The sequence below is a fragment of the Microcoleus sp. S13_C3 genome (genome assembly GCF_036700905.1).
Lineage (GTDB): Bacteria > Cyanobacteriota > Cyanobacteriia > Cyanobacteriales > Microcoleaceae > Microcoleus.
In genome coordinates this window covers 1-48393 of sequence record NZ_JAUBPT010000052.1, presented here as the reverse complement: position 1 = coordinate 48393, position 48393 = coordinate 1, and the positions used below count along the sequence as shown (strand labels likewise).

The following is a 48393-nucleotide window of genomic DNA, read 5'->3' as shown; positions in this document are numbered from 1 at the left end:
TACAACAAACTACATTGAAATTTAGTCGGATTTAACTGTAGCATATTTTGGGTTCCAGTTAAGATGCGTTTACCCTGGATTTTTATGGTGTGAGCCGTCTGCAATTAGTCAACAAGCATTATCACTCATATTTTTAACTTTTCCCGCAGTTTTATTTGAAAAAGTATTTAAAGAATTACTGCCTCATTTTCGTCGGGAATGGTTGATGAGAAAATCGAGACCATTACCAAAGAGCGGACAATTTGCCTTAAAAAGCTTTGATAATATCTGGATAGCTGACGGATCAACATTAGAAGCATTATTTAAGAAGCTACAAAGTTTATTATAGCAATCCGATCTGAGTCTCACAACACAACGCCCTCTAGTCTTCCTAGACTTGTTGTATAGCAAGACTTTCAGATTTTACGGATCTAGAAAATCACTTAGGATTGCTATAGATGTTCCCATTGGTCAATTAGCCGGAAAAATGGGAGTAATCATAGACCTAGTAACTCATCTTCCCGAAGAAATTTGGTTTGGGGAAAATCCGAAACAAGCAGATACTAATTGGGAAGAAGATTTACTAAAAACAGTTAAGCCAAAAACTTTGCTGTTATTGGACAGAGGCTTCTATCACTTCGCTTTTTGGTCAAAACTAATTTCTCAAGAAATTGGATTTATCACTCGAATCAAGAAAGGTGCATCTTATCAAGTCGAGCGGGTATTAACCAATACTTATGATGTTAAAGACCAGATAATTAAAATAGGTGCAGGCACCAAACAGACACCAGATTTGACTATAAGATTAGTACAAATTCGCTCCAAGACTTCCTGGCACTCTTATCTAACAAGTGTCCGAGAAACTGAAGTATTTTTCCCCTATGTAGTAGCAGATTTATATCAAAGACGCTGGCGAATTGAAGAGGCATTTTGTACAGTAAAAACATTATTAAATCTCAGCTATTTATGGACAGGTTCATTAAACGGAATCAAGCTTCAAATCTGGGCTACTTGGCTATTTTATGCGGTTTTAGTAGATTTAGGAGATGCGGTTGCCGATGAATTAGGAGTACCACTTGAACGTATTTCTTTAGAAATGATTTATCGGGGGATGTATCATTTTTCGGTTGCCTATCAAAAAGGAATAGCTTCTGACTTAGTGAAGTATTTTGCCTCCGATAAAAATCAAGATTTAGGGATTGTTAAGCGACGACAAAAACCTCATGTCAGGCTAATTATTTCTCCTTTCCCTGGAACTCAAAGAAGTCCCGAACAATTTTTTTTCAATAATAAAGGAACAAATGGAGTCATATTTTAATTGGGTCAACAGGTAAAAAATGAGTAAAGTTACTCATTGATAATAGTGCTTTTAGCTTAAGTTGTGAGTAATGGCCTGCATCACAAATTTCGAGATAAACTGAGGGCTGCTTATTCCTATCAGCTTTTTTATGCTCATTCCAAATGCAGAGAATGCAGTTGTTGATATTGGTAAACTTCGTGACTACTGCCTCAATCCAGAACACGACGATGGCAAACACAAAGCGCGGCTTTTTTCATCCATTCTTGGGATGACACCTACAATGCTGAGGAATTGCGCCAAATTTTGCTTGAAGTCATTCAAAGTCATGAAGCTCAGTTAGGGAGGCGGGATGGGTTCGGGCAACGCTACACCCTAGATTTCACGATTGAATGGCAAAATAGAAGTGCAACCCTTCCGAGTGGCTGGATTATTGAGCATGATTCCGAGATTCCGAGATTAACAACCTGCTATCCTCTGTAGTGCCTGGAGGTAATAAAAGTGGCAAAGAATACAATTAAATTACTAGATGTCGTTGCATTGACCGTTGACCTTCCTGAATACAGCCTGTGGCGCGGACAAGTAGGGACTGTGGTTGAACTGTTGGCTGATGGTGCAGCGTTTGATGTTGAATTTAGCGATCGCAACGGACGCACTTATGAATCTGTCGGGCTGCATCCAGAGCAAATAATGGTGTTGTATTTTGAGCCAGCATCACCTGCCTGATATCCAACCCGAAATGGTTACAGCATAAGCCGCACAATAACTTGCAGACTTTATAAAAAATTGGATTTCAGGTTGATAAGTGAAATAGCTAATAAACCTGCGAGCTTTAATGATACCCTTTAATGGGTCAGCAAATTAAATAATCTGGTGGTTCATTAAAATGACGACTCTGACCGTAGAAATTCTTTGTGCTGAGGCGGCAATATTTTCAGCAGCCGAGTCTCAACACCCAGAACCACTGCTTTACGGCATCACAGACGGAAAGGCTGTTGGGACATATTTGGAGCAAAAGTTCAGACTCTATCTCAAGCAAAAGTAGGAATTTATAGATGGCAATTCAGCAAGTGGCATCGATTTCCCAGGAATATTGGTTGACGTGAAGGTAACAAGCATTAGGCAACCGCAGTCGTCATGTCCTTTCAAATCTGCAAGGCAAAAGATTTTTGGACTGGGATATTCACTGATTATCTTTGTTTATGAAAAGACAGACAACAGTACGATACGAACTGCAACCCTGAATATTTTGCATACAATTTACGTAAGTGCCGAAAGAACAGCAGATTTTCAAATGACCCGTGGAATTCGCAATATTTTAGATAATGAAGGCAATAAAGATGATTTGCTTGCTTTCATGTTTGACAAAAATTTACCTGTTGACGAAATTGAAGCAGGTAACATTGCAGACGAAATACTGAGAAACCCACCATTGCAAGGTTTTTTGACGATTTCTAATGCGTTGCAATGGCGACTTCAGTATGGAAGAGTCATTGAGGGTGCCGGACAACAGGAAGGGGTTATCGCAGTTTATCAATCTAACAGATGAGTTCCAACGATCGCAAAACCAAACTAGAATATGGGGATTTTCAGACACCGCTGGAATTAGCCGAGATGGTGTGTGGGAAATTGAGAGAACTTGATGTTAACCCCAAAGTCATCATTGAGCCAACTTGCGGGATAGGTAATTTCATTAAAGCTGCTGCAAATTCGTTTCCATCCGCCAGCAAGATTATCGGGGTTGAAATCAATCAAACTTATTTAAGAGAATTAATAGCTAAGCATGAATTGTTACAGGATGAAAGATGTGAGGTTAAGCACGGAGATTTTTTTGAATTTGACTGGACATCATTAATCAACCAATTTAATCATAGGGTGCTGGTACTTGGCAACTTTCCTTGGGTAACAAACTCACAACAAGGAACTATTGGCAGTGAAAACTTGCCTAAAAAAACTAATTTTCAAAAGCACACTGGCTTAGATGCACTAACAGGTAAAAGTAACTTCGATATCTCAGAATGGATTCCGATCCATGCGATACAATGGTTGCAAAATCGTGATGCCACTCTGGCAATGCTTTGCAAGACTTCCGTGACCCGAAAGTTATTGAGTTACATTCATTCAAAAAAACTTAATCTCGCTAGCTGTGCAACTTACAAAATAGATGCTAAAAAGTATTTTGATGCAAATGTTGATGCCTGTCTGTTATTCTGCAAGTTTGACTTGAGTTCACAAAACTACTTCTGCGATGTATTTAGCAGTTTAGAAAGTTCAGACTGTCACCGCATCGGATATCACAACAATCTCCTGGTTAAAGATATAGATGCTTTTAGTAAATTGAGTGATTTATATGCGGTGAATTCAGGTGCAAAATGGCGATCGGGCGTAAAGCATGACTGCTCGAATGTGATGGAGTTTCGGAAAATTGATAATTTGTTTGTCAATGGATTTGGGGAAGCTATCGAGATTGAGGAAACTTATCTATTTCCGCTATTTAAAGGATCGGATGTTGCTCAAAATCGCATTAATGCTACAGATCGATATATCCTAGTTACTCAAAAATTTATCGGTGAATCAACCGAAAATATCAAAACTATAGCCCCTAAAACCGGACGTTATTTAGAGAAGTGCGGGCAATATCTAGATAATCGCAAAAGCAAAATTTATCAAAATAACCCTCGCTTTTCGATTTTTGGAGTAGGCGATTATAGTTTCCAACCTTGGAAAATTGCGATTTGCGGGCTTTATAAAAAATTGGATTTTAGGTTAATCGGTGAAATCGCTAATAAACCTGCAATCTTCGATGATACTGTTTACTTTCTCAGCTTTGACAGCGAGAGAGTTGCACGTCAAACTTTTGAGCTTTTGAATTCACCGACAGCAATTAACTTTTATTCAGCACTTGTATTTTGGGATGAAAAGCGTCCGATTAAATCCAGCATTTTAAATTGTCTGAATCTAGCAAGGCTGGCAGAGTTGGAATTTGTAACCGCTGATGCACGCAGATAAACGCAGATAGATAGAGATATAATTGATATTATCGGTAATTCTGAAAACCTATGACTCAAGCTTTACCCAAACTCGTAAACTTCGAGGAATTTGTGGAGTGGCTACCTGAAAATTCGGGGGTACGCTACGAACTGCACAATCGAAATATTATTGAAATAATACAACCAGTAGGCGAACATCAAGAAGTTACAGGCTTTCTTACGATCACAATTGCTGTTCAAATTAATCATCTGGGATTGCCATACGGTATCCCCAACCAAGCGATAGTTAGACCTCCTGAAAAAGATTCGGGTTTTTTCCCTGATGTGTTGGTAGTGAATCGTGCCAATCTGATGAACGAAACTTTGTGGCAAAAACAATCTGTCCTCAGTTTGGGTGCATCGATACCGTTGGTAATTGAGGTTGTGTCAACCAATTGGCGCGATGATTACTATTTGAAATATGCTGATTATGAGGAGATGGGTATCCCTGAATATTGGATTGTGGATTATGCTGCGTTGGGTGGACGCAATTTTATTGGCAATCCCAAACAACCGACAATTTCTGTGTGTAACTTGGTTGATGGTGAATATCAAATCCTCAAGTTTCGAGAGAACGATCGCATTGTGTCGCAAACTTTTCCCGATTTTAACCTGACTGCAAATCAGATTTTTGGAGCTGGTTTAGTGTAAGCTGATATCTTGGATATTGGGATTTTTTAACCGCAGATGCACGCAGATAAACGCAGATGAGTACACAGGAATTACTTATCAAAAGCAAAGAAACCGGGTTTTTGACCTCGAAAAAAAAACCGGTTTCTGACTACTCGTGAGTCAGCCTTATAAACGTAAAATATCGTTTATAAGGCTGAATGATTAAACCGCAGAGAACACAGAGGACACAGAGTCAGAGAATGAGAGAGATGATTAATTTCAATGTCAATGGATTTGAGATCGGAACATTTGTCATAGCAATCCGCGATAGCGAATAAACACCAACAGCACCGCCCACGATCCTAATGCGACTTTGACTGCAACCAGGATATTGAGCAAGGGGAGAATGCCTCCGCTGAAAAGTGTGCCTAACTCTCCGTGCGGTAACTCATATCCTGACAGAGTGATAACGGACAATACAATGAAAACAAGTACCGAAACCTTCTCCAAAGTCGCGGCGTGCCAGCGCTGGTAGATTTCTTGCATCCACTGCGGTGATGAGGTAATCGCCACCAAGCCGATCGCAGTTCCCCCCGCTACACCCGCTGCAAAACCACCGCCTGGACTTAAATGCCCGCGAATTGCTAGTTCGATACCCACCAAGGCGGCAATCGTCGCTCCCAATCGCGCCAAAATAATCGATGGTTGATCGGTAAACTGATATATGGCGCAGGACGGCTGTTCATTTGCTAGCATAAAACTTGCACCCAAGATGGCGATCGTAAATACCACAACTTCAAAGATTGTGTCGTAGAGCCGATTTCGCAAAATGATACCGGAAACTGCATTGGTTACTCCACTATCTTGAACAACCAATTCGACGATCGAACTTTGCTGCGATAAGTCCATTGTTGGATTGGCGATTAGCAGCATTTTGATAAACAGCGCTATCCCTGATAAAAAGTAAACCCACTTCATCAATGCTTGTCCTCTGCGTCTGGTGTATTTACATAGGTTAGGGTTGTCCCCGGTGATGAAAGTTCGGTTTGCAGGATGTCGTAGACACGCCGAACTCTGGTGGCGGTGTTATAAAGTTGCGCTTCGCCGCTGTGTTCCAATTGGCTTTGTGGCGCACAAGCTGCATGAACTTCTTTTTCCCTCAGCGCCCGCTGCAATGCCTGTGCACTCGCATAGGGAACGAGTTCCAGGCGCATATGGCGTTTCTGAAAAACTGTGCGGATGTCATCTATCAGTTGCTTAAAATGACCTGCGGTTTTGTCGTTTGGTATAGCATCGCCCTCTGTCCCCTCTTCGATGACACCCAGACGCAGCACGAGGGATGAACGCACCGTCACTGCATAAAGTGTAATCGCGAGCAGGGTACCCATCAAGGCTTCGGTCAAGCCCACATCCCCCGCGCCTAAAATTGTATACACCAAGGCGGCGATCGCTCCCAATACCCCCCGCAGTAGCAAAGCGTGGTATGGATTGACCTGAAATACCACCATACCAGCAGCTAAGGGTAGCAGAGCGACGAGGACATAAATGTAGCTATTATCGTTCATAGTTAGTCCCTGTTTTGGAACAATAGGCCAACACATATCCCAGCATTGTGTTCCAGGTTGCTAAGCAAATGAGCGCCAGAATCAGCAGGGGCCATTTACTGGGTATTTTCAGCAGCAATCCGACGACGATCGCGATCGAACCCAGCGTATCTGCTACCGAAAGACTGTGCAGTTTATATAAAACCGATCGCTTCCCAAGTAGGAAAGAAGTACCCCAAAACCAGAAAAAAATCCCTATACCGATGCAGGTATAGCTCAATACATCTATTACGATCATGCTTCAGTGATACGTTTGATTATTTGTGCCAACAACATCAATCCAGCATTACCCACACTGAGGATAATCGCCGCCACCACACCGATCATCCAATCATCGCGCCAGACGGATATGACGAGAGCGATGATTGCGGCCTTGGTCGAAATACTGGCAAACGCCAACATTGTCTGCCAGATATCATGATCTTTCCATACCTCGTACATGGGTATGAGCAGAGCCAGAATCATGGCAATTAGAATCAAGTTGTTCAAGTTGTTCAATTGTGTGCACTCCTGCTTTTTTCTTACTTAATATCGGGGCGGGCTCGCGTGCCCAACCCCCTACACCCCACAAGAAACTCTTGAGAATAGTGCAACTTAATAGACCTCTGCCATCATTGTGGAACAGGCATCCTGCCTGTTCTTGACGGGCTGTTTCGCGGGTGGGGGCGGGTTTATTTAACCTGTCTGCAATCTTTAAAGCTATTGGTGAACCCGCCCCTAAAGATTCTTGAGAATGATCCAATATCGAGCGTGTAAATAAACTCGGGTATGTCACAAAATGTAAAGTATCGTAACCCCTGCGATAGAGCACTTTTACTAACTGCGGACCTACTTACGTATTTTATCGCCGATCTACTTATTTATTCTCCCTTCTCTGCGTTCTCTGCGTTCTCTGCGGTTAAAAAATTCCGAAAAAACTTCAGCTAATTACTCGAAATCCGCCGCACCCTGTGTACTTCGTAAAAACCCTCTTCGTGATATTTCACAACAATCGTCTTGGGAGTAAAAGTGATCAGGAAGACATCTAGGAATATCAGCAGGGGCGATCGATGGTTTGGCACTTTTTCCATGATCACATCTTCGTGTCTGTGGGGACGGAAGATGAGTTCAAAAGCTTCTATATAAGCTATCGGAATCGCCATGAAGATTTTACCCAACACCCCCAACCATTCCCTCAAAGGTTCCGGGGGTGCGTAGCTGCGCGGCAACAGGAAAGCAATGATGATGCCGATCGCAATATTTGCCAAACTAAAATCGGCCGTAAGTAGAAACCAGATCGTCAGTCTTAATATTAGATGTCCAATCATGTTGGCAATGCCATCCAGAATAGTAGAAGGGAAATCAAGCTCATAACACCGACCAAATGATCGAATTCTTCAAGCATACGTGGCAGTTTGATTGCTGTGCGTTGAAAAATTAGAAAATAGGCTAACCAACCAACACCGATGACGGCGATCGCCTTAAGCATATTTTCCAGCGTATAGGCCTCAACATAAAAGGCATTGGCTGCAATCAGGCCACCTAGTAACAGCAACACCGCAGGCCAAAAACCGGGTTTGGCTGCTGTTTGTCCGCCACGGGGTAGAAAGATGAATTTAGCAAAAGAGATTGCGGTTCCGACTGCTGCGACATTCATCGCGATCGCTTGCCAGGGCTCCAAATTCTTCAGCGTCAACACCTTTGCCCCAAAGCCAACCAACAAGGGAAAGCCAGAGATTGATAAGCTAGCTATGACTAAGGCAATCCAGATGTTGGTATCGATCGGCTTCTGTTTCAATTCTTTCAGATTACGACTCGGTAACGATCCTGCAATCAGAAACAGCGACGATTTGACCAAACCGTGTGCCAGCGCATAAAACCCACCGACTTCCGGTGCAGCGAGGATAAAGCCCAACTGCGAAACCGTGTGAAAAGCCAACATCCGTTTGCTATCTTTTTCTAAAACGGCACAGAACACGCCCAGCAGCGCCGTCCCGACGCCAAAGAGCCGGACGATGGGTGCCACCTCATCCACCATCAGCGCACAGCGCACGAGGGGATATACCCCTGCTTTGACCACAATCCCTGACAGCAAAGCCGACACAGGCGTTTCTGCTTCCGAGTGAGTTAACGGTAGCCATAACCCCGATACAAACACACCTCCCTTAACCAAGAGTCCCATAAAGATCAGAGCGATCGCCTCTGGGGGCGCTGCACCCAAGCCTGCAAAACTGAACGAATGACTTGCCTTATAAACCAGCACGGCACCGACTAGATAAAACAGCATTGCCGTGTTGCTAATAAATAGATAGCGCAAAGCTACCCAAATCGAGCGATCGGTGCGAGGATAGGCAATCAAGAGAAACGCCGCAATGCCACTGACCTCTAACCCCACATATAAACTGATAAAGTCACTAGAGGCAAAGGCCGCATTCAGGCTGCCGTGTACCATCAGAATCTGTGCATAAAAAAATGCCGTCTTATCTGTGGGCCAACAGTAGATAATCACCGCTGCTGTGACTAAGGCATTGGTTAAGATGAAATAGCCGCTCAAGCGATCGACTAACAACGTGACACTGAAATTATCCAGTAACTCCAGCGTCACCGCTGACGGCATAACAAAAAGCTGGAACGCATAGGCAGCGGACGCGAGCGCTCCGAATATTGCGAGATACTTGTCAAACTTCGGAATCAAATAAATACTAAACCCGACAAAAAACGGGAGTCCAATCCAGGCTAGCGTCAGGGTATTCATGGGGTATTATTCATCTCGATTTCGTTACTTTCTAATGTCGGATTATCTCGTGCCAGCTTCATCACACTAACCAGCATTAAAGCCTGAATCGAAAATCCGATCACGATCGCCGTTAAGATCACCGCCTGGGGAACCGGATCGGCGTAAGCGACAACATTTTTCCCCTTTGAAATAATGGGTGTCAGCAAGCCTTCTCGCGATGCCACCACCACGTAATAGGCTATAACCCCTGTACTCATGACATCCATACAGACGATTTTCATGATCAGGTTCTTTTTAAAGATGATACCAAAAAATCCGCAAAATACTGTTGCCAATACCAATGCTTCTAACATGGAAATTGCGTGTTGGATAAGGGGTTTTTGTTATTATATTTGAAGAGACGTATATTATTCCTAATGAGACTTAGACATTTTCTAGCCCCTCAAAGACCTCAAAAGCTGTCTAGGTAAGGGAAAGAGTTTGTTGGCTGTTGACTGTTGACTGTTGACTGTTGACTGTTGGCTGTTAACTGTCAGTCCAAAAACTGAATGATGGTTGAGTGTTAACTGTTGACTCGATTTTACGCCCGGCGATCGAGCGCGGATTTGATATCAGAGGTGAAACCCTTGTCAATCCAGGACTGCACCCAATTCAAGATCAAACCGTTTACCTGTCCCCGTTTGCCGCCATTTTCGACGTGATTTTTGGCTAAGTCCCGTTAGCGAATCTGTGGCCGACAAGGAAGTCCGATCGTCCATCTTTCCCCGGTTTCTGACCACTCGTTCGTCCAGGACTATAATTGTGACACTTGCGTCCAGGAGTGTTCAATTTAACGGGGTCGAACGTCACTAACTTCAATCATTCCGCAAAGCTGCGATCGGATCTAAGCGAGCCGCATTCCGAGCCGGCAATACTCCTGCCAATAAGCCTACAGTAAAAGACAGCCCAAAACCTGCCGCGATCGACCATACAGAAACCACAAACGGAAATTTGAACGCTGTCGAGGCCCCAAAGGCGATCGCAATTCCCAACCCTATACCCGCCGTTCCCCCCACCGTGGAAACTAAAATAGATTCCGCCATAAATTGAATTAGAATTGCTGCATTAGTAGCGCCCACCGCTTTGCGAATCCCGATTTCCTTAGTGCGTTCCACAACAGACACCAACATAATATTAGCAATACCGATGCCGCCAACCACCAAAGAAATTCCGGCGATCGCACCCACCATAACCGTAAATAAACCTATCACCTTGCTGAAAGTATTAACTATCTCAGCTTGATTTACAACTCGAAAATCATCCGGTTGTGGCGGATAAATATTGTGGCGCAAGCGCATGATATTTTCCACTTGAAATTGAGCATCCGCTACATCAGTTTCGTCGGCAGTTTGCAACCAAAAACCCGAGATCGCAATCCCCGCTAAAGAATTTCTACCCACAATCCGCGAAGACATATTTTTGAGGGGAATATACACTCGATCGTCCTGATCGGTTCCCCCTACAGACCCCTTGGTTTCCATCACTCCAATGACCTTGTAGCGGTTTCCCTGAATGCGAATATCGGAGGATAGCGCATTAGCTCCCGCTCCAAAAAGTTCGTCCCGCACCTTAGAACCGAGGACAACTACTGGCTCAGCAGCATTCAATTCATCCTCGTTAAAAAACCGTCCTTCTTGGGGTTGAATGTTCTTCACATCGGGATAATTTAAATCCGTTCCCAAAATCGAAGTAAATGAATTTTGTCCGCCGTAAACCACTTGCACTTGGCGCTGCAAATAAGCCGAAATCGCCTTAACTGCGGGAGCTTGTTTGCCGATCGCCCTAGCGTCATCCCAAGTAAGGGTAGTAGCAGAACCGCTTCCCTGACTGACACCGCCCGATCGCGAAGCGCCGGATAAAACCAACAGCACATTTGTACCCAAAGCCTTTAACTGTTCTTCAGTTGATTTTTGTACTCCCTGTCCCACCGAAGTAATGGCAATTACCGAAGATATCCCAATAATTACGCCCAGCATAGTTAAACTGGTACGCAACTTATTATTCCACAGCGCCTCTGTCGCCATGAAAGCGATTTGAACGTTAGAGATTTTGTTGGTACGGGGGCGAGTCTGTAATTTCATGTTATTATTAATTAGGCATTGGGTATTGGGCATTGGCCAAACAGGGCATCGGGCAATTAAAACTTTTTTTCTTCTTCCTTCAATATCTGATATCGTTTACGGTTGTTTCTGAATGATTAAACCGCAGAGGGCGCAGAGGGCGCAGAGTCCGAGAAGAGAGAGATCCATAATTCTGATACCAATGGATTTGATATGACTCACACTCAATAATTAATCCGTGTATCCGTGTCAAAATCCGTGTAGTGCTTTTCTTCTTCCTTCCCACTAACGCAAGCGCGTTCCCCCACCCGGTTGCAAACCCGGAATTCCCCCCGACGATGGATTTTGGGATCTATGCCGCAATCCGGGGGGGAAACTCATGAGCACTTTTTCATTTCCTTTCAAACCCGATCGCACTTCCGTCTTATCATCCACCGTGATACCAGTCTTAATCGGCATAAAAGCAGGTTTACCATCTTCTCCACCAGGAACATAAACCCCCGTTTCCCTTTGTTGGCGGACAATTGCCGCAGTCGGGACTACCAAAACATTTTTGAGTTCACCAGCCTTAAACTCAACATTCACATTCATGCCCGATCGCAGCATTTGTTTATCATCATTAATAATTGCCGCTTTTACCTCAAAACTTGTCACATTTTGCTGGACGATCGACTGAGGCGAAATTTGAGTGATTTTACCTGTAAAAGTCTTTCCCGCAAAAGCATCGGCTTGAATAGACGCAGCCTGGCCCATCTGAATCTGAGAAATATTAGTTTCTGCTACGTTTGCTACTAATTGATTTTTTGAAGCTAAGGACAAAATCGAAGAAGAAGTCGCCGAAGAAACCGCACTACCTGCCGTAGTGGGAGTCACAAAAGCGCCGGGATCTGCGTACTTGCGGGTAACAGTGCCGGTGAAAGGAGCCCGTAGCACAGTGTCGTCGATCAGCGCTTGAACGCTTTGCAGGCTGCCTCTAGCGGCGAGAACTTGGGCGCGGGCTTGGGCGATGTCTTCGGGCCGAGAACCAGCTTCTAGCAGCGCCAAAGCTTGCTGTTTTTGCTGCAGGGCGGCCTGCCCCGCAGCGATGTCTTCCGGCCGTGCGCCCGATCGCGCCAGGGCCAAAGCTTGCCGTTTTTGCTCGACAGCAGCCCGCGCCGCTGCGAGGTCTTCCGGGCGTGATCCCGATCGCGCCAGAGTCAAAGCTTGCCGTTTTTGCTCGACAGCAGCCCGCGCCGCAGCGATTTCTTCGGGGCGAGTACCCGCTTGCAGCAAAGCTACAGCTTGTTCGGCTTGCCTGACTTGCGTTTGAGCTCGATCGCGCGCGGTGCGGGAGTTGTTGACAACTTGCAAAGCAAGGGCTCCGGCATTATAGAGTTCCTGATTTCTCTGAAAGTCTTCCTCAGCTTGGTTTTTGGCGTATTCGGCATCTCTGAGTTTGGCGATCGCTTGGGCGATGTCTTCAGGCCGATTGCCTTTGAGCAATTTTTGTAAATTTGCCTGTTGTTCAGCTAGTTGTGCCTCAGCAACGGCAATATCCTGGCTTCGATTGCCGTTGAGCAATTTTTGTAAATTTGCCTGTTGTTCTGCTACTTGTGCCTCAGCTACCGCAATGTCTTGGGTTCGATTGCCGTTGAGCAATTTTTCCAGACTTGCCTGTTGTTCTGCTAACACTGCCTTAGCCACAGCAATGTCCTGCGATCGAGTGCCGTTGAGCAATTTTTGCAGGTTTGCTTCGGCGGCTGCGAGTTGTCCGCGAGTTTGGGTAAGTTGCCCCTGGAGGTTGGAGTCGTCCATGTAGGCGAGAATCTGCCCTTTTTCAACTTTATCTCCTTCCTTGACAAGCAAACTTTTGAGCATTCCTGAAGTTTTGGGGCTGACGTTAACGGAACGTTCGGGCACTATTGTGCCGTTTGCCGAAATTGTAATCGGCAGGTTCAGCCTTTGGACAGCAACGGTTTTTTCCTTGCGCCTGGTTTCGCGGCTGGATTTGACTGTGAGTTGGCTGTAAGCTGTGTAGCCTACTCCGGCCAGCAGGGAAGTGGCGAGGAGTCCGCTAAGCCAGGGAGTCAGCTCTTTTTTAATCTGAAAGTGCTTTACGAAGTACATATAAATTAGACCTGATGGGTCTGTCTTGAATTTAGACCGATCGGGAACCGAAAACGTTCAAATTAAGTGCGATCGAGTTCTATTTTACTTGCCAGCCATCAACACCTGTTCAGCAGTCAGTTTTAAGTTTGGGAAAGTTAGAGAGACGATGGTCTGATCGCCCCGAATCTGCTGAATTTGATATTCCCCATTCACTAAAGTGCAAATAGAGAGGGTTGGTTGTTTGGGCTTCCCAATGTGTTGAGTACCACCTAATCCTGCGTAGTCTGCAATCCAATATTCAGGAATACCTAAAACTGCGTAGTCTTCGACCTTACGGGAATAATCATTTTGCCAGTTGCTACTAACAACTTCCGCCACAAATTTAATCGAACTTCCCAGTGTCAGGATCGACTCGCCAGACCAAAACAGTTCTTTGGTAAGTTCATCTCGATCGACAACTGCAACATCAGGTCTAAATGCTGTCATACCAATATTTGAAGGGCGCAATAGTCCCCGCTGAAGAACAAACCAAGGTAAGCCTGTTCCGTCGATCTGGACACATATCTTTGTGGTAATGAAGGCTGCAACCTCCTCATGAGGGCCTGTTGGTTCCAAGTCGAATACCTCTCCATCGATCAGTTCATAGCGTTTATCGCCACCATAACGGGCGATAAACTCGTCAAAGCTGAGTGGTTTCTGTTGTATTGGTTGGTCGATCGCAATGGTCATAGCTCAACTTAGCCCAATCAATTCCTTTAGTCTATCAGATGGATCAACTGGTTAGATCGATCGAACTTGTGAAAAGTTCGATCGCCCATTTCCTCCTCAACAAACAGCCGCTACACCCAACTCTGTAATCGCCGCCTCCGGGCCCACCAAAGAAATATACGGTTCTACAAAATATTTCTTAGCAGCATCCCGCGCTTGTGAAGCTGTCACCTGTGCAATTTTTTCTTGAAATTGCTGGTCAAATTTAATTCCCAATCCCAAAATTTCGTACCAGCCTAAAACTTGGGCAATTTGCGAATTAGTTTGTTTTCCTAAAGCATATTGACCGAGCATTTTATTCTTGCAAGCTTGCAATTCTTCCTCGCTTAGTTGGATGCTGGTGAGTCGATCGACTTCTGCGCGCAATCCTTCAAAAGCAGTCGCCGTATTTTCCGGCGCCGTACCCATGTACACAACAAACTGAGCCGTGTCCAAGCGCGTCGCGTAGAGCGCGGAAACGTCGTAAGCCAAGCCCCGCTTTTCTCGCAATTCCACAAACAATCGGCTCGACAAACCGTTACCCAAATAAGTATTCAGCAACTTAATCGCTGCGTAGTCGGGATTTTTGACAGAGGGTGCGAGGTAGCCCAGCATAATCACTGATTGCTGCGTATCTTGCGCTGTAACGACCGATTGAGGGGATGGTGATAGGGGGGGTACGGTTAAAGTGGGCAGGGGTGTTAAAGGCGCTTTCCAGTCCCCAAAAGTTCGATCGATCAGGGCGATCGCATCTTCGGTGGATATTCTGCCGGCTACAGAAATAACTACATTATCGGGACGGAAATAGGTTTTGTGGAACTGTTCGAGCTCGTTTCTGGTGAGCTTTGACATAGTAGCTTCCGTGCCCAAGGGAGAGAAAGCATAGGGGTGTTCCTTGTACATCGCGTGCCGCAATTGCTCGAAGGCGATCGCAAATGGCTGTTCTTGTTGCGATCGAATTGCTGATATGGCAATGCGGCGTTCGAGTTCGACTTCAGCTTCCGGGAAATTCGGCTCTCGCGTCAATTGCGCCGCCAACTCCAAAATCTCCTCAAAATCTGCAGAAACCGTCTTCAAACTCACTAAAAAATAGTCTGTAGTAGAGTCGGCACTCAACCTCGCTCCCACCGATTCTACACGCTCGGCAATTTCCAGCGAAGACAGCAGATCGGTTCCCTTAGTCATTACCGCCGACAGCAAGTGACACAATCCTGCTTGTTCCGGCTGCACGTAGCGACTGCCGGCCCGCAGGAATATCCTAGCTGCAATAATATCTGCTGCTGGATTTTCTGCTGCTAAGACAACAATACCGTTGTCTAAAACCGTGCGCTGGATTTCATTTTTCATTGAATTCTTTGTTGACTGTTGAATGTTGACTGTTGACTGTTGACTGTTGACTGTTGGCTGTTAGTCATGATTATTCGTAGGATGGGTAGAGCGTGAGCGTTACCGATCGTCCGATTTGAGATTGGCGATTTGAGATTTTAGATTGAGGGACAAATCTCAAATTTCCAATTAATAGACTTGGGTTTCATGTCTCAACCCAACCTAGTTGCTGTTAACAGTGAACAGTCAACAGTGAACAGTGAACAGTCAACTATTATTAGATTGGTTTGAGTACCACGGCTGTATAGCGTCGGGGAGAGAGATATTGTTGAGCTAGGCGCTGGAGGTCTAATGGCCCAAATGCTTTAATCCTGGTGGGATAGCTGAGCGCTAATTCGGCAGTGGCGATCGTATTGTAATATCCATAAAGACCGGCTAGCTGTCCCGGCGTTTCGAGCGAGAAAGCAAAATCGTTGCACAGCAAACGCTTACAGCGCAGCAATTCTACCTCGGAAACAGGCTCAGACTGCAATTCCCAAAGTCGATCGCAAATCCGAGATTCCACCTCTTCGACATCAGAAGCGTCCAAGACTGCACTGATAGTAAATAAACTCGATTCCCGTTGCAACGAGAAAGTGCTGTCGATCGCCTCTACCAATTGTAATTCTTCCCGCAGTTCCCTGACTAAACGCGAAGTCCGCCCGTCTGCCAGCAACACTGACAGCAAATCCAAGCCGCAAGCACTTTGCAAATGTTCAACTCCCGGACCCGTCCAGGCCATCATCAGCCGCGCTTGTTCCAATCGGGGGAGACAGAGTTCCTGACGGCGAATTTCTATCAGTGGCGGTTCCGCCTCTGCGGTTAATTTTGGACAATCCCACCGATCGGAAAACTCCTCAAAAGCTTTTCCCGTAATATCTCTGGCCTGTTGTTCATCAATTCCGCCGACTACCACCACTGTCATATTTTCCGGCTGATAGTGCGATCGGTGGAAACAGCGCATTTCGTGGGGAGTTCGCGACATCAGCAGTTCTTCCGTGCCGAGTACCGATCGCCTGTAGGGATGTCGCTGGTAAACTGTTTCCATCATTGCTTGGAAACCCAGCCAATCGGGATTGTCTTGAGCTTGACGGATTTCTTCTAGCACCACATCTCGCTCCCGATCGAATTCCCGATCCGGAATCGAAGCCCGCAGCAGCAATTCTGCCAGTGGCTGCGCTGTTTCTGCTAAATAATCAGCCGCAGCGTTGACGAAAAAATGCGCGTAGTCGTGACTTGTAGCTGCGTTGGCGACACCGCCGCGATTTTCGATTACCTGGTCAAATTCTCCAGGGGCGATCGAATCCGTCCCTTTAAATATCATGTGTTCTAGAAAATGAGCCATTCCCGACCAAGAATCCGGCTCCAGCGTAGCGCCAGCCCTTACCCACACGTCTAGCGCGACCACCGGTGTGGCCGAAATCCGCTGGTGAATGACCGTTAACCCATTATTCAGCTTCCAGACATTGGCTGGGAACTCTAAAGCAGTGAGCAGTTGAGACAAGCTAGTTATTCTTAAACTTTAGTTAACTTCGGCTGCAACTATGGTAGCGCTTTCCAGCTCTGCGATCGGGATTAATTGATACAAAAGTCTGTTGACTGTTGACTGTTGTCAGTGGGCAGTGGGCAGTGGGCAGTGGGCAGTGGTCAGGAAGTAATTTTTGCTTTTTTTCAAACAACCTTGAGCCTTAATTTATTACCATTTTTTTGCTCAAAAGTCAATAGGTTGCACGGGATATTAATGAATCAGTCGGGAGAAAGAGGATGTTATCAGAATATATCAATAAATTAAGAGATGTAAGAACACTAAAGACCTTAAGAGGAGAAACGACAGATGGTAGCTACCTTAGAAGATACCAAGCGCCAAGCGATCGCGATGAAATTAGCAGACATGAAAGCGCTGCAAAACCTGTTGATCGCCAACGAGCAATTGTTCATCAATTCCTGCAACGACTCCGAACTAGCCCAGCGCTTCCGGGATATGCTCGAGGACGATCGCAAAAACTTGGGCGTATTAGAAACCGTAATCGTTCAATACGGAATTCAAACCGAGCCCAAAGAAACCAGTACCAAAATGATTGAAGAAGTTCAGAAACTCATGCAAGGTTCTGAGCTCACATTGTTTGAAAAAGTCACCCAGCACGAACTGCTCAAACACAAACAAACAATGGCCGGTTTGTTAATTCACAAAGCTGCTCAAGTAGTCGGCGCAGACATCGAAGCTGCCATTACCCCGCTCAACACAGTTAACTTTGAGAACCGCGCTCACCAAGAACAACTCAAAGGAGTTCTCGAAATTTTAGGCGTGCGCGAACTGACCGGCAAAGACCCCGACCAAGGCGTTTGGGCTCGCGTGCAAGATGCAATGGCAGCTATGACTGGCATCATCGGCGGTGCAGTTACCCGCAGCAAAGATGAGATGAACATCACTGAAATCATCTCAATGGATCACCGCAAAGCCGATACCCTCTTTATGGAAATCGCCAGCACCGACGATCCTCAAAAACTGCAAGAATTCTTCGGTCAACTTTACAAAGACCTCAGCGTTCACGCGGAAGCAGAAGAACAAGTTGTTTACCCAGCAATTCGCAGCTACTACAGCAACACTCAAGAACTGTACGACGAGCAAGCAGAAATGAAGCAAATGCTCGCCAAGATTAAGTCAATGAACCCCAGTTCTTCTGATTTCAAAGCCCAAATCAAACAGCTCCAAGCAGCGGTTAAAGATCACGTAAAAGAAGAAGAGAACGATATGTTCCCTCAAATTCGCCGCAACTTGAGCGAAGCACAAATGGAACAAATGGCTACTCAATTCAAAGCAGCCAAAAGCACTATCCAGCAAGAAATGGCTAACCTGAGCTAATTCAGCAGCAAGCTAATTGTAGCTCTAGCAAAACTAGAGAATAGTTAAACTGCAACCTATCAATCCCGCTACCAATGTGGCGGGATTACTGTTTTTTTGAAAGACAATTTTAATAAATAAATAAATAAATATATTATTTGTAGGGGCGGGTTTCACGAAAGATATTTCGGGTAATTCATAATATAAATAAACCCGCCCTCCACAAATCGGGGGCGAGTTTATTTATATTATGAATTTTATCAAAGATTTTCGGTAAAACCCGCCCCTACGAGCATTGGAAGCAAGAAGATTTTAGCCGTTAATCACAGATCCTCCGTTGGGATGCAAAATTTGACCCGTCATGTAAGACGAATCTTTTGAAGCTAAAAACACGTAACTGGGGGCAACTTCATCGGGTTGACCGGCGCGTCCCAAGGCCGTGTCTGCACCAAATTTTTCCACTTTTTCTTCAGGGAAAGTTGCAGGAATTAGAGGCGTCCAAATCGGGCCGGGGGCGACTCCATTGACGCGAATTCCTTTCTCAGCTAAACTTTGAGACAAAGAGCGAGTAAAGGCAACAATTGCTCCTTTTGTGGAGGAGTAATCTAGCAATTGTTGATTGCCTTTGTAAGCGGTGACAGAGGTAGTGTTGATAATTGCACTTCCCTCTTTGAGGTGTTTGAGAGCGGCTTTTGTGAGGTAAAACATTGAGAAAATGTTGGTGCGGAAGGTGCGCTCTAATTGTTCGGCGGTGATGTTTTCGATGCTTTCTTGGGGATGCTGTTCGGCGGCGTTGTTGACGAGGATGTCGAGGTGGCCGAATTCTTTAACTGTTTGTTCTACAAGGTTTTGACAGAGGCTTTCATCGCCGATGTCGCCGGCGATCGCAATACAGCGCCGGCCTTGTTGTTCGATCGCCTCTTTGGTTTTTTTGGCATCATCATCTTCGTTAAGATAGCTGATGACCACGTTAGCGCCTTCCTTGGCAAAGGCGATCGCCACTGCACGCCCGATTCCACTGTCTCCGCCGGTAATTAAGGCTACTTTGTCGCGCAATTTGTCGCTACCGCGATATCCCTCCGCGAAGGATTGGGGTTGCGGAGTCATTTGCGATTCAATACCGGGTTGCTGTTCTTGATGTTGAGCCGGATTGGTTTGTTGTTGAGTTGGCATAACATATTCCTCTAAGTTCTACCTCTATAAATAAAGGTTTTCTGGAACTAGGGAATCGCTCTTTTTGCCGATCGTTCCCTACCACTAAAGACAGTTCGGGCGATCGAAACCGCTTGTTATTTTTGTCAAAACAGCAAAAAGCACGCCAAAACATCATTTGACGTGCTGTTTAAACAAGCTAGCTGCTAATTGCTAAGTCTCAAACTAAAAACCCGACTTAACATTAAACAACTGAGGCTCAGTAGTAGTCGTAGTACCTAACAGTAATTTGGTCGGATCTTCAGGCACCAATACAGGTATTGCACTCGCCAATCGGCTTAAACTGGTCAGCTCCTCATTAGCAAAGCTAATACCTGCACTACCTCCGAGCAAGTGATCGACGCTGGCATTAACCGTAGCATCAAGTGAAATGCCGGGGTTATTCAGAGGATCGGTAGGAGTTGGCTCCTCCTCCGAAGATTTACCAATCAGCAGATCCTCCCCCTGGATGCTACTTAGTCTTACTATTCCCGATGGGTCTGGGGTCGTCACAGATGTCGTAGGCACTGTGTTAGGGCCAGGCACGTCAAAGCTAACCGGGTTGGGCCCAGTTGGGATCGGGAAATTGTTGGTAACGCCCGGAGTATTGAAGACTTCCAAAACCGAGTAGCTGGCTGGAGACAAGCTATTAAACCGAGCAATCCCAGCAGCATCAGTTCTCACCAGCGGTTCCGTTGCAGCATCGTAGCGACCGTTGCCGTTGAAATCCAAAGTGAAGGGCACATCGGCAAGGGGCGGTTCGTTTCCGTCTCGGATACCGTTGCGGTTGTCATCTCGGAATTTAGGAACCAAGAGGTCATAGCGGCGAGAGTTACCCACCAAAGCACAAGTAAAGGTTTGATTCGCACCGAGAACAATATCCAGCGGTTGAGTCGTTTTGAAGAAGCCCGAAGGTAATACTTCCCGAACGCTGTAATTGCCAGGGCGCAAATTGGTGAATGCAAAACGACCAAACTGATCGGTAATAGAAGTGGGCTCTGTTGCTTGCAACACACCGTCACCATTGGTATCGATAGCAATGGTGACACCCGCAATTGCTGGCTCATTTCCATCTCGATAACCGTTCAGGTTGAAGTCCTCAAACTTGCAACCGGTGATGTTGCTGTTAGGTGTGTTGGCAAAGGTAACGTTGGCGTCCTGAGTGTTCAGGGTAACATCAACGCGATCTGCAGTAGAAGGCGAGAAATTCGGCGGTACCACTTCTCGGACGACATAGTTGCCCGGTGCCAAGTTGGAAAAGGCAGCTCTTCCCTGGTCATTTGTGATCAGTTGCTGTTCGCCAGTGTCGGGAGTCCCGTTATTGTTGGTGTCCAGGAAGACAGTGATACCCCTAATTGGCGCTTCACCCTGATTTGGTTCGTAGCGACCGTTGGCATTCAAGTCGTTGTATTTGAAGACATTGATGAGTGGTAGAGTGTTGCCCACACCTGCATTATTGCCAATACCCTGAGTAGCTCCAACCGGAGAAAAGGTAAGTGATGGCGAGGGGTTGCGCGCTGGTAAAGTTGTAACTGGCGCTGCAAAAATCGGCCGCTCACCAGTGGTCGCGATCGATCTTTCACCTGGTTGTTGAACGCCGTCGCGGTTGGTGTCTACGAATTTAGGGTCGTTTGGTTTCAGCGTGTAGGTTGAGTCTGCTACTAGCAGCGGTTGCTCTCTGCTGATAGTACCCTGGAATCGCGCCTGTGGCCCTGGTGCCGAAACCAGAGCGGGGTTTGGAGTGGTTGATACTGGAGCATTGAGGTTTCCTGGGGCACCGCCACCTACTTCTGGAGGCAGTACACCTGGAAAAATTTCCAACACTCTGTAATTGCCAGCTCGCAAATCCTTGAAGGTAACTACTCCGTTCGCATCTGTGATGGCTATCGGTTCGGAGCCTGCTCCATCCCAGCGACCGTTCCCGTTCACATCTAAAATAAACGGTACTCGGGCAATGGGGGGTTCCAATACTCCACTAACCACATTTCGCAAGCCGTTGCGGTCTATGTCGCGAAATTTGTTAACGTCAATTTGATAGAGGGGAGTATCGCCAACTTGAGCGCAGGCAAAGGTTTGACCTGCGGCTACCGTCACGTCCAGTACCGGAACGTTGCCGGGGGGAGTGCTTTGGGGAAAATCTTGTGTTTCTAAGGGTTCTGCGTCCGTAGCATTAACTTCTAGTCCGGTAACAGAACTAATCTGTCGTCTGATCCGTTCTTCCCGAATCTTGTAGCTTCCAGGTAATACGTTGAACGACCATCCACCATTTTTGTCTGTTAAAGTGTTCTGTTCCCCTGCATCGCGTTGACCGTTGCCATTTGAATCAATATATATCCTGACATTTTTAATCCCCGGTTCATTCCCATCTCGGAAGCCGTCGGCATCTATGTCTAAGTATTTGCATCCTACGATACGACTGCCTGTAACTGGTGGAACTCCCGCGTTGCCAAAGAAAACGTTGACATTTCGGTTGCCGAGAGTGACAGCCAGGGGGTTGGGAGTAGTAGCGGTGAAACCAGCAGGTAGTACCGTTTCGGTGAGTACGTAATTGCCAGGGGCCAGATTTATGAATGAGAACGCGCCGTTAGCGTCCGTCGTGGTTAAGACTTCGCCAGTACCAGCATTAAATACACCGTTGCTGCTTGTTGCTGGTTCGAGGAGGATGGGGATATCCCGAAGACCTGGTTCGTTGGGCTGTCTGACCCCATCTCGGTTCAGGTCATTGAACTTGATGCCTAAAATTGCCGGGCCAGCATTCCCAACCACAACAGGCTGTAGTTGACTGGCTGTGAGCAATTGCTCTTCGTTAATAAAATCTAAATCTGCCATGATTTCTCTCCTTCACACCTAAATCCACGTAAATTACAGACTACTGTATGGGTTGTAACTTGCTGAGTAGTTTTTACTAATAGCTGACAACCGCTACTCGATTTTACATACGTCTGTACTTGAGGTAATGTTCCCATCTCACACAACAATGCCTCAAGCTTTGTCGCTGGCAAGTATATCAGGTTTTGAAGAACCCTGGCAATTTGAGGGCAACATCTTCAGGATTTGCACACCTTCTCTGTCCGTACATACTTGCTGTTTCGAGCTTTAAAAAGCCTAAGACTGACTTCTCCCCCCTGATATCAAGTCCGGCTGCATTGTTCTTGTTCGTCCTGGTTCGCTGTCCTTGACGCTCGCCTCCTCTGGGATTGCCAATGACAGATATCCCAGCATCGATCGATCTACCGGACTTGATATGACTTGCTTTGCCTGGAAATACGCCGATCGGGTTTGGGGGAATTACCTGATAGTTTCTCACTGACAGAGATGCTACTGCCTCTGAATATTGCACCCAATATACAAGCCAGCTTCGGATTTGCCGGAACTTAGGCTTGAGTGTTGGAGGTTGCCAACAATAGGGTATCACGCGATCGCCCTTTCACCTCTTCCTGATTTTTATCTGCGGTTTGGGATTCCGGGCGATCGAGCGAATGTGTCACCCTACATAACCCCGAAATCTCTCGCGCCCATCGGCACAAACGAGTTCTCGATCGCCCCTTTAAATTCATTTTTCTTGACAAATTCATCTATTTGTGCATTAGCATCCAGACTGACATTCTGTGGCCCAATGTTAGGAATATCGCCTAAATTGGCAACAGCTCGATCGACCAAAAAATCACTAATTCGATAACTATCATGACCGTCGCTCAAAAGCAAGCTATCGGCCCCCATATTACCTGCAGGTTCGGATCCCGCATAGTTGCTGGTATCCGTTAGCCGGTCGCCTTTCAAGGATTTAGCCGAGGTATCCTCAGCCTCTCCCGTCACCAAATCGATGCTGCTGGCCCTAACATCGGCAGAGACAGTCACAACCGCAGGCGGAGTCGTTTGAAGAAAACCGGGCTGCTGCACTTCCCTGAGAACGTAAGTACCTACGGGAACGTTGCGGAAACTGTAATTGCCCTGAACGTCGCTTAAGGTACTCGCTTCGCCCGGATCTAAACTGCTGTTGTTGTTGAGGTCGATGTAAATTGGAGTATTGGCGATCGGCGGTTCCCCCGGATCTAGGCGGCCGTTGGCGTTAAAATCGTTAAATTTTACACCGCTGATGGTGCCAGTTACCAATACATTGCCAAAGCTGAGATTAGTGGCATTTGTGCCGTTGCCCACGGTGATGGGAGTCGGATTTGGCGTGGTTTGTCGAAAACCGGGCTGCGGGACTTCCCTCACCACATAAGTCCCTGGAGGCAAATTGATAAAAGAGAAATTACCTTGGGGGTTTGTTAAAGTCGAAGGTTCGTTGGGGTCTCGGCCGCCGTTGTTGTTGAAATCAAGGTAAATCGGCCAGTTGGCAACTCTCGGTTCCGTCGGTTCGTTGATACCGTTACCGTTGAGGTCGTTGAACTTGAAGCCGCTGATGCTGCCGGTAGGAAAATTGTTGCCGAAATTGACGCCGACAACGTTGGTATTGCCAGTTATGTCGATCGGGCCTGGATTTGGCGTAGTCTGTACCCATCCCGGTTGCTGAACTTCCCTCACCAAATACCGGCCGGGAGAAACATTGGCAAAAGTGTAGTTGCCTTGGGGGTTTGTGATGGTGTTGGGTTCGCCGGGATCAAAGCTGCCGTTGCCGTTGAGGTCGATGTAAATTGGCCAGTTAGCCAGAGGCGGGTCTGTCGCATCTCGGACGCTGTTGGCATTGAGGTCGTTGTATTTGAGACCGCTGATGCTGCCGACAAAAAAGACATTGCCAAAATTGATGTTGTTGACAGTCGCGTTGGAAGTAACGTTAACCGGGCCGGGGTCAGGCGTGGTTTGGCGAAAACCCGGTTGCTGGACTTCTCTGACCAAATATGTACCTGCGGGAATATTGACAAAAGCGTAATTACCCTGAAAGTTTGTCAAAGTAACTGGTTCGCCGCCGTCGAGCCTGTTGTTGCGGTTGAGGTCGAGGTAAATTTGCCAGTTAGCTAGCCCTTGTTCCCCAGGATCTCGGCTGCTGTTGTTGTTGATGTCGTTGAATTTTGTCCCTGCGATCGTCCCTGCGTTAAAGTTGTTGCCAAAATTGATATTGCCAGGATTTGTGCCGCTGGTAATCGTGATGGGTGCGGGATTTGGGGTAGTTTGGCGAAAGTTCGGCTGCTGGACTTCCCTAACTTGGTAAGTTCCCGGCGGCAGGTTGGCGAAGATGTAGTTGCCTTGCGGGTTTGTGAGGGTGGAAGGTTCGTTAAACTCAGGCTGGCCGTTGTTGTTGAGGTCGAGGTAGATTTGCCAGTTGGGAATTGGGAATTCTCCAGGATCAGGGCGGCCGTTGGCGTTGAGGTCGTTGTATTTGGTGCCGCTGATGCTGCCGACTTGGAAGTTCCCGATGTTGACGTTGCCGATGTCTATTTGGCTGGCGGTTATGGATTCGGACATGGTGTTGCTGGGGCCCAATGAACGCGGTTCAATGTTTTCTGTAGGGCAATCTAGCAGTTTTTTTGCCAATTGCAGCTATTTCAGGGGATAAATTATTTTTAGGAAAGGGAAGGGAGGGGAATCAGAAATGCCCAATGCCCAATGCCCAAGGCCCCATGCCCAATGCCCCATGCCCCATGCCCAATGCCCCATGCCCAATGCCCAATGCCCAATGCCCAATGCCCAATGCCCAATGCCCAATGCCCCATGCCCAATGCCCAATGCCCCATGCCCAATTCCCAATGCCCAACTTCCCAATTTTTTCCAGATTTGATGTACGATCGCTACCAGTTTTGCAGAGGTCTAATTCCCAATGTCCCAAAACTTGACAGCAAGCTGGAATGAAGCCCGCGAGGTTCCCAGTTTGCTCTTCGGCTGGAGTTTGTGCGGTTTATTGGCAATGAGCTCGATCGCCCCTACTCCTGCTGTCGCACAGCTACCTACCTCCGAACAGAGTAACAGCAATAGCCCGATCGCTCAAACAGGTGCGATCGTCCGCCCCACTCTCAAATTGGGCAGCCGCGGCGAGGAAGTGATCGAACTCCAAGCTGCTCTTCAATTGTTGGGCTTTTATACTGGCACTGTAGACGGGATTTTCTCACAAAGCACCGCTATAGCTGTGTCTCAGTTCCAGGAAGCAGCAGGCCTGCCTCCCGACGCCATAGTCGGTCAAGATACTTGGAACCGGCTGTTTCCTGCGACTCCGAGCGCGATGGTCGAAAACCCCACAGCCAACATTCCCCCAACTGCCGACAACTCAGAGATTAACCCCGAAGCGCAGCCCACCAATTTTCCCGTTTTAAGAAGACGAATGCGGGGGGCGGCAGTCAGAGATTTGCAAGAACGGCTGCGGGCCAAGGGATTTTTGCGCGTGAGTGCTGACGGCGTGTTTGGCCCGGAAACTCAAGCTGCTGTCAAGGCGGCTCAGCGACAATATCAACTGCCAGCAGACGGCATTGTCGGCCGCGCAACTTGGGAAGCTCTGCTGCGTTGACTGTTGACTGTTGACTGTTGACTGTTGACTGTTGACTAATGACTGTTGATTGTTGACTGTTGACTGTTGACTGTTGACTGTTGACTGTTCGGTGTTAACAGCCAAAGACTGCTTGCTACTTCAAAATTTCAATATTTTAGGGCCTAGCATAGTCGATGTAACGCCGTACTTTGGTAAAACAACCCGGTTTCTACCTAAGTCCTAGATTTTATTGACCAACTGCACATTGTGCGACATTGTAATTTTACAAATTGTTAATAATCGCTTTTGAAAGTATTTCGTCACATCAAAAAGTGTCAAGTTTGGTAAACAAAGTGTTTTTAGGCGCGCAGTTGGTGTTAACTTAAAAACATGAGGGGCAAAACCAAGAAGCACCAAAAACTTGGATAAAAAATTTGAAATTAGAGTATTTGTCCCGATCGGCTCTAGTTCGCAGGCAACGCCTGAACCGTGTAGCTTATTAGCACAGAAAGGTTGATATTGCGATTCGTATTGGTTAGATAGCTTTAGGCTATTGGATTAATCAAAAGTTGCGATCGCACAACAGTCAAACACAGAAGTCTGAATAGACTCCGCTGATAGCTAGCTCGTATGCAGAGTAGTTGCAAAAAAGTCCACCTTAGTTGTAGTTTGCTGAAACTCAGCAGAGCTAAAATCCCACTTGAATCAACTTAATTTACAAACTTTTTAGGGTCTGGCATCCGATATGCTAGGCCCTAAAATTTTTGACTGTTGACTGTTGACTGTTGACTGTTGACTGTTGACTGTTGACTGTTGACTGTTGACTGTTGATAGTTGACTGTTGACTGTTGACTGTTGACTGTTGACTGTTGACAGTTGACAGTTGATAGACCTCTGGCAAAAGTCCTTTTAATAAAATTTTGGAACGGGCATCTTGCCCGTCCTAGTTATTTTTGAAAGAGGTCTAATGACTACTGACTACTGACTACTGACTACTGACTACTGACTAATGACTACTGACTAATGACTACTGACTACTGACTAATGACTACTGACTACTGACTACTGACCATTTCATTTAATTTCTTCAATTCGAGCATTCAAACCGTTAGCGCTGAGCATTTGTAGCAATTCCTCAGCTTTTTCGCGTTCCCGAAAAGCACCGGCTTGCATCACTGGTCGTCCGCTGGCAAAACTGCGAAAAGCACCGGGAACGAGGGATTGCATTTTTTGTCGATCGCCCCAACTGTTGGTATCCACCACAACTCGATAGCGCAAACCCAAAGCCGATGGTAGATCGAATGACGGCGAATTATCCGCAGCATCGGGCAAAGAATTCCCCCCTAAAGGTGCAGGTACATAGCCGCCCCTTCCGATCGGAATGTTGCGGCCCGGAACCGGCAATCTACCCTCGGAAGCAACCGCACTCGAACTATCAAAATTGGGAGGAATAATTGGTTGCTGTACCGAACTTTCCGAAACCGATCGATAATTCGGATCGGGCACAGGAATTGCGATCGTCCCTGGGACTACCGATGAAGCACCGACATTCCTCGCAGAAAGCTCTTGCTGCAACTCAGCGCTTGGCGGTGTCGATAGATTTTGCACTGGTCGCCTGGAAACGGGCGCAGGCGGGGGAAGTCGCGCTCTTTCAACTCTGGGGCTTAGCCGGCCGGGAGTGTAAACAGGGAGAGAAGTGTCTGGGCCACCGATGTTGGGAGGTCGATCGGCTATACGCTGCAAAGCACTTCCCCCCATTGGCCCAGGGGTAAAAGTTCCCGCCACATCAACCGATCCCGTCGTCCGGCTGCTCGACAATTGATTGCCGTAAGCTGGGATTACTTGACCTTTTGCCGCATTGTTGACATCATACTGACCGTTGTTGCGAATGACATTGCCCCCCGGTTCGGCAGCAGTTCCCAAATCCGGCAGAGCTCTCGATATCGCCACAATTCCGTCCCGCCGGTTACTCTCGATATAATTGTTACGCAGCACCGGCCTAGCATCAGCTTGCACCACCACGCCATCTTTATTGCGAGTAATTTTGTTACCAATCAGCAGAGGCGAAGCGTTCTGCGCTACATTCACCCCAAATCCCGTGTTGTCAAACACATTATCTCGAACTTCCGGCTGGGAACTGCCAAAAATAGTAATGCCGTTAGCTCCATTTTTCGAGAAAACATTCCCGCCAATCGTCGGCCTGGAAGTACCCACTACCGAAATGCCGTCGTGAGTGCTGCCAGAAAAAGTATTGTTGACAACCGTCGGAGAACTCGATTCGATCCACAAAGCGTAACCGCGATAGTTGGTATTCGTCACTGTCACCCCGCTGAGTCCCGCCCCATCTGCGCCTAAAATCGCAATATTTTGACCCGCCGAAGTCGGACTGATAAAGTATCCTCCGCCTTTGATGACAATATTCTGACCGCGAGTGTTGGGATTTCCCTGAACTGTCACGCTGGGCCTGAGCATTAATGGAAATTTTTCGCCGGTTTGCTCGCTGTAAGTACCGGGCGCTAGCAAAATCGCTGTTTTGGGCGGGGCGACGCTTAAGGCGTAGGTAAGGGTTTTAAACGGAGCTCGATCGCTGCCGTTGCCTCCTGTGTCGCTGCCGCCGATCGAGCTGACGTACAGTATGTTGATGTCGCTCTGCGGGGTCTGAGAAAGTAGCTGCACTCCCGGTATCCCGGCAGCGATAACTGACGGTTGATGGTTGCAAAGGGCGGTCATCGCAAAGACGAGTAGAAGGCAAGAACTCAAACAAGATTTTTGCGATCGCTTTTCTTGGCACTCGCTATATTGAGAATTTAGGAGCATAAATAAACCCCACTGATTTGCGCTCCGAGTTCCGCTTCCCGAATTCGGTGTCGGGTTTTCGCGATCGAACTTGGATTTCACCCGCCTGCTGGGGTTTTCTTCTGTTAATCTTTTGTGTTGTTCTGCTAACCTCACGGCTCTCCTCCGAAGTGTGGTATGCAGTTTAACGATTCCACTCTCATCAAGTTTGATCTATTATCCTTTGTTTTCATCAAATTCCATAAAACTTAAAAAATTATTGTCGAATTTACATTGGTTTATGCCAAAATTAAGCCGCCTGCTTTGCCACAATCTTGACAGCGTGGGACAATGTAGCGGTTTGACTGGTAGGATTAATTATAATTAGGGTGGTTGTGAATGACCGACAAACAAAACAGAACTTTACCGGCACAGCCAGCCCTCTGCCGGATTTTAGATGCAAATTTAGATCGATCGCGCGAAGGGTTGAGAATTATTGAAGAATGGTGCAGGTTTGGTCTCAACAGCGCCGATTTAGCTGGCGAGTGCAAGGAACTGCGTCAAGAATTGGCGGCTTGGCACGTCGCAGAACTTCGCAGTTCTAGGGATACGCCGGCCGATCCGGGTACGGAGTTGACTCACCCGCAGGAAGAGCAGCGTTCGAGCATTCAGCAGCTACTGGAGGCGAATTTCTGTCGGGTGGAAGAAGCTTTGCGGGTACTCGAAGAGTATGGCAAAATTTACGATCGGAATATGGGCGCGGCTTTTAAGCAGATGCGCTATCGGGTTTATACTCTCGAAAGCGATTTGCTGGCTTACCGGCGCTACCAGCAGTTACTTCGATCGCAGTTATACCTTGTAACTTCGCCGAGAGACAACTTGATGGGAGTTGTGGAAGCTGCTTTGCAAGGCGGACTGACTTTGGTGCAGTACCGCGACAAAAACTCAGACGACGGCGCAAAGCTGGCCAACGCGCGTAAGCTTTGCGAACTTTGTCACCGCTATGATGCTTTGCTGATTGTGAACGATCGCGTGGATTTTGCGATCGCAGCGGATGCCGACGGCGTACACTTAGGACAGGGTGATTTGCCTGTGGCGGAAGCGCGCAAGTTGCTCGGCCCGGGACGGATCATCGGTTGTTCGACTACTAATGGCGAGGAAATGCAGCGAGCGGTTGACGCGGGAGCCGACTATATTGGAGTTGGGCCTGTTTACTCCACTCCTACTAAACCTGATAAACAGGCGGCAGGTTTGGACTATGTGCGGTATGCTGCTAATAAGTCGCCGATTCCGTGGTTTGCGATCGGCGGAATTGATATCAACAACCTCGATGAAATATTGAATGCCGGAGCTCAAAGGGTTGCCATAGTACGCGCGATTATGGAAGCAGAACAGCCTACTTTAGTCACGCAGTTTTTCATCTCGCAGTTGATTCGGATGCAGAATCTAAAAGCTCAAAAAGCTTTGCACGGAAAAAGCTAGGTTTCAGTAAGCTAGGACTTACACATCGGTAGTCAGAAACCGGGTTTTTTTGCGAGAAGACACGTTACAGCCCGCAAATTCGGTAAAAACCCGGTTTCTCTGGTAAAAGTGCATCCAGGACTGTTATTGAAAAAGTCGGGAACCTAACAAATAACAAATAACTAATAACTAATAACTAATAACTAATAACTTATGATAAATAAAATTGCGCTGCAAGTTAACGGAGAAACCCGCAATTGTGCGATCGACACACCGTTACCAGAATTACTAGAACAATTGGGATTAAACCCGCGCTTGGTGGCTGTGGAGTACAACGGGGAAATTCTGCACAAACAATTTTGGGAAACTACACAGATGCAAGAGGGCGACATCTTAGAAGTTGTCACAATTGTCGGAGGAGGCTAGCGACAAATTGGTGACAAATTAAACCTTAAATTGTCACCAATTTGCCGAACATAGGAATGTCGCTTGCAGTCAAGTCTAGATCCCCCTAAATCCCCCTTAATAAGAGGGACTTTGAGAAGAATCTTGTCTCCCTAAATCCCCCTTAATTAAGAGGGACTTTAAGAAAAATCTTGTCCCCCCCTTATTAAGGGGGGCTAGGGGGGATCGAGACTTTGAGACAAACAAAAGAGACTGAAAGAACGCCCCAAAATATCGCAATTAAACTGCGACAGCTTCAGCCACGGGTTCAGCCACAGGTGCTGCGACAACAGGATAAATGCTGACTTTCTTGCGAGTTTTGCCTTTTCTTTCAAAAGTCACCACACCGTCAATCATGGCAAACAGAGTATCATCTCTGCCGATACCAACATTATTACCAGGGTGAACTTTAGTGCCGCGTTGACGGATCAAAATGTTGCCAGCTTTGACAACTTGACCGCCGTATTTTTTGACACCCAGACGCTGAGAATTAGAATCGCGTCCGTTACGTGTACTGCCTGTACCTTTCTTGTGGGCCATAATATCCTCAACTGTATTTACTATGTTTTATTCTGAATCAGTTTCGGCGGTTTGGGGAGTTTCAACAACTGCTTGAGTTAAGTCTCTGGCGGCCAAGACTGTACCGTTGACGCTAATCGAGTCAATCATAAAGCGAGTTGTTTCTTGACGGTGCCCTTTTTTCTTCCGAGTTTTCTTTTTCGGCTTCATCTTGTAGACGAGGACTTTGCGGCCCCGGAAATGCCGGAGAACCGTTCCTTCTACAGTGGCATTTTCTAGTAGAGGCTGGCCGATATGAACCTCGCCTTCGTGCTGGATCAGAAATACTTTGTCTATGGTGACTTTGGATTCAGCTTCAACGTGAAGCAGTTCGATGTCGTAGAAGCGGCCTGGTTCTACCCGAAATTGTTTGCCGCCGGTTTCAATGATTGCGTAAGTCATGGGATGGTTGTTGAGATTGCCGTACAGGTAGCTGAGTTGTCCGTTGTCCGTTGTCCGTTGTCCGTTGTCCGTTGTCCGTTGTTGTGAACTTTTGACTGGCGACTTTTGACGGATGACAGTTTTCTTTCAGCTTTTGGAATGTCTTAACCTGATCCGAGCCGGATTTAGACAGACAATCTACTATTATTCGCGATTTTGGTATTTTTGTCAAGTTCGATCGCGCCGGAAAATTCTAATTAGGTAAAACTTAGGCACGGGTGGTCAGAAACCGGGTGTTTTTACGAAAATTCTTCGTTTTCAGCCAGAGATTAGGTAAAAAACCCGGTTTCTTCGGTCTTAATGGGTAAGTCCTGTTAGGGATAAAAATAGAAGATGCTGTAAATTTTTTATCCCATTGATCCAAAAGGTCGATCGAACTGGATTCAAGCAGTCGCAGAACATTTGCTCGATCGTAACAATTCCAAAGCTTGTTGTTTCACCCTACCTTCCATCACCTCTTTCTGCAAATTAATAAAAGCGTCAAAATCTTCTAAACCATACTTGGTCATCTGCAACTGCTGTCGCAACTGTTCTTCGGCCTCAACCGTTAAGTAACCTGTTGCCAAAGCTTTGCGGACAATTTTACTGATTAAAGTCATAGTAGCTTCACCCTGAATACACCTACGTTAAAACACTGAAGTTTTGTCACCCGACTAACTCAGCTTTTAGTTTGTTTCATAATTACCCTTAAAATAGGTTAAATCTACCTTAAGGTCTATGTAAATAAAGTTATTTTTAATACATCCCTGAAACTTTAGCTATTTTAAATGTAGAGTACGATTAAATTGATCTATTTAGTTTTTGCCCGACCACATTATTCTTCAAATACGTTAAATCTACCTTAAGGCATAATTTAAACATAACGATTTGTGACATTGGAAATTGTATCGATTTTAAATGTAGAGTGCGATTAAATTTGTATAGCCTTTCTCAGTAACATGAGATACCCGACGTGCATAGGGCATAGGGCATAGGGCATACCTCACCATGCTTGAGAACCGCTATATATTTAGTTTCTTTCTAACAACAGCCGCCATTCTCTGACAGCAAAAGGAGGAACCAGCAATTGTGTCTCCTTCGGATTTTTCACAGGCAAATTCAACAGCAAAGGTCGATTACTTTCCAATTGTGTAATTATTGATTTGAAATCGTACTCTCCGACATTAATTGGCAAATCCGACTGGCTCCAAATATCATTAGCATTGCCAATTTCCAGCTTTCCCGCCGCAACTTTCAGCGAAACAGGATGCTGCAATTCTGTTCCTGGAAATCCTACTAATCTCAGATTTAAAGACTTTACTACTCCCGACTTGACTCGCTTGTACAAAACAACTTGCCACGCTTTATCGTCTGTATCGCGCAGGCTTTGTACGGATCGGAACATTACTGTCTCGGCAGTTTCAGGATATTTGTGAATCGAAGCCAAAGCGGGCGGGCTGACAGCTAAGATTAGATACAAACACAAGATAATTACAGTTAAAGCCTTGAAGAAGGAAGGTTTTGTACGGAGATTGTTCATAGGATGACCAAAATATCGCTTCTTACCCAAAAGTTTAATAGATAAAAAAGTAGGGTGCGTCGCACGCACCCTACTACTCATTTTAAACCTAGATGAATCCAACTGCCTGCTTAGGCGGGAAGAGCATAAAAAGCAACCCCCTCATCCCGGAAATCTGACCTCATCTGTACCGCCCGCCGCTGCTCTGCGCTTGCTGTGAAAAAGTGTGTAATATTTAGCGGATTTTCCCGTTCCCTCGCCAGGTTGGTAAAACGATAGACGGGTATTGCACCCGGAACAGCCGTGCTATATGAATTGAAAACCTCCCCCTGATCGCGGAACTGGGGTAAGGTGCGAACAAACGTTATCTCACCAGGTTTATTCGTAAAGAAATAGGTTCCTGATGCCGTATTCAAGAAGCGTTCAACCTTTGCGTTACCGTCGCCTGGAGCCTTAAATTCATCGCCTTCACTCTGATAACGAGCAGAGTTGGGGCCTGTTAGTCGGTCACTTTTCTCTATTTGGTCTGTAGTATAAAAATGCCCTCCTGCCGTCTTGTCAAAGAAACGCGCGACGGGAATGCCACTACTCCCTGCTTCATTTACATTCGCACCTGTTATAGGGTCTTTCAAGGCGACAGTGCCACTGGGAGTTGAAACCTGTAATGTGAAAGGCTGAGGAAGTTGTGTTAACGTATTATAGCTAGTCACGCGGACTACATAGTCCACACCAGGCACACTTGTAAGCGGCTTAGAAGCACCATTGGAGTATTCGGTTAAAAAACCATCTATTTTTGGGTTTCCGTTGCCGCCGCTATCATCATCCCGAGCAACAAGAAGAGCCCCATCAGCGACATTCGCACCCGTGCTGCCTTTGGTTACCTGAAAGACTTGCACGTAAGGGTCGAAGCTAGTGCTCAGATCTTTAAAGAGATCGATTGATATAGGCTGATTAACTAACTCTACTGCTAAGAGGTAATCTTTAGCGCGAGTTCTTGCAGGACCATCGTTAGGATTAGGAGTCGGGATATCCTTGTCAGTTGTAGTTAACTGATTTGTCACTTGAACTGATGTCATTTAAGCTGTCCTCTTAACTTTTCTGATAGCAGGTGTTATAAAATACTGCTCTCTACATTTATAAAATACTCAAGACCAATAAGTTACCTAAGAGCTATTAGTATTTTTATTAGGTATTTTTGTGAGTACACTAGGTTAAAAATTATCTTTTTAATATAGGACTTACGCATGGGGACTCGGAAACCGGGTTTTTTAAGAAAATACTTCAAGCGGGCCCATTGATTGGGTAAAAAACGCGGCTTCCAGGAGTCGGAGCGCTTCATTCAGTTGACAGTTGACCGTTGACCTGGGACAGCGACCTCTACCTGGAAGAGGATTGGAGTAATGAATAGTCTTCTTTTAATTTCTCCCGATCGGGGTTCCGGCTTTAAACCAATTCTTTCTGGTAAGTCCTGTAATATTTAAAATGTTGTAGCTAAAATTTCCTCACAAATCCGAAAAAATACGCAAAAAGTTAGGGCCTTAAGCTGGTAAAATCATCAATAATTATGAGTGTGCTTCTGCTTGTGAGTATACATGACATACCCAAATAAACCTTTACAAATACCAGCACAAAAGTTTATAGAGGCTGCGGCTTGCTGGAATCTCGAACAGTTATATGCAGACTTGACAGCGGCCAAGCAAGATTACACTTGCAGTAGAAAGCAGCGACTCACTCCTTTAGAAAAAACTTACCTGCGAGGATTGCTTTGCAATTATAGTCCGGTGGAAATTGCCGCCGCACTCCACCGCGAATGTGCCGGTATTAGAGTAGACTTATCGAGAGGGCTGTATCGCTACATTCAAGTTTTGACGCTGCAACAACCGAAAGACTGGAAAGAAATCCCAAGTATGCTAGAAATACGTGGTTATCAACAAAAGGGTAGTGGAGAAACATTGCTTCCTACATTGAGAAATTATACTCAAACTCCCCAAACTCCCATCGAAAATCGAACTGAATGGGGGCTGGCGGTGGATACGTCTATTTTCTACGGGCGCACAACAGAACTTGCTAACTTAGAACAATGGATTTTACAAGAAGACTGCCGCTTAGTTGCTGTATTGGGTATGGGTGGTATTGGCAAAACTGCTTTAGCATCTAAGCTAATAAATATGATTAAATACCAGTTTGAGTGCGGGATTTGGATCAACATCAGTCATGCACCTCTATTGGCATATACTCTGGTAAAGTTAATCGAATGTTTATCCGATCAACCGCTAATCGATTTAGAGAAATTGTGGTTAGTTACTCACTCTAAAAAAACCTTTTTTCAAGCGCCGCTTGAAATTTTCCGGGACAGTCTAATTGCTTCCACAAATGCAATAGAACCGACCATCATCGCTGAGGCTATCCAGCGCCTGATTCACTGTTTACAAAAGCATAGATGCTTGATAATTTTAGATGGGTGGGAAGCTGTTTTCTCCACTGGGCAGTTAACAGGAAACTATCGAAAAGGGTATGAAGCATATGGGGAACTTCTGAAACAAGTAGGAACATCGCAGCATCAAAGTTGCTTGCTGTTGACTAGCTGCGAAAAACCTAAAGAAATTGCGGCCTTAGAAGGGCAAAATCAATCTGTACGGTCATTGAAATTGGGTAGCTTGGGAGAAGCGGCTGTAGAAATCCTTAAAAACAAGGGTTTGTCTGAAGAAGGTGAATACTCACAATTGATAGAGGCATACAGCGGCAATCCTTTAGCGTTAAAAATAGTAACGACAACTATTCATGATATGTTTGGGGACAGCATTGCTAACTTTTTAAGAAATGGGCTGTTTCTGGGAGATTATAGCGATACGTTATCTCGGCAGTTTAATCGCTTATCAGGATTAGAAATCCAGCTATTACACTGCATGGCGAAAGAAGTCAAGCCTGTTGGTTGTGAAAATTTGTACTCCGATATTCAGCAAGATCGGGATTCAGAATTGCTGAAGGCGCTGGAATCGCTTTTAAGACGATCGCTAATTGAAACAGTCCAAGCCGAAAGTGAAACTCTGTTCGCGCTTCAACCTGCGGTAAAGAAATATCTGATGTCTGTGGCAAGATTGCCTAAGCTATAAATAATCTACCGAGGTTCTATTTCCAATCGGTTTCCGCTTGGGATAGCACGTAAGCTGAAACATCGATAATTTGTTGTTCCGACAAACGATCTTTGTAAGCGGGCATAATACCTTTGCCGTTGGTTACTAAGTTGGAAATGTTGGCGATGGAATCCATGCCGTATTTTTTTAAAGCTTTTTGTTTCAAGTTTTTGCCGCGCCTGATAATGTTGCTGCCGTTGATGTGACAGCCTGCACAGTTGGTGCTGAATACTTCGGCTGCGGTTGTGGGATTTGTAGCTGTATCTGCGAGGGCGATTTTGGAATTAGTGGCGATTTCTACAAATGCCAGTGTCAGTATCAATAGAAAGGCGGTGAGAATTTTTTTTAAGTTATTTAGTGAAATCATCTATTGGCAGGTTGAAAAATAGTGCTGGATTTAATGATATCACTAAATAGGCATTTTGGGGTTAACTCAGCGATTTATTCTTCCCAATCGAATGTGCGGGAAACTGCTTTTTTCCAAAAGCGATATTTTTGTTCACGAAGTGCGATCGGCATTTTCGGTTCCCAAGTACAATCCACCGCCCAATTGTCCCGCAATTCGGCTAGCTGACTCCAAAAACCCACCGCCAAACCTGCCGCATAAGCGGCACCGAGTGCAGTAGTTTCTGCTACCACAGGCCGCACCACAGGCACTCCCAAAACATCGCTCTGAAACTGCATCAGCGTGTGATTTCCCACCATTCCTCCGTCTACTTTTAAAGACAAAAGCTGCACACCCGAATCCTGATTCATCGCATCCAATACTTCTCGCGTTTGCCACGCTGTAGCTTCCAATACTGCGCGGGCAATGTGTGCCTTAGTCGCGTAGCGAGTTAAACCTGCAATTACTCCCCGCGCGCTGTCTTTCCAATAGGGCGCGTAGAGTCCAGAAAATGCCGGGACAACGTAAACTCCGCCGCTATCTTCGACTGTATTTGCTAATGTTTCTACTTCCGCAGATGTGTTGATGATCCCCAAATTGTCCCGCAGCCACTGCACTAAAGCTCCGGCGATCGCAATACTGCCTTCCAAAGCATACACAGCGGGCGATTCCCCCATCTTGTAGGCGACTGTTGTTAGTAACCCTTGCTTTGAAGGGACGATCGCCTCACCGGTATTCAGCAGCATAAAACAGCCCGTACCGTAAGTATTTTTCGCCTCCCCCGGACTGAAACAAGTTTGCCCGACGAGGGCGGCTTGCTGATCGCCCAAAGCAGCAGCAATCGGAACACCTGCCAGCAATCCTTTTGCAGTTCCAAAAACTTGACTCGAAGGGCGAATTTCTGGCAGCATCTGGCGGGGAATTGCCATTATTTCCAAAGTTTCGGCATCCCAATCGAGGGTTTGCAAATCCATCAGCATCGTGCGGCTGGCGTTGGTAACATCGGTAATGTGCGCGCCGCCAGTCAGGTGCCAAATCAGAAAAGTATCGACATTGCCAAAAATCGCATCGCCTTGATTTGCAGCTTCCCGCAATCCTGGAATATTGTCCAGCATCCACTTAATTTTCGGCCCGCTGAAATAAGTTGCCAGCGGTAAACCGCATCGTTTTTGAAATCGATTTTTGCCCTCAACTTCAGCTAATTGATCGCAAAGAAAGCGAGTGCGGGTATCTTGCCAAACAATCGCATTGCCGTAAGCTTTGCCAGTGTTTTTGTTCCAAACAATTGCAGTTTCGCGCTGGTTGGCAATACCGAGTGCAGCAATATCTTTCGGGTCGATATTGCCGATTTCGAGGGCATTTTTAATCACGCTTTGGGTGCGCTGCCAAATTTCATCGGGATTGTGTTCAACCCATCCTGGTTGCGGATAGATTTGCTGGTGTTCTTGTTGGTTGCTGCAAATTATCTGTCCCAGGCGATCGAATACGATAAATCTGGTGCTGGTGGTTCCTTGGTCGATCGCTGCTACGTATTTTTTTGCCAATTGTCTAAAATATTTTTAGTAATGAGGTCTTTAAGGTATATGATACTATATGTAGAAGTCAAATTAATGTCAAAAACTTTAGCTGACGGAATTCCCCAAGTTGAAACTGGCAGATTTGCTGAGGCTCGATCGCACAATTAAGGTTATTGGCTTTGACGACGCTCCGTTTTCTCGTACAAGCGGCAGTCTGGTGTCGATCGCGGGCGTAGTCTGCAGGGGAACTCGATTTGAAGGAATGGTGTGGGGACAAGTTTTCCCAGACGGATTAGATGCCACGGATGCTATTTCTGGCCTACTCCTCGGAGGCAAATTTCTGCCGCAATTGCATCTGGTTTTGCTAGACGGAATTGCTTTCGGCGGCTTCAATATTATTGACCTTCCTGAGTTAGCATCGCGGCTGCAAATTCCTTGCGTTGCTGTCATGCGCCGCCAACCAGATTTAGCTGCTGTTGAAAAAGCCCTCCGCCATTTACCCGACTCGGAATACCGTTTAGAATTGTTGCGCCGCGCTGGTAAAATTCACGCTTTTGAACCTTTCTTTTTTCAAGTGTGCGGCGAACAACCGGAAGTAATAGCGAGGGTGCTCCAGCGTTTGACAGACACTGGTAAAGTTCCTGAAGCTTTGCGTTTGGCTCATTTGATTGGTGCGGCGGTAATTAATGGAGTTAGTAGCAGTTCTGCTTGAATTATTGTTAAGAACGGGCAAGATGCCCGTTCCACACAGAGGAAATTTTTTTGTGCGGTGGGCCGGATATCCTGTTAAGAACGGGCAAGATGCCCGTTCCACACCGACTAAATTTTCTTGTGGGGAGTAGGGGTTGGGCATCCTGCCCGCCCGTTCCACACAGAGTAAATTTTCTTGTGGGCTGGGCATCCTGCCCGGCCATGAAAAGTTTATTGACAATGGTGCAATATCTCAGTTTCTACTCGCTTAATTACACAATCTCGCCGTCAATTTCACCGAATTCGATTTTAGTTCCCAACGCCAAAGTTAGGGTACTTTCAGGTTCTACCATTTTGATATCGCCTTGAATGTCTGTAACCCACCAAGCGCGATCGGACAAATTGGTCAATCCTAACGAAATCTCGTTTCTCGATCGAGAAGTGACTATAGCTACAAGACCGTTAGATGCTGCGGCTGTTAAACTCGGTATGTCAGAGGTGAATAGTTGAGTTCCCGCGCTCAGAGGAATAACTCGACTGCCTAATTTCAGGGAAAATTGACCGCTGGTAAAAGAATTTACTGCGGGCTGATCTGATATAAAGGTAGGCGGAAGATTTGTCGGTGTTGGGGCTGGCAAGTCAGAGTTTCCTACTGTAATTGTACAGTTGCCGATTCTCTTTTGGTCGCCCGATCGCAAATAACTCACGGCCCCGCTATCAACATTCTCGCAAACAATTTGACCGGCTTCCAATTGAAACCGCATAGCCAAGGGCGAAACATTAGGAATGCAGATAATAGACAAATTTTCATCACTGCCAAAAGTGATCGGTTCCGAGCCCAGAGTGAGAGTGCGATTTGCTCCGGTATCGTAACTAATTACCAGCCAAGCTTTGTTGAACAAAGTTTCAGCCACAACTAGCATAATTCCAATCCAAAAACCGATCGCAGCACAGCCAGCTAAACGGCCCGCCGTACCGGATAAATTGTAAGCAAACAGAATAAACAAACAGCCGCCCAACACACCCCCAACACCGCCGCCTCCCATGCCGCGAAGCGCCCCCAAATTAGGAATCCGCTGTGCCAGTCCAAGTCCTAACAAACTGCCAGCTATTCCCCAGCAAATTACTCGCAATAATTCGTTGTTTCCGTCGCCAATTCCGCTGTAAATACCTTCGGCGATCGCCCCAGAAATTGCTCCTGCTATTAAACCAAACAATCCGCCATTTTTTAAAGCCTGTTTAATTTGAGGCTTGCCTTTGATATAGTAATAATAGCCGAACATGATAGCAGTAGCAATGCCACCGCCTACCAATCCAAACCAGCGACCTGTAGACAATACACTGTCAAAAAAAGATTCCGAACCAGGGAGTCGCTGCATGAAAGGTTCGGTGATTAGATTGCCGACGAAACCGCCGACTGCACCGCTAATGCCAAACTGTAAAGCTTTTTTAAGGGCTGATAGATTTCTTTTCACGGCGCACCACATTAAAAGTGAGAGTCAAATCTAGCTACAAGCTCGAAAGTTAGGATTTCCGATAATTTTATATCTGGCAGCGCGATCGAGAACAGGCAAGATGCCTGTTCCACAAACACAAAGAGTGAGTGTTCTTGCGGGTAGTAGGGGTTGGGTAGGAAACATTGGTGTCAACTTAAGCTTTTAGTCCGCCAGTCCTCCCGCTCACCCGGCCGCCCGCCAGGGGTTTCAACCCCTGACGGACTATCGGTTTTACCTTAAGTTGACACGCCTTGGGCAAGAGATCCGGCCCGTCCGAGAATTATTGAGAATGGTGCAAGATGTGAGACGATCGCACATCTGGCCCCTGTCTCCGCGCTGTCTCCCCCCATCTCCCGCTTCCCTCCATCTCAGGGCCAAGCCTTTGAACCTCGCGCCCTCGCCCGTCACAATTCCCGCTCAAGGCTCGATCGCCTGTAACCATTGCTGCAAGATAATTTTAGCAATTTTTTAACTGGGAAATTTTAACTTTTCCGACCCAAGCGAGGGCCCAAATATGAAAAGGAATGTTACAAACTATTACAGTAACACTCAGAATGTGAACATAATGCCTCAAAATACTTGCGAGAGGTAGTTGCGTCCGAGGAGCAATATCCTTACTAACTGTCCGACAGTCACTCGATCGCCACTAAGTGGCCTGCTGCAATCTTTATCATAAATTAAAGATCGCATCAGTCATTTATGGTATTGTAAGCGACAGGCTTAGTGCGGGCACTCACAAGCGCACCGGTGTGAAGAACAAGCGCCGTCAAACACCGAAGGCAGCCGCCCCCCAACAACTTCAACAGTTGCTGGCTGTGGAAAGTCCGACCTTCGGAGTCAAAGCTCCTGCCTGAGCATGAAAGGTAAGGGATGCAAGCGCCCGCCGTCGCTAGCTCAGCGCGGAGCAGTTCGCAATTGCAAAATATCCAGCGGGTACACACAAGATGAGTATCGTCACCAAATCAATCGTCAACGCAGACGCCGAAGCTCGCTACTTGAGCCCAGGTGAATTAGATCGGATCAAAAGCTTCGTCACCTCTGGTGAACGCCGCGTCCGCATCGCCCAAATTTTGAGCGAATCCCGCGAACGCATCGTCAAACAAGCAGGCGACCAACTTTTCCAAAAACGCCCTGATATTGTTTCTCCCGGCGGCAACGCTTACGGCGAAGAAATGACCGCAACTTGCTTGCGCGACATGGACTACTACCTGCGTTTGATTACCTACGGAATCGTAGCTGGCGACATTACTCCGATCGAAGAAATCGGTATTGTCGGCGTCCGCGAAATGTACAAATCTCTCGGCACCCCGATTGAAGCCGTCGCCGAAGGCGTTCGCGCTATGAAAAATGCAGCAAGTTCACTGCTGTCTGGAGAAGATGCTTCCGAAGCTTCCTCCTACTTCGACTACGTTATCGGTGCGATGCAGTAAGGAATTTCGATTTTAGGTTTTCGATTTTAGATTGAAAAATTGGGGGTTGCCGGCAACAAGCTAAAAGTTTTTGCAAATAACCAGCCAGTTAAAAATCTCAAATCCCAAATCCCAAATTCCAAATTCTAGCTCCAAAATTGGACTGACTCAGCCACTTTCTAGGAAACAAGACAACCATGCAAGACGCAATTACCGCCGTTATCAATTCCTCTGACGTTCAAGGTAAGTACCTCGACATCAGCGCTCTAGACAAGCTCAAGAACTACTTTGCTTCTGGCGAACTGCGCGTCCGCGCCGCTACCGCCATCAGCGCTAATGCAGCCACAATCGTCAAAGAAGCAGTTGCTAAGTCTCTGTTGTACTCTGATGTAACTCGTCCCGGCGGCAATATGTACACCACTCGTCGTTATGCAGCTTGCATCCGCGACTTGGACTACTACCTGCGCTATGCCACCTACGCTATGCTAGCTGGCGACCCTTCCATCCTCGATGAGCGCGTGCTCAACGGTTTGAAAGAAACCTACAACTCCTTGGGCGTGCCCATCGGTTCTACCGTACAAGCAATCCAAGCAATGAAAGAAGTCACCGCCGGTTTGGTCGGTTCTGACGCTGGTAAAGAAATGGGCGTCTATTTCGACTACATCTGCTCTGGCTTGAGCTAAGACTCAGGAAAAAGGAAGAAGGAAGAAGGAAGTTCGGCAACGGATTCTGTAACGGATGTAACGGATGTAACGGATGTAACAGATTTCAGTCCGATGGAAGTCGGAAGAAGGAAGAAGATTTATTTCTTGCCTCTTTTAACTTTTAACTTTTTACTTTGGACTTGTTACCTTTGACTTTGAAAAGAGGTCAGGGAAGTTGAGAGTGATTGCTAGACCGTCAAAGGCTTGCCGAGAAAGCCCGACGAGTTTTAACGAGCTAGTTTTGACTCCTAACTCCCTGCCTTCAATCTTTAAAAAATCCATCTAATAATCTGTAAACCTACTCAGGAGTTAGTTTCCCATGAGAATGTTTAAGGTGACTGCTTGCGTCCCAAGTCAAACCCGCATCCGCACTCAGCGCGAATTGCAAAATACCTATTTTACTAAGCTCGTTCCTTACGACAACTGGTTCCGGGAACAGCAAAGAATTATGAAAATGGGCGGCAGAATTATTAAAGTGCAACTGGCTACCGGTAAGCCCGGAGCTAATACCGGCCTACTTTAAGAGCCGAAGCTGGATTAATAGAGGGGTAAGAGGTCGCTATGACCTCTTTTTTGTTTGTTATAGCAGAAGAAAGAATGCCCAGCGTTGTTAATTTAATCATTGACAAATATTTCAACTAAAACAGCAGGAGTCCCGCACTCTAACGGTACCCCGTTGAGTGTCGGGAGGAATGCGCGTGAGGCTCAAGAGCTGAACAAATTATCTATAAACGCAACAGAATTTATTCAATACGTAATACAATCTTGTCATGAAACAAGTCCTGACAGTATCTTGCAAGCTCCAAGTAACGCCTGAGCAGTCCATCAAAATTGATGCAACCCTTCAGGCGTTCGCTAATGCTTGTGAATACGTGAATAAAACTGTGCCGCCAACTCTGACAAATGAGTTGGCGATGCAATCCTTGGTATATCACGATGTCAGAGATATGTTTGGACTTTCGGCGCAGCTAGCAATCCATGCTATTAGACGGGTTTCTGGCAACAGAAAAACAGCTAAAAAAGATGGGAAGCCTGTTAACAAATTTGCTCCTACTAGCGTCACTTACGATACCCGTATCTTTTCTTTGAGGGAAAAAGATTGGACAGTAAGTCTGACTACTACTGGTGGTAGGGAAAGGTTTGCACTGGCTATCGGGAACTACCAACTTGGATTATTGGAAGGTCAAAACCCCAAGACTGCTACTTTGTGCAAACGCAAAAATGGCAGTTACTATCTTAATATTCAGCTTGAATCTCAGCCAGCCGAGCCTCCACCCAGCAATCAAGTTTTGGGTTGTGACTTGGGTAGGACTGATATTGCAGTTACTTCTGATGGAGATACATTTAGCGGTAAACAAATTACCAAAGTTAGAAATCATTATGCCAAGTTGAGAGCAAATATCCAGCGAAAAGCCACGAAAGGCACGCGCAGCACTCGGCGTAGATGTCGAGAATTGTTGAAACGGTTGTCGGGCAAGGAAAAGCGTTTTCAGACATTGGTAAACCACACTATCAGTCACCGTGTCGTAACTAAGGCTAAAAACAAAAATCAAGTTATCGCTTTGGAAGATTTGACGGGAATTAGGGAGCGCACAAACCAGCAGCCACGCTCGAAAAAAGAGCGGAGACGATTCAATAGCTGGGCCTTCTTTCAGTTGCGCCAATTCCTAATCTACAAAGCTATAAAGCATAGCGTAAAGATTTTGTTTGTTGAGCCTAGATACACTAGCCAAATGTGCCACAAATGCAATCATATTCACCCTGTAAAGGGTGAATCTTATAGAAACGGCAAAAAGTTTGCTTGTGGTCATTGTGGATGGAAAGGTGATGCCGACTTAAACGGCAGTAAGAATATTGCTGCTATTGGGGCTTTCGTAAATAAGCCCGAAGGTTCGAGATTGTTTTGCAATGTGCAAGATCATTTCAGGGCTATTGAAAGCCCACACTGTACCTGTACTCAGGGAGCGTGCTGGGTAATTTACTAAGCAGAAAGTATAACTGCGATTATCGCTAACAAAACAGCAAGCATTTGTGGTAATGTAATAGCCTCTTTCAAGAATAAAGACGATAATAATATAGTAATCAGCGGGTAGATAGACGTAACACTCACTACATTGGCAACTTCACCTTTGCCAAGGGCTATAAAAAATACTAATGATGCCACAGTGCCACAAACGCCCACTAACATGGCAAACAAAATTCCCCTAACATCTCCCTCAAAACTAAAATTATTAGTTTGGATAATAATAAATAAAGTAGTTAAAATAGCGCCAATTGCTTCATAAACAAAAGCTGTTTTGTAGTCAATATATTTAGTCGCTAAATTGCCAAAAAATCCCCACAAACCATATAATAGCGAACAGATTAATGCGTAAATTAACCAATCTGGTACTTTAGCCATCTTTGTTAGAGTTTATTGAGAGCATTCTAAAATCCTATGGCTAATGACATTCGACGCTTGATTCCCTTTTTTGACCCCAGCGCCTCTCAATGGGCCGCTGAGGCCCGCTGGCTGAGGTGGCTGACTTTTCTGTGGCTGTTTGTCGGGCTGACAGCATTGTTTTCGGCTTCCTATCCCATTGCAAATTCAGAATTTGGAGACGGCCTTTATTATTTTAAACGACAGCTAATCGCAGTGGCGATCGGGCTGGCAGGTTTTAACTTGATGGTATACTCCCCCCTACGCTACCTGCTGAAAACAGCTCAGTTAGGCGTCCTGTTGCTGCTGGGATTACTGTGGTTGACCTTGGTTCCGGGGGTGGGAACCACTATAAACGGGGCGACTCGCTGGATATCTCTGGGCCCGGTTCCGATTATTCAACCTTCTGAGTTGATCAAGCCGTTTTTTGTTCTCCAAAGCGCCCGCATTTTCGGCAACTGGTCCCGGTTGACAAATAAAGTTCGCTTAACTTGGCTGTTAATTTTCGGTGCAATGCTTTTGGGAATTTTGTTGCAGCCGAATTTAAGTACCACAGCTTTGTGCGGGATGACTTTGTGGTTGGTGGCTTTGGCGGCGGGCTTGCCTTACTTGCAGTTGGGCGCAACGGCTATGGGGGGAATGCTTTTAGCCGTTTTAAGTATTAGTTTTAGGGAATATCAGCGCCGCCGGATTATGTCTTTTCTCAATCCTTGGGCTGATCCGATGCAAGACGGCTATCAGTTAATTCAAAGTCTCCTGGCTGTGGGTTCTGGGGGCATTTGGGGTGTGGGTTTGGGGATGTCGCAGCAAAAGTTATTTTATCTGCCGATTCAGTACAGCGATTTTATTTTTGCTGTGTTTGCTGAGGAGTTTGGTTTGGTGGGATGTTTCTCACTGTTGCTGATGTTGGCGGCTTACGCTACGGTGGCTTTGAGGGTGGCGATGAAGGCTCGAAATAGTGAGAGTCAGTTGGTGGCGATTGGGGTGATGGTGGTGATGGTGGGACAGTCGCTGCTGAATATTGGGGTGGCGACGGGGGTTTTGCCGACTACGGGTTTGCCGCTGCCGTTTTTTAGTTACGGGGGTTCTTCGATGTTGGCGAGTTTGTTGTTGTCGGGGTTGCTGATTCGGGTGGCTAGGGAGAGTTCTGAGGCTGATGTGGTTTCTTTAAACGGTCTCCGTGAAAAGCCGGGAAAGCCGAAGTTGCGATCGAACAACGGCACTACACAAACGGAATAATTTGTCAAGTTATTTCCTACACTCGCGGATAACTAGAAACCGGGTTTTTTAACCACAATATTTGCTTAAAACCTTCAATAAGAGTCAAAAAACCCGGTTTCTTTATCTTCTGCTGCGGTATCATTCCGAGCGATCGACTATTTCCGCCCGTCACCTTTATTTGGCGGTTCTTCTTCTTTTTCTTGAGGTTTAGCTGTGATCTGAGTTAATTCTTTTTTGTCTGGTTGCGGTGTTTCTGGAGTTGAGTTAGCCATTGAGTTTAGCCCTAAATAGATGCACCGCTTAATTATATCTTTTCCGGCTGCAAAGATATTGCTGTAGATAGGGAGAGGAAGAGCCAGACAAACAATTTTGATACACAGAGATTTGATAGCTAATACTGGAAGGCTTTATGTAGATGCAAAAAAGTGTAAATGCAAATTGCTGTCGGTTCTACACTGCTTGAGGGTTGCAGCCAAACAAATCGGAGGTGGAGGCAAAAACACCTTTGTTAAGAATTAAATGCCGATCGCCATCTCGACTGATTAACCCTTGCTGCTGCAATTTTCCCAGCATTCGAGTTACTGTTACCCGCGTCGTGCAAATTGCATTAGCAATATCTTGATGTGTTAAGCGGATATTCAAACGAGTTCCCTCAACCACAGGCTGACCAAATTCCTGTTGCAATAATAGCAGTAGCTGATACAAACGGTCATCTACTCGTCGCTGTCCGGCGATCGCTAAAATTGCTTCCATTTGCCGCAGCCGCCGTACCATTTGAGGCAGCAACTCGTGAGCCAATTGAGGAGAAGCTTCGATTTCCACCATAGAATACCACATCAAATAAACATCTGATGTCGCCGTAGCTCGGTAAGTCTGCAAGCTTGTCAACCACAAACCGAAGCACATCGAAGGCCCAACCCAACCCAAAAGTCCTTCTTCCCCGGTTGGATAAAGCGTACTCAGTTGTGCTAAACCTTGACAGACTCGCCACAGGCCTTGCGACATCATAGGAATGGTTTCGCCCTTGGCATAAAAATGCAAGTTTCGACTCGCTCCTGTGTTATGCTGGATTTCTGCTAAAAGTGCTTTGGATGTTGGTGGCATATCTCTTTTTTCCAGCTAAAAAACATTGGTCTGAGACTTACGCCTCTGACTTTAACCGGCCAAGGTAAAGGTTAGGTAATCGTCAGGTTAGGGGAAATATAAACTTTGATTAATTGTTTTAACTTTGTATATTCACCAGCAATTTGTGCGATCGAAGAAGGAACAGCAGAGCACCAGAATTGAGAAAAACCGCTCAGCAAGTTGCCTGCTAAAATAATGAAGTACATTTATATCCAAGCTTTTCCAAGTTTTTCCAATTCATCAACTCAATAGTTTCCAACTCTAAAAAACTCAACTCATCTTGCCAAGCATTAATTCTGTCACTCCCAACCGGCTCTAAAGTATTGGGATGCCACCCCATTTGACTCGGCGGAACTAAACCTAACACAGCATTTTGTTGCAGGGTAAGAGCATCTTAATCAGGCTTGACACAAGCATTTGAGAATCTGCATCATATAGTCATCATTCATCGCCGCTCGTTTCTTTTTTTGTCGCAAACTACGTCGGAGAGTCGTTTCTTGATTGATGGCATTAAGTGCCATTCGTCTTATAAGAGCCAAGTTTTGAGGGCTGTTTAACGACCGAATGCGGCATTGGTCTTCATTAAAAGTAACATCTAAAGTCCAATGAACTTGGTTTTCAATCCCCCAATGTTGACGAATTACACGACCATTAAGCTGAGCATCCACTGGTAAAGAACTTAGGTAAAACTGTACTTCTTGAGTCGTTTTGTTCCAAAGATGACGGACCAGGGTAAGCTCATCTAATTTGGTATAAATTGTACTTGACAAAACAAACAAAATACACAGGGGAGCCCGCTCGTCATTAACGGTTCTATAATGCCTCAAAAGCTAAGTCATCAAGGTAAGGAAAAGTTTATGGGTATGAGTAAAGGATTCGCTCCCTCCAAGCCAACAGCAAAATCCAAAGAGCTCAACAAGCCAAAATCCATCTCTATCGAAGATTTACAAGCTGGCTTTTCAAATTATTTTGATGACGTACCAGATCCAAGAGTGGAGCGAACCAAACAACATTTACTCAAAGACATTCTCGTCATTGCCCTTTTAGCGGTCATAGCCGGAGCCAATGGTTGGGAAGACATGGAAAATTATGGAATCAGTAAGCTTACCTGGTTACAAAAGTTTTTAAAATTACCCAATGGCATCCC

General features: G+C 46.1%; 49 protein-coding genes and 4 pseudogenes. 21 read left to right on the top strand and 32 right to left on the bottom strand.

Going from position 1 to position 48393, the window contains the following annotated elements:
• Positions 1–76: 76 nt before the first annotated feature.
• The 8 genes and pseudogenes from QUA16_RS16175 to QUA16_RS16135 form a co-directional block, all read left to right on the top strand.
• Positions 77–325 (top strand): annotated as a pseudogene (locus QUA16_RS16175) (IS4 family transposase); the annotation flags it as partial.
• A gap of 111 nt (positions 326–436) precedes the next feature.
• A pseudogene (locus QUA16_RS16170) lies at positions 437–1297 on the top strand (IS4 family transposase); the annotation flags it as partial.
• A 130-nt stretch (positions 1298–1427) separates the two neighbouring features.
• A pseudogene (locus QUA16_RS36930) lies at positions 1428–1759 on the top strand (DUF6883 domain-containing protein).
• Positions 1760–1777: 18 nt separating this feature from the next.
• Complete coding sequence (locus tag QUA16_RS16155) at positions 1778–2002, top strand: DUF4926 domain-containing protein (RefSeq protein WP_333109778.1); 225 nt, start codon at positions 1778–1780, stop codon at positions 2000–2002.
• A gap of 160 nt (positions 2003–2162) precedes the next feature.
• Positions 2163–2321, top strand: a complete 159-nt coding sequence (locus QUA16_RS16150) for a hypothetical protein (protein ID WP_333109777.1) — start codon at positions 2163–2165, stop codon at positions 2319–2321.
• Between the two features lie 57 nt (positions 2322–2378).
• A complete protein-coding gene (locus QUA16_RS16145; RefSeq protein ID WP_333181236.1) occupies positions 2379–2825 on the top strand; it encodes a type II restriction endonuclease in 447 nt (148 codons plus the stop codon).
• A complete protein-coding gene (locus QUA16_RS16140; protein WP_333181234.1) occupies positions 2822–4285 on the top strand; it encodes a class I SAM-dependent methyltransferase in 1464 nt (487 codons plus the stop codon). The genes QUA16_RS16145 and QUA16_RS16140 overlap by 4 nt, the downstream gene beginning before the upstream one ends.
• A gap of 50 nt (positions 4286–4335) precedes the next feature.
• The gene (locus QUA16_RS16135) at positions 4336–4956 is read left to right on the top strand and encodes a Uma2 family endonuclease (RefSeq protein ID WP_333105325.1); all 621 of its coding nucleotides are present in this window, start codon (positions 4336–4338) and stop codon (positions 4954–4956) included.
• Positions 4957–5229: 273 nt separating this feature from the next.
• Here the strand turns inward: QUA16_RS16135 and QUA16_RS16130 are convergent, their stop codons facing one another.
• The 7 genes from QUA16_RS16130 to QUA16_RS16100 form a co-directional block, all read right to left on the bottom strand.
• On the bottom strand, positions 5230–5895 hold the full coding sequence (locus QUA16_RS16130) for a Na(+)/H(+) antiporter subunit B (protein WP_333105324.1): 666 nt from the start codon (positions 5893–5895) through the stop codon (positions 5230–5232).
• Positions 5895–6482, bottom strand: coding sequence for a DUF4040 domain-containing protein (locus tag QUA16_RS16125; RefSeq protein ID WP_333105323.1), 588 nt, complete (start codon positions 6480–6482; stop codon positions 5895–5897). Before QUA16_RS16125 ends, QUA16_RS16130 begins: the two co-directional genes overlap by 1 nt.
• The gene (locus QUA16_RS16120) at positions 6472–6759 is read right to left on the bottom strand and encodes a monovalent cation/H(+) antiporter subunit G (protein ID WP_333105321.1); all 288 of its coding nucleotides are present in this window, start codon (positions 6757–6759) and stop codon (positions 6472–6474) included. The genes QUA16_RS16125 and QUA16_RS16120 overlap by 11 nt, the downstream gene beginning before the upstream one ends.
• The gene (locus QUA16_RS16115; RefSeq protein WP_190739580.1) at positions 6756–6986 is read right to left on the bottom strand and encodes a hypothetical protein; all 231 of its coding nucleotides are present in this window, start codon (positions 6984–6986) and stop codon (positions 6756–6758) included. The genes QUA16_RS16120 and QUA16_RS16115 overlap by 4 nt, the downstream gene beginning before the upstream one ends.
• A gap of 458 nt (positions 6987–7444) precedes the next feature.
• Positions 7445–7828 (bottom strand): Na+/H+ antiporter subunit E, encoded by a 384-nt coding sequence (locus tag QUA16_RS16110; protein ID WP_333105320.1) that lies wholly within the window; start codon positions 7826–7828, stop codon positions 7445–7447.
• Positions 7825–9255: a cation:proton antiporter gene (locus QUA16_RS16105; RefSeq protein ID WP_333105319.1), complete on the bottom strand. Its 1431-nt coding sequence runs from the start codon at positions 9253–9255 to the stop codon at positions 7825–7827. Before QUA16_RS16105 ends, QUA16_RS16110 begins: the two co-directional genes overlap by 4 nt.
• Positions 9252–9590, bottom strand: a complete 339-nt coding sequence (locus QUA16_RS16100; protein ID WP_333105318.1) for an NADH-quinone oxidoreductase subunit K — start codon at positions 9588–9590, stop codon at positions 9252–9254. The genes QUA16_RS16105 and QUA16_RS16100 overlap by 4 nt, the downstream gene beginning before the upstream one ends.
• A gap of 206 nt (positions 9591–9796) precedes the next feature.
• On the opposite strand from QUA16_RS16100, the gene QUA16_RS16095 reads away from it, so the two are divergent.
• Complete coding sequence (locus QUA16_RS16095; RefSeq protein ID WP_333105317.1) at positions 9797–9949, top strand: hypothetical protein; 153 nt, start codon at positions 9797–9799, stop codon at positions 9947–9949.
• Positions 9950–10091: 142 nt separating this feature from the next.
• Here QUA16_RS16095 and QUA16_RS16090 read toward each other — a convergent pair whose 3' ends face one another.
• The 5 genes from QUA16_RS16090 to QUA16_RS16070 form a co-directional block, all read right to left on the bottom strand.
• The gene (locus tag QUA16_RS16090) at positions 10092–11357 is read right to left on the bottom strand and encodes an ABC transporter permease (protein ID WP_333105316.1); all 1266 of its coding nucleotides are present in this window, start codon (positions 11355–11357) and stop codon (positions 10092–10094) included.
• 264 nt (positions 11358–11621) lie between these two features.
• Positions 11622–13442, bottom strand: coding sequence for an efflux RND transporter periplasmic adaptor subunit (locus QUA16_RS16085; protein ID WP_333105315.1), 1821 nt, complete (start codon positions 13440–13442; stop codon positions 11622–11624).
• A gap of 84 nt (positions 13443–13526) precedes the next feature.
• Positions 13527–14153, bottom strand: coding sequence for a Uma2 family endonuclease (locus QUA16_RS16080; RefSeq protein ID WP_333105314.1), 627 nt, complete (start codon positions 14151–14153; stop codon positions 13527–13529).
• Positions 14154–14249: 96 nt separating this feature from the next.
• Positions 14250–15518, bottom strand: a complete 1269-nt coding sequence (locus QUA16_RS16075; RefSeq protein ID WP_333105312.1) for a pitrilysin family protein — start codon at positions 15516–15518, stop codon at positions 14250–14252.
• A gap of 256 nt (positions 15519–15774) precedes the next feature.
• A complete protein-coding gene (locus QUA16_RS16070) occupies positions 15775–17040 on the bottom strand; it encodes a pitrilysin family protein (RefSeq protein ID WP_333105311.1) in 1266 nt (421 codons plus the stop codon).
• A 330-nt stretch (positions 17041–17370) separates the two neighbouring features.
• On the opposite strand from QUA16_RS16070, the gene QUA16_RS16065 reads away from it, so the two are divergent.
• Positions 17371–18399, top strand: coding sequence for a hemerythrin domain-containing protein (locus QUA16_RS16065; protein WP_333105310.1), 1029 nt, complete (start codon positions 17371–17373; stop codon positions 18397–18399).
• 291 nt (positions 18400–18690) lie between these two features.
• Here QUA16_RS16065 and QUA16_RS16060 read toward each other — a convergent pair whose 3' ends face one another.
• The 5 genes from QUA16_RS16060 to QUA16_RS16040 form a co-directional block, all read right to left on the bottom strand.
• Positions 18691–19551: an SDR family oxidoreductase gene (locus QUA16_RS16060; protein WP_333105309.1), complete on the bottom strand. Its 861-nt coding sequence runs from the start codon at positions 19549–19551 to the stop codon at positions 18691–18693.
• 204 nt (positions 19552–19755) lie between these two features.
• On the bottom strand, positions 19756–22398 hold the full coding sequence (locus QUA16_RS16055) for an SdrD B-like domain-containing protein (protein ID WP_333105308.1): 2643 nt from the start codon (positions 22396–22398) through the stop codon (positions 19756–19758).
• 178 nt (positions 22399–22576) lie between these two features.
• Positions 22577–22909 (bottom strand): hypothetical protein, encoded by a 333-nt coding sequence (locus tag QUA16_RS16050; protein WP_333105307.1) that lies wholly within the window; start codon positions 22907–22909, stop codon positions 22577–22579.
• A gap of 149 nt (positions 22910–23058) precedes the next feature.
• The gene (locus QUA16_RS16045) at positions 23059–24975 is read right to left on the bottom strand and encodes an SdrD B-like domain-containing protein (protein ID WP_333105306.1); all 1917 of its coding nucleotides are present in this window, start codon (positions 24973–24975) and stop codon (positions 23059–23061) included.
• A 121-nt stretch (positions 24976–25096) separates the two neighbouring features.
• The gene (locus QUA16_RS16040; protein ID WP_333105305.1) at positions 25097–25336 is read right to left on the bottom strand and encodes a hypothetical protein; all 240 of its coding nucleotides are present in this window, start codon (positions 25334–25336) and stop codon (positions 25097–25099) included.
• Between QUA16_RS16040 and QUA16_RS16035 the strand changes: the two genes are divergently transcribed.
• Complete coding sequence (locus QUA16_RS16035) at positions 25328–26008, top strand: peptidoglycan-binding protein (protein WP_333105304.1); 681 nt, start codon at positions 25328–25330, stop codon at positions 26006–26008. The two genes, QUA16_RS16040 and QUA16_RS16035, sit on opposite strands and share 9 nt — an antisense overlap.
• Before the next feature lie 709 nt (positions 26009–26717).
• Here the strand turns inward: QUA16_RS16035 and QUA16_RS16030 are convergent.
• Complete coding sequence (locus QUA16_RS16030; RefSeq protein WP_333105303.1) at positions 26718–26870, bottom strand: hypothetical protein; 153 nt, start codon at positions 26868–26870, stop codon at positions 26718–26720.
• Between the two features lie 173 nt (positions 26871–27043).
• Complete coding sequence (locus QUA16_RS16025; protein WP_333105302.1) at positions 27044–28921, bottom strand: DUF1565 domain-containing protein; 1878 nt, start codon at positions 28919–28921, stop codon at positions 27044–27046.
• 222 nt (positions 28922–29143) lie between these two features.
• Between QUA16_RS16025 and QUA16_RS16020 the strand changes: the two genes are divergently transcribed.
• A complete protein-coding gene (locus QUA16_RS16020; RefSeq protein WP_333105301.1) occupies positions 29144–30226 on the top strand; it encodes a thiamine phosphate synthase in 1083 nt (360 codons plus the stop codon).
• 192 nt (positions 30227–30418) lie between these two features.
• A complete protein-coding gene (gene thiS, locus QUA16_RS16015; protein ID WP_333105300.1) occupies positions 30419–30631 on the top strand; it encodes a sulfur carrier protein ThiS in 213 nt (70 codons plus the stop codon).
• Between the two features lie 258 nt (positions 30632–30889).
• Here the strand turns inward: thiS and rpmA are convergent, their stop codons facing one another.
• From rpmA to QUA16_RS15990, 5 genes are all read right to left on the bottom strand, one after another.
• Positions 30890–31189: a 50S ribosomal protein L27 gene (rpmA, locus tag QUA16_RS16010; protein ID WP_190738131.1), complete on the bottom strand. Its 300-nt coding sequence runs from the start codon at positions 31187–31189 to the stop codon at positions 30890–30892.
• Between the two features lie 27 nt (positions 31190–31216).
• On the bottom strand, positions 31217–31609 hold the full coding sequence (gene rplU / locus QUA16_RS16005) for a 50S ribosomal protein L21 (RefSeq protein WP_333036112.1): 393 nt from the start codon (positions 31607–31609) through the stop codon (positions 31217–31219).
• Between the two features lie 422 nt (positions 31610–32031).
• Positions 32032–32247 (bottom strand): hypothetical protein, encoded by a 216-nt coding sequence (locus QUA16_RS16000; protein WP_333105299.1) that lies wholly within the window; start codon positions 32245–32247, stop codon positions 32032–32034.
• 410 nt (positions 32248–32657) lie between these two features.
• Entirely contained in the window at positions 32658–33167 is a 510-nt protein-coding gene (locus QUA16_RS15995; RefSeq protein WP_333105298.1) for a DUF3122 domain-containing protein, read from the bottom strand.
• 110 nt (positions 33168–33277) lie between these two features.
• Entirely contained in the window at positions 33278–34222 is a 945-nt protein-coding gene (locus tag QUA16_RS15990; protein ID WP_333105297.1) for a hypothetical protein, read from the bottom strand.
• 516 nt (positions 34223–34738) lie between these two features.
• Between QUA16_RS15990 and QUA16_RS15985 the strand changes: the two genes are divergently transcribed.
• Positions 34739–36259, top strand: a complete 1521-nt coding sequence (locus tag QUA16_RS15985) for an NB-ARC domain-containing protein (RefSeq protein WP_333105296.1) — start codon at positions 34739–34741, stop codon at positions 36257–36259.
• A gap of 16 nt (positions 36260–36275) precedes the next feature.
• On the opposite strand, the gene QUA16_RS15980 is transcribed toward QUA16_RS15985, so the two are convergent.
• Together QUA16_RS15980 and glpK are read right to left on the bottom strand one after the other, a co-directional pair.
• Complete coding sequence (locus QUA16_RS15980; protein WP_333105295.1) at positions 36276–36647, bottom strand: c-type cytochrome; 372 nt, start codon at positions 36645–36647, stop codon at positions 36276–36278.
• A 74-nt stretch (positions 36648–36721) separates the two neighbouring features.
• Complete coding sequence (gene glpK / locus QUA16_RS15975) at positions 36722–38209, bottom strand: glycerol kinase GlpK (protein WP_333105294.1); 1488 nt, start codon at positions 38207–38209, stop codon at positions 36722–36724.
• 100 nt (positions 38210–38309) lie between these two features.
• Here glpK and QUA16_RS15970 point away from each other — a divergent pair, with 100 nt between their 5' ends.
• The gene (locus tag QUA16_RS15970) at positions 38310–38894 is read left to right on the top strand and encodes an endonuclease dU (RefSeq protein WP_333105293.1); all 585 of its coding nucleotides are present in this window, start codon (positions 38310–38312) and stop codon (positions 38892–38894) included.
• A 250-nt stretch (positions 38895–39144) separates the two neighbouring features.
• Here QUA16_RS15970 and QUA16_RS15965 read toward each other — a convergent pair whose 3' ends face one another.
• Positions 39145–40347, bottom strand: coding sequence for a hypothetical protein (locus QUA16_RS15965; RefSeq protein WP_333105292.1), 1203 nt, complete (start codon positions 40345–40347; stop codon positions 39145–39147).
• Between the two features lie 965 nt (positions 40348–41312).
• On the opposite strand from QUA16_RS15965, the gene apcA reads away from it, so the two are divergent.
• From apcA to QUA16_RS15945, 4 genes are all read left to right on the top strand, one after another.
• Positions 41313–41798, top strand: a complete 486-nt coding sequence (gene apcA / locus QUA16_RS15960; protein ID WP_333036136.1) for an allophycocyanin subunit alpha — start codon at positions 41313–41315, stop codon at positions 41796–41798.
• A 176-nt stretch (positions 41799–41974) separates the two neighbouring features.
• Positions 41975–42460: an allophycocyanin subunit beta gene (gene apcB / locus QUA16_RS15955; RefSeq protein ID WP_006634930.1), complete on the top strand. Its 486-nt coding sequence runs from the start codon at positions 41975–41977 to the stop codon at positions 42458–42460.
• 340 nt (positions 42461–42800) lie between these two features.
• Positions 42801–43004: a phycobilisome linker polypeptide gene (locus tag QUA16_RS15950; RefSeq protein WP_006634929.1), complete on the top strand. Its 204-nt coding sequence runs from the start codon at positions 42801–42803 to the stop codon at positions 43002–43004.
• 247 nt (positions 43005–43251) lie between these two features.
• A complete protein-coding gene (locus tag QUA16_RS15945; RefSeq protein ID WP_333181232.1) occupies positions 43252–44466 on the top strand; it encodes a transposase in 1215 nt (404 codons plus the stop codon).
• Here the strand turns inward: QUA16_RS15945 and QUA16_RS15940 are convergent.
• On the bottom strand, positions 44463–44882 hold the full coding sequence (locus QUA16_RS15940) for an EamA family transporter (RefSeq protein WP_333109525.1): 420 nt from the start codon (positions 44880–44882) through the stop codon (positions 44463–44465). The two genes, QUA16_RS15945 and QUA16_RS15940, sit on opposite strands and share 4 nt — an antisense overlap.
• A 36-nt stretch (positions 44883–44918) precedes the next feature.
• Here QUA16_RS15940 and QUA16_RS15935 point away from each other — a divergent pair, with 36 nt between their 5' ends.
• Complete coding sequence (locus QUA16_RS15935; RefSeq protein ID WP_333109524.1) at positions 44919–46139, top strand: FtsW/RodA/SpoVE family cell cycle protein; 1221 nt, start codon at positions 44919–44921, stop codon at positions 46137–46139.
• A 432-nt stretch (positions 46140–46571) separates the two neighbouring features.
• Here the strand turns inward: QUA16_RS15935 and QUA16_RS15930 are convergent, their stop codons facing one another.
• The 4 genes and pseudogenes from QUA16_RS15930 to QUA16_RS15915 form a co-directional block, all read right to left on the bottom strand.
• A complete protein-coding gene (locus QUA16_RS15930; protein ID WP_333109522.1) occupies positions 46572–47225 on the bottom strand; it encodes a Crp/Fnr family transcriptional regulator in 654 nt (217 codons plus the stop codon).
• 71 nt (positions 47226–47296) lie between these two features.
• Positions 47297–47452, bottom strand: coding sequence for a hypothetical protein (locus QUA16_RS15925; protein WP_333109520.1), 156 nt, complete (start codon positions 47450–47452; stop codon positions 47297–47299).
• Positions 47434–47613, bottom strand: a complete 180-nt coding sequence (locus QUA16_RS15920; protein WP_333181230.1) for a hypothetical protein — start codon at positions 47611–47613, stop codon at positions 47434–47436. The genes QUA16_RS15925 and QUA16_RS15920 overlap by 19 nt, the downstream gene beginning before the upstream one ends.
• Before the next feature lie 31 nt (positions 47614–47644).
• Positions 47645–47974: pseudogene (locus tag QUA16_RS15915) on the bottom strand (ISAs1 family transposase); the annotation flags it as partial.
• Positions 47975–48064: 90 nt separating this feature from the next.
• On the opposite strand from QUA16_RS15915, the gene QUA16_RS15910 reads away from it, so the two are divergent.
• Positions 48065–48393, top strand: a 329-nt coding sequence (locus QUA16_RS15910; RefSeq protein ID WP_333181228.1) for a transposase family protein, incomplete at its 3' end; no start/stop codon positions are given.

Coding starts and splice junctions, on each gene's coding strand:
- QUA16_RS15990 (WP_333105297.1), bottom strand. CDS start 34,222: ATGACATCAGTTCAAGTGACAAATCAGTTAACTACAACTGACAAGGAT.
- thiS (WP_333105300.1), top strand. CDS start 30,419: ATGATAAATAAAATTGCGCTGCAAGTTAACGGAGAAACCCGCAATTGT.
- QUA16_RS16075 (WP_333105312.1), bottom strand. CDS start 15,518: ATGAAAAATGAAATCCAGCGCACGGTTTTAGACAACGGTATTGTTGTC.
- QUA16_RS15980 (WP_333105295.1), bottom strand. CDS start 36,647: ATGATTTCACTAAATAACTTAAAAAAAATTCTCACCGCCTTTCTATTG.
- QUA16_RS16110 (WP_333105320.1), bottom strand. CDS start 7,828: ATGATTGGACATCTAATATTAAGACTGACGATCTGGTTTCTACTTACG.
- QUA16_RS16100 (WP_333105318.1), bottom strand. CDS start 9,590: ATGTTAGAAGCATTGGTATTGGCAACAGTATTTTGCGGATTTTTTGGT.
- QUA16_RS16090 (WP_333105316.1), bottom strand. CDS start 11,357: ATGAAATTACAGACTCGCCCCCGTACCAACAAAATCTCTAACGTTCAA.
- QUA16_RS16065 (WP_333105310.1), top strand. CDS start 17,371: ATGGTAGCTACCTTAGAAGATACCAAGCGCCAAGCGATCGCGATGAAA.
- QUA16_RS16150 (WP_333109777.1), top strand. CDS start 2,163: ATGACGACTCTGACCGTAGAAATTCTTTGTGCTGAGGCGGCAATATTT.
- QUA16_RS16000 (WP_333105299.1), bottom strand. CDS start 32,247: ATGACTTTAATCAGTAAAATTGTCCGCAAAGCTTTGGCAACAGGTTAC.
- QUA16_RS15985 (WP_333105296.1), top strand. CDS start 34,739: ATGACATACCCAAATAAACCTTTACAAATACCAGCACAAAAGTTTATA.
- apcB (WP_006634930.1), top strand. CDS start 41,975: ATGCAAGACGCAATTACCGCCGTTATCAATTCCTCTGACGTTCAAGGT.
- rplU (WP_333036112.1), bottom strand. CDS start 31,609: ATGACTTACGCAATCATTGAAACCGGCGGCAAACAATTTCGGGTAGAA.
- QUA16_RS16035 (WP_333105304.1), top strand. CDS start 25,328: ATGTCCCAAAACTTGACAGCAAGCTGGAATGAAGCCCGCGAGGTTCCC.
- QUA16_RS16125 (WP_333105323.1), bottom strand. CDS start 6,482: ATGAACGATAATAGCTACATTTATGTCCTCGTCGCTCTGCTACCCTTA.
- QUA16_RS16055 (WP_333105308.1), bottom strand. CDS start 22,398: ATGGCAGATTTAGATTTTATTAACGAAGAGCAATTGCTCACAGCCAGT.
- QUA16_RS15945 (WP_333181232.1), top strand. CDS start 43,252: ATGAAACAAGTCCTGACAGTATCTTGCAAGCTCCAAGTAACGCCTGAG.
- QUA16_RS16045 (WP_333105306.1), bottom strand. CDS start 24,975: ATGTCCGAATCCATAACCGCCAGCCAAATAGACATCGGCAACGTCAAC.
- QUA16_RS16120 (WP_333105321.1), bottom strand. CDS start 6,759: ATGATCGTAATAGATGTATTGAGCTATACCTGCATCGGTATAGGGATT.
- QUA16_RS16140 (WP_333181234.1), top strand. CDS start 2,822: ATGAGTTCCAACGATCGCAAAACCAAACTAGAATATGGGGATTTTCAG.
- QUA16_RS15925 (WP_333109520.1), bottom strand. CDS start 47,452: ATGTACTTCATTATTTTAGCAGGCAACTTGCTGAGCGGTTTTTCTCAA.
- QUA16_RS16135 (WP_333105325.1), top strand. CDS start 4,336: ATGACTCAAGCTTTACCCAAACTCGTAAACTTCGAGGAATTTGTGGAG.
- QUA16_RS16105 (WP_333105319.1), bottom strand. CDS start 9,255: ATGAATACCCTGACGCTAGCCTGGATTGGACTCCCGTTTTTTGTCGGG.
- QUA16_RS16060 (WP_333105309.1), bottom strand. CDS start 19,551: ATGCCAACTCAACAACAAACCAATCCGGCTCAACATCAAGAACAGCAA.
- QUA16_RS16115 (WP_190739580.1), bottom strand. CDS start 6,986: ATGATTCTGGCTCTGCTCATACCCATGTACGAGGTATGGAAAGATCAT.
- QUA16_RS15940 (WP_333109525.1), bottom strand. CDS start 44,882: ATGGCTAAAGTACCAGATTGGTTAATTTACGCATTAATCTGTTCGCTA.
- QUA16_RS15935 (WP_333109524.1), top strand. CDS start 44,919: ATGGCTAATGACATTCGACGCTTGATTCCCTTTTTTGACCCCAGCGCC.
- rpmA (WP_190738131.1), bottom strand. CDS start 31,189: ATGGCCCACAAGAAAGGTACAGGCAGTACACGTAACGGACGCGATTCT.
- apcA (WP_333036136.1), top strand. CDS start 41,313: ATGAGTATCGTCACCAAATCAATCGTCAACGCAGACGCCGAAGCTCGC.
- QUA16_RS15950 (WP_006634929.1), top strand. CDS start 42,801: ATGAGAATGTTTAAGGTGACTGCTTGCGTCCCAAGTCAAACCCGCATC.
- QUA16_RS15930 (WP_333109522.1), bottom strand. CDS start 47,225: ATGCCACCAACATCCAAAGCACTTTTAGCAGAAATCCAGCATAACACA.
- QUA16_RS16020 (WP_333105301.1), top strand. CDS start 29,144: ATGACCGACAAACAAAACAGAACTTTACCGGCACAGCCAGCCCTCTGC.
- QUA16_RS16080 (WP_333105314.1), bottom strand. CDS start 14,153: ATGACCATTGCGATCGACCAACCAATACAACAGAAACCACTCAGCTTT.
- QUA16_RS16085 (WP_333105315.1), bottom strand. CDS start 13,442: ATGTACTTCGTAAAGCACTTTCAGATTAAAAAAGAGCTGACTCCCTGG.
- QUA16_RS16130 (WP_333105324.1), bottom strand. CDS start 5,895: ATGAAGTGGGTTTACTTTTTATCAGGGATAGCGCTGTTTATCAAAATG.
- QUA16_RS15995 (WP_333105298.1), bottom strand. CDS start 33,167: ATGAACAATCTCCGTACAAAACCTTCCTTCTTCAAGGCTTTAACTGTA.